General features: G+C 29.0%; 60 protein-coding genes and 2 tRNA genes (2 of these 62 only partly in view). 27 read left to right on the top strand and 35 right to left on the bottom strand.

Annotated elements, in window-relative coordinates:
- A protein-coding gene (aceE, locus tag B8063_RS03685; RefSeq protein WP_085069618.1) for a pyruvate dehydrogenase (acetyl-transferring), homodimeric type crosses the window boundary here: on the bottom strand, positions 1-2,025 show its 5' portion. 1,008 nt of this gene lie to the left of the window's left edge; the window shows 2,025 of its 3,033 coding nt (coding positions 1-2,025); it begins with the start codon at positions 2,023-2,025; its stop codon lies beyond the left edge, outside the window.
- Between the two features lie 120 nt (positions 2,026-2,145).
- On the opposite strand from aceE, the gene B8063_RS03680 reads away from it, so the two are divergent.
- Positions 2,146-2,222 (top strand) — tRNA-Arg (locus tag B8063_RS03680).
- A 96-nt stretch (positions 2,223-2,318) separates the two neighbouring features.
- Entirely contained in the window at positions 2,319-2,723 is a 405-nt protein-coding gene (locus tag B8063_RS03675) for a PaaI family thioesterase (RefSeq protein WP_085069616.1), read from the top strand.
- Positions 2,724-2,732: 9 nt separating this feature from the next.
- Here B8063_RS03675 and B8063_RS03670 read toward each other — a convergent pair whose 3' ends face one another.
- Complete coding sequence (locus B8063_RS03670; RefSeq protein WP_085069614.1) at positions 2,733-4,688, bottom strand: acetoacetate--CoA ligase; 1,956 nt, start codon at positions 4,686-4,688, stop codon at positions 2,733-2,735.
- A 163-nt stretch (positions 4,689-4,851) separates the two neighbouring features.
- Here B8063_RS03670 and B8063_RS03665 point away from each other — a divergent pair, with 163 nt between their 5' ends.
- From B8063_RS03665 to B8063_RS03650, 4 genes are read left to right on the top strand one after another with little or no spacing between them, the layout of a single operon-like run.
- The gene (locus tag B8063_RS03665; RefSeq protein WP_085069612.1) at positions 4,852-7,344 is read left to right on the top strand and encodes a helicase-related protein; all 2,493 of its coding nucleotides are present in this window, start codon (positions 4,852-4,854) and stop codon (positions 7,342-7,344) included.
- The gene (locus B8063_RS03660; protein ID WP_085069610.1) at positions 7,337-7,756 is read left to right on the top strand and encodes a tellurite resistance TerB family protein; all 420 of its coding nucleotides are present in this window, start codon (positions 7,337-7,339) and stop codon (positions 7,754-7,756) included. Before B8063_RS03665 ends, B8063_RS03660 begins: the two co-directional genes overlap by 8 nt.
- Positions 7,756-8,085, top strand: coding sequence for a ferredoxin FdxA (gene fdxA, locus B8063_RS03655; protein ID WP_075521765.1), 330 nt, complete (start codon positions 7,756-7,758; stop codon positions 8,083-8,085). Before B8063_RS03660 ends, fdxA begins: the two co-directional genes overlap by 1 nt.
- Complete coding sequence (locus B8063_RS03650) at positions 8,024-8,878, top strand: CarD family transcriptional regulator (RefSeq protein WP_085069608.1); 855 nt, start codon at positions 8,024-8,026, stop codon at positions 8,876-8,878. Before fdxA ends, B8063_RS03650 begins: the two co-directional genes overlap by 62 nt.
- 327 nt (positions 8,879-9,205) lie before the next feature.
- Here the strand turns inward: B8063_RS03650 and B8063_RS03645 are convergent, their stop codons facing one another.
- Both B8063_RS03645 and B8063_RS03640 read right to left on the bottom strand, forming a co-directional pair.
- Complete coding sequence (locus tag B8063_RS03645; protein WP_085069606.1) at positions 9,206-10,906, bottom strand: AMP-dependent synthetase/ligase; 1,701 nt, start codon at positions 10,904-10,906, stop codon at positions 9,206-9,208.
- Between the two features lie 7 nt (positions 10,907-10,913).
- A tRNA-Leu gene (locus B8063_RS03640) sits at positions 10,914-11,000 on the bottom strand.
- 65 nt (positions 11,001-11,065) lie between these two features.
- On the opposite strand from B8063_RS03640, the gene B8063_RS03635 reads away from it, so the two are divergent.
- The 3 genes from B8063_RS03635 to B8063_RS03625 are packed head-to-tail and all read left to right on the top strand — an operon-like array spanning position 11,066 to position 12,670.
- Positions 11,066-11,674, top strand: coding sequence for a YqaA family protein (locus B8063_RS03635; protein WP_085069604.1), 609 nt, complete (start codon positions 11,066-11,068; stop codon positions 11,672-11,674).
- The gene (locus tag B8063_RS03630) at positions 11,674-12,150 is read left to right on the top strand and encodes a disulfide bond formation protein B (RefSeq protein ID WP_085069602.1); all 477 of its coding nucleotides are present in this window, start codon (positions 11,674-11,676) and stop codon (positions 12,148-12,150) included. Before B8063_RS03635 ends, B8063_RS03630 begins: the two co-directional genes overlap by 1 nt.
- Positions 12,137-12,670, top strand: a complete 534-nt coding sequence (locus tag B8063_RS03625) for a demethoxyubiquinone hydroxylase family protein (RefSeq protein WP_085069600.1) — start codon at positions 12,137-12,139, stop codon at positions 12,668-12,670. The genes B8063_RS03630 and B8063_RS03625 overlap by 14 nt, the downstream gene beginning before the upstream one ends.
- Here B8063_RS03625 and B8063_RS03620 read toward each other — a convergent pair whose 3' ends face one another.
- Positions 12,671-13,240, bottom strand: a complete 570-nt coding sequence (locus B8063_RS03620) for an HNH endonuclease (RefSeq protein WP_075521760.1) — start codon at positions 13,238-13,240, stop codon at positions 12,671-12,673.
- 61 nt (positions 13,241-13,301) lie between these two features.
- Positions 13,302-13,958 carry an alpha/beta hydrolase gene (locus tag B8063_RS03615; RefSeq protein ID WP_085069598.1) on the bottom strand — a complete coding sequence of 219 codons (657 nt, stop codon included), beginning with the start codon at positions 13,956-13,958 and terminating at the stop codon, positions 13,302-13,304.
- A 49-nt stretch (positions 13,959-14,007) separates the two neighbouring features.
- Between B8063_RS03615 and B8063_RS03610 the strand changes: the two genes are divergently transcribed.
- Complete coding sequence (locus B8063_RS03610; protein WP_075521758.1) at positions 14,008-14,208, top strand: twin transmembrane helix small protein; 201 nt, start codon at positions 14,008-14,010, stop codon at positions 14,206-14,208.
- Here the strand turns inward: B8063_RS03610 and B8063_RS03605 are convergent.
- On the bottom strand, positions 14,198-14,734 hold the full coding sequence (locus tag B8063_RS03605) for a TlpA family protein disulfide reductase (protein WP_085069596.1): 537 nt from the start codon (positions 14,732-14,734) through the stop codon (positions 14,198-14,200). The genes B8063_RS03610 and B8063_RS03605 overlap by 11 nt on opposite strands.
- A gap of 22 nt (positions 14,735-14,756) precedes the next feature.
- On the opposite strand from B8063_RS03605, the gene argH reads away from it, so the two are divergent.
- Genes argH through B8063_RS03590 form a run of 4 tightly spaced genes read left to right on the top strand, consistent with a single transcriptional unit; the run spans position 14,757 to position 18,188 of the window.
- On the top strand, positions 14,757-16,154 hold the full coding sequence (gene argH / locus B8063_RS03600) for an argininosuccinate lyase (protein ID WP_085069594.1): 1,398 nt from the start codon (positions 14,757-14,759) through the stop codon (positions 16,152-16,154).
- Positions 16,144-16,260 (top strand): LPS translocon maturation chaperone LptM, encoded by a 117-nt coding sequence (gene lptM, locus B8063_RS07325; protein ID WP_445082349.1) that lies wholly within the window; start codon positions 16,144-16,146, stop codon positions 16,258-16,260. Before argH ends, lptM begins: the two co-directional genes overlap by 11 nt.
- A complete protein-coding gene (gene lysA, locus B8063_RS03595) occupies positions 16,260-17,474 on the top strand; it encodes a diaminopimelate decarboxylase (protein WP_085069592.1) in 1,215 nt (404 codons plus the stop codon). Before lptM ends, lysA begins: the two co-directional genes overlap by 1 nt.
- 12 nt (positions 17,475-17,486) lie before the next feature.
- Positions 17,487-18,188, top strand: a complete 702-nt coding sequence (locus B8063_RS03590; RefSeq protein ID WP_085069590.1) for a lysophospholipid acyltransferase family protein — start codon at positions 17,487-17,489, stop codon at positions 18,186-18,188.
- On the opposite strand, the gene dnaN is transcribed toward B8063_RS03590, so the two are convergent.
- The 4 genes from dnaN to mutM all read right to left on the bottom strand — a co-directional run bounded on the left by dnaN (position 18,185) and on the right by mutM (position 22,175).
- A complete protein-coding gene (gene dnaN / locus B8063_RS03585) occupies positions 18,185-19,297 on the bottom strand; it encodes a DNA polymerase III subunit beta (protein ID WP_085069588.1) in 1,113 nt (370 codons plus the stop codon). The genes B8063_RS03590 and dnaN overlap by 4 nt on opposite strands.
- Entirely contained in the window at positions 19,287-20,708 is a 1,422-nt protein-coding gene (gene dnaA, locus B8063_RS03580) for a chromosomal replication initiator protein DnaA (protein WP_085069586.1), read from the bottom strand. The genes dnaN and dnaA overlap by 11 nt, the downstream gene beginning before the upstream one ends.
- A gap of 291 nt (positions 20,709-20,999) precedes the next feature.
- Entirely contained in the window at positions 21,000-21,260 is a 261-nt protein-coding gene (gene rpsT / locus B8063_RS03575) for a 30S ribosomal protein S20 (protein WP_085069584.1), read from the bottom strand.
- 51 nt (positions 21,261-21,311) lie between these two features.
- Complete coding sequence (gene mutM, locus B8063_RS03570) at positions 21,312-22,175, bottom strand: bifunctional DNA-formamidopyrimidine glycosylase/DNA-(apurinic or apyrimidinic site) lyase (RefSeq protein WP_085069582.1); 864 nt, start codon at positions 22,173-22,175, stop codon at positions 21,312-21,314.
- Positions 22,176-22,208: 33 nt separating this feature from the next.
- On the opposite strand from mutM, the gene ubiE reads away from it, so the two are divergent.
- The 6 genes from ubiE to B8063_RS03540 are packed head-to-tail and all read left to right on the top strand — an operon-like array spanning position 22,209 to position 27,312.
- Entirely contained in the window at positions 22,209-22,913 is a 705-nt protein-coding gene (gene ubiE / locus B8063_RS03565) for a bifunctional demethylmenaquinone methyltransferase/2-methoxy-6-polyprenyl-1,4-benzoquinol methylase UbiE (RefSeq protein WP_085069580.1), read from the top strand.
- Positions 22,910-24,478 carry a 2-polyprenylphenol 6-hydroxylase gene (ubiB, locus tag B8063_RS03560; RefSeq protein ID WP_085070881.1) on the top strand — a complete coding sequence of 523 codons (1,569 nt, stop codon included), beginning with the start codon at positions 22,910-22,912 and terminating at the stop codon, positions 24,476-24,478. The genes ubiE and ubiB overlap by 4 nt, the downstream gene beginning before the upstream one ends.
- A gap of 8 nt (positions 24,479-24,486) precedes the next feature.
- Positions 24,487-25,686 carry a bifunctional phosphopantothenoylcysteine decarboxylase/phosphopantothenate--cysteine ligase CoaBC gene (gene coaBC / locus B8063_RS03555; RefSeq protein ID WP_085069578.1) on the top strand — a complete coding sequence of 400 codons (1,200 nt, stop codon included), beginning with the start codon at positions 24,487-24,489 and terminating at the stop codon, positions 25,684-25,686.
- Positions 25,686-26,123 carry a dUTP diphosphatase gene (dut, locus tag B8063_RS03550; protein ID WP_085069576.1) on the top strand — a complete coding sequence of 146 codons (438 nt, stop codon included), beginning with the start codon at positions 25,686-25,688 and terminating at the stop codon, positions 26,121-26,123. Before coaBC ends, dut begins: the two co-directional genes overlap by 1 nt.
- Complete coding sequence (locus tag B8063_RS03545; protein WP_085069574.1) at positions 26,120-26,878, top strand: HesA/MoeB/ThiF family protein; 759 nt, start codon at positions 26,120-26,122, stop codon at positions 26,876-26,878. The genes dut and B8063_RS03545 overlap by 4 nt, the downstream gene beginning before the upstream one ends.
- Entirely contained in the window at positions 26,863-27,312 is a 450-nt protein-coding gene (locus B8063_RS03540; RefSeq protein ID WP_232311421.1) for an SH3 domain-containing protein, read from the top strand. Before B8063_RS03545 ends, B8063_RS03540 begins: the two co-directional genes overlap by 16 nt.
- On the opposite strand, the gene B8063_RS03535 is transcribed toward B8063_RS03540, so the two are convergent.
- The 4 genes from B8063_RS03535 to B8063_RS03520 form a co-directional block, all read right to left on the bottom strand.
- On the bottom strand, positions 27,305-27,898 hold the full coding sequence (locus tag B8063_RS03535) for a DUF3501 family protein (protein ID WP_085069571.1): 594 nt from the start codon (positions 27,896-27,898) through the stop codon (positions 27,305-27,307). The genes B8063_RS03540 and B8063_RS03535 overlap by 8 nt on opposite strands.
- 2 nt (positions 27,899-27,900) lie before the next feature.
- Positions 27,901-29,226, bottom strand: a complete 1,326-nt coding sequence (locus tag B8063_RS03530) for a (Fe-S)-binding protein (RefSeq protein ID WP_085069568.1) — start codon at positions 29,224-29,226, stop codon at positions 27,901-27,903.
- 102 nt (positions 29,227-29,328) lie between these two features.
- Positions 29,329-29,745, bottom strand: coding sequence for a rubrerythrin family protein (locus B8063_RS03525; protein ID WP_075521031.1), 417 nt, complete (start codon positions 29,743-29,745; stop codon positions 29,329-29,331).
- A gap of 107 nt (positions 29,746-29,852) precedes the next feature.
- On the bottom strand, positions 29,853-30,272 hold the full coding sequence (locus B8063_RS03520) for a Fur family transcriptional regulator (protein WP_085069566.1): 420 nt from the start codon (positions 30,270-30,272) through the stop codon (positions 29,853-29,855).
- A gap of 71 nt (positions 30,273-30,343) precedes the next feature.
- Between B8063_RS03520 and fabA the strand changes: the two genes are divergently transcribed.
- Genes fabA through B8063_RS07160 form a run of 3 tightly spaced genes read left to right on the top strand, consistent with a single transcriptional unit; the run spans position 30,344 to position 32,844 of the window.
- Positions 30,344-30,844: a bifunctional 3-hydroxydecanoyl-ACP dehydratase/trans-2-decenoyl-ACP isomerase gene (fabA, locus tag B8063_RS03515; RefSeq protein WP_085070877.1), complete on the top strand. Its 501-nt coding sequence runs from the start codon at positions 30,344-30,346 to the stop codon at positions 30,842-30,844.
- A complete protein-coding gene (gene fabB, locus B8063_RS07165; protein WP_157101713.1) occupies positions 30,844-32,055 on the top strand; it encodes a beta-ketoacyl-ACP synthase I in 1,212 nt (403 codons plus the stop codon). The genes fabA and fabB overlap by 1 nt, the downstream gene beginning before the upstream one ends.
- 3 nt (positions 32,056-32,058) lie before the next feature.
- Complete coding sequence (locus B8063_RS07160; RefSeq protein ID WP_157101712.1) at positions 32,059-32,844, top strand: enoyl-ACP reductase FabI; 786 nt, start codon at positions 32,059-32,061, stop codon at positions 32,842-32,844.
- 54 nt (positions 32,845-32,898) lie between these two features.
- Here B8063_RS07160 and B8063_RS03505 read toward each other — a convergent pair whose 3' ends face one another.
- The 13 genes from B8063_RS03505 to B8063_RS03445 all read right to left on the bottom strand — a co-directional run bounded on the left by B8063_RS03505 (position 32,899) and on the right by B8063_RS03445 (position 46,239).
- Entirely contained in the window at positions 32,899-33,270 is a 372-nt protein-coding gene (locus B8063_RS03505; protein WP_085069564.1) for a DUF805 domain-containing protein, read from the bottom strand.
- 89 nt (positions 33,271-33,359) lie between these two features.
- A complete protein-coding gene (gene pnp / locus B8063_RS03500; RefSeq protein ID WP_085069562.1) occupies positions 33,360-35,432 on the bottom strand; it encodes a polyribonucleotide nucleotidyltransferase in 2,073 nt (690 codons plus the stop codon).
- 11 nt (positions 35,433-35,443) lie between these two features.
- Positions 35,444-35,692: a 30S ribosomal protein S15 gene (rpsO, locus tag B8063_RS03495; protein ID WP_085070875.1), complete on the bottom strand. Its 249-nt coding sequence runs from the start codon at positions 35,690-35,692 to the stop codon at positions 35,444-35,446.
- A 10-nt stretch (positions 35,693-35,702) separates the two neighbouring features.
- Positions 35,703-36,065: a 30S ribosome-binding factor RbfA gene (rbfA, locus tag B8063_RS03490; protein WP_085069560.1), complete on the bottom strand. Its 363-nt coding sequence runs from the start codon at positions 36,063-36,065 to the stop codon at positions 35,703-35,705.
- Positions 36,065-38,287, bottom strand: coding sequence for a translation initiation factor IF-2 (gene infB / locus B8063_RS03485; RefSeq protein WP_085069558.1), 2,223 nt, complete (start codon positions 38,285-38,287; stop codon positions 36,065-36,067). The genes rbfA and infB overlap by 1 nt, the downstream gene beginning before the upstream one ends.
- A gap of 10 nt (positions 38,288-38,297) precedes the next feature.
- Positions 38,298-39,851, bottom strand: coding sequence for a transcription termination factor NusA (gene nusA, locus B8063_RS03480; protein ID WP_085069556.1), 1,554 nt, complete (start codon positions 39,849-39,851; stop codon positions 38,298-38,300).
- A 96-nt stretch (positions 39,852-39,947) separates the two neighbouring features.
- Positions 39,948-41,117: a methionine adenosyltransferase gene (metK, locus tag B8063_RS03475; protein ID WP_085069554.1), complete on the bottom strand. Its 1,170-nt coding sequence runs from the start codon at positions 41,115-41,117 to the stop codon at positions 39,948-39,950.
- A complete protein-coding gene (gene lnt / locus B8063_RS03470) occupies positions 41,110-42,657 on the bottom strand; it encodes an apolipoprotein N-acyltransferase (RefSeq protein ID WP_085069552.1) in 1,548 nt (515 codons plus the stop codon). The genes metK and lnt overlap by 8 nt, the downstream gene beginning before the upstream one ends.
- Positions 42,658-42,661: 4 nt before the next feature.
- Complete coding sequence (ybeY, locus tag B8063_RS03465) at positions 42,662-43,108, bottom strand: rRNA maturation RNase YbeY (protein ID WP_085069550.1); 447 nt, start codon at positions 43,106-43,108, stop codon at positions 42,662-42,664.
- Positions 43,101-44,108, bottom strand: coding sequence for a PhoH family protein (locus B8063_RS03460; protein WP_085069548.1), 1,008 nt, complete (start codon positions 44,106-44,108; stop codon positions 43,101-43,103). Before B8063_RS03460 ends, ybeY begins: the two co-directional genes overlap by 8 nt.
- A 1-nt stretch (position 44,109) precedes the next feature.
- Positions 44,110-45,441, bottom strand: a complete 1,332-nt coding sequence (miaB, locus tag B8063_RS03455; RefSeq protein ID WP_085070873.1) for a tRNA (N6-isopentenyl adenosine(37)-C2)-methylthiotransferase MiaB — start codon at positions 45,439-45,441, stop codon at positions 44,110-44,112.
- A complete protein-coding gene (locus tag B8063_RS03450; protein WP_085069546.1) occupies positions 45,441-45,851 on the bottom strand; it encodes a Fur family transcriptional regulator in 411 nt (136 codons plus the stop codon). The genes miaB and B8063_RS03450 overlap by 1 nt, the downstream gene beginning before the upstream one ends.
- A 7-nt stretch (positions 45,852-45,858) precedes the next feature.
- Positions 45,859-46,239, bottom strand: a complete 381-nt coding sequence (locus tag B8063_RS03445) for a hypothetical protein (RefSeq protein WP_085069542.1) — start codon at positions 46,237-46,239, stop codon at positions 45,859-45,861.
- Between the two features lie 16 nt (positions 46,240-46,255).
- Here B8063_RS03445 and B8063_RS03440 point away from each other — a divergent pair, with 16 nt between their 5' ends.
- The gene (locus B8063_RS03440) at positions 46,256-47,242 is read left to right on the top strand and encodes a polysaccharide deacetylase family protein (protein WP_232311419.1); all 987 of its coding nucleotides are present in this window, start codon (positions 46,256-46,258) and stop codon (positions 47,240-47,242) included.
- Here the strand turns inward: B8063_RS03440 and B8063_RS03435 are convergent.
- The 4 genes from B8063_RS03435 to murJ are packed head-to-tail and all read right to left on the bottom strand — an operon-like array spanning position 47,234 to position 51,528.
- Entirely contained in the window at positions 47,234-48,373 is a 1,140-nt protein-coding gene (locus B8063_RS03435) for a glucosaminidase domain-containing protein (protein ID WP_085069540.1), read from the bottom strand. The two genes, B8063_RS03440 and B8063_RS03435, sit on opposite strands and share 9 nt — an antisense overlap.
- Before the next feature lie 39 nt (positions 48,374-48,412).
- Positions 48,413-48,955, bottom strand: a complete 543-nt coding sequence (locus B8063_RS03430; RefSeq protein WP_085069538.1) for a NifU family protein — start codon at positions 48,953-48,955, stop codon at positions 48,413-48,415.
- A gap of 37 nt (positions 48,956-48,992) precedes the next feature.
- Entirely contained in the window at positions 48,993-49,994 is a 1,002-nt protein-coding gene (gene trpS, locus B8063_RS03425) for a tryptophan--tRNA ligase (protein WP_085069536.1), read from the bottom strand.
- 4 nt (positions 49,995-49,998) lie between these two features.
- Positions 49,999-51,528, bottom strand: a complete 1,530-nt coding sequence (gene murJ, locus B8063_RS03420) for a murein biosynthesis integral membrane protein MurJ (RefSeq protein WP_085069534.1) — start codon at positions 51,526-51,528, stop codon at positions 49,999-50,001.
- A gap of 50 nt (positions 51,529-51,578) precedes the next feature.
- On the opposite strand from murJ, the gene B8063_RS03415 reads away from it, so the two are divergent.
- The gene (locus B8063_RS03415) at positions 51,579-53,867 is read left to right on the top strand and encodes an NADP-dependent malic enzyme (protein WP_085069532.1); all 2,289 of its coding nucleotides are present in this window, start codon (positions 51,579-51,581) and stop codon (positions 53,865-53,867) included.
- On the opposite strand, the gene B8063_RS03410 is transcribed toward B8063_RS03415, so the two are convergent.
- Both B8063_RS03410 and rsmI read right to left on the bottom strand, forming a co-directional pair.
- The gene (locus tag B8063_RS03410; RefSeq protein WP_232311418.1) at positions 53,864-54,457 is read right to left on the bottom strand and encodes a BON domain-containing protein; all 594 of its coding nucleotides are present in this window, start codon (positions 54,455-54,457) and stop codon (positions 53,864-53,866) included. The two genes, B8063_RS03415 and B8063_RS03410, sit on opposite strands and share 4 nt — an antisense overlap.
- Positions 54,444-55,304, bottom strand: a complete 861-nt coding sequence (gene rsmI, locus B8063_RS03405; protein WP_085069530.1) for a 16S rRNA (cytidine(1402)-2'-O)-methyltransferase — start codon at positions 55,302-55,304, stop codon at positions 54,444-54,446. The genes B8063_RS03410 and rsmI overlap by 14 nt, the downstream gene beginning before the upstream one ends.
- A 28-nt stretch (positions 55,305-55,332) precedes the next feature.
- On the opposite strand from rsmI, the gene B8063_RS03400 reads away from it, so the two are divergent.
- Entirely contained in the window at positions 55,333-56,484 is a 1,152-nt protein-coding gene (locus B8063_RS03400; RefSeq protein WP_085069528.1) for an ABC transporter substrate-binding protein, read from the top strand.
- On the opposite strand, the gene rdgB is transcribed toward B8063_RS03400, so the two are convergent.
- Entirely contained in the window at positions 56,468-57,070 is a 603-nt protein-coding gene (gene rdgB / locus B8063_RS03395) for an RdgB/HAM1 family non-canonical purine NTP pyrophosphatase (protein ID WP_085069526.1), read from the bottom strand. The two genes, B8063_RS03400 and rdgB, sit on opposite strands and share 17 nt — an antisense overlap.
- A gap of 36 nt (positions 57,071-57,106) precedes the next feature.
- On the opposite strand from rdgB, the gene B8063_RS03390 reads away from it, so the two are divergent.
- Positions 57,107-57,671: the 5' portion of a nucleotide exchange factor GrpE gene (locus B8063_RS03390; RefSeq protein ID WP_085069524.1), read on the top strand. 77 nt of this gene lie beyond the right edge of the window; the window shows 565 of its 642 coding nt (coding positions 1-565); it begins with the start codon at positions 57,107-57,109; its stop codon lies beyond the right edge, outside the window.

Genomic DNA, 57,671 nt, shown 5'->3' with positions numbered 1-57,671 from the left:
TTGAGCTGCATCTTCTGGTTCATATTTTTGGCCTTCGTGTGCATAGATACCAATTTTTTGAAAGAACCCTTCCATTCCAAACGTTCTTGCTTCATCAGGAATTATTGGAACTAATTTTTTTGCAACATGTTTATCTCTTAATAAACTTGTTAACATTCTGACTAATGCCATTGTGGTGGACATTTCTTTTTCTCCAGTTGATTTTGTCATAGTGTCAAAAATATTTTTTTCTGGCGTTTTAATTGGTTTAGAAAAAGTTGTTCTCTCTGGGATAAAGCCTCCTAAGTCATATCTGCGCTGTTTTAAGTATTTTATTTCAGGTGAATTTTCGTCAGGTTTAAAATATTCTATATTTTTAACCTGTTGATCACTTAAAGGGACGTCAAACCTATCTCTGTAATACATTAAGTCATCAACATCTAATTTTTTTTGTTGATGTGTAGTATTTACACTTTCACCAGATTTACCCATCCCATATCCTTTTATTGTTTTTGCAATAATAACAGTTGGGCTGCCTATATTTTTTACAGCTTTATCGTAAGCTGCATAAACTTTATGGGGATCATGACCACCTCTGTTTAGTCTCCAAATATCTTTATCTGACATTGCAGATACCATTTGAAAAGTCTCTGGAAATTTTCCAAAAAATTTCTCTCTTACATACAAACCATCTCTTGCCTTAAATGCCTGATATTCGCCATCAACAGTTTCATTCATTAATTTAACAAGATGACCAGATTTATCATTGGCTAATAAAGAGTCCCAATAAGATCCCCAGATAACTTTAATAACATTCCAGCCTGCACCTCTAAATATTCCTTCTAGCTCTTGGATAATTTTACCGTTTCCTCTGACTGGTCCGTCAAGTCTTTGAAGATTACAATTCACTACGAATATTAAGTTATCTAATTTTTCTCGAGCTGCTAAACCAATTGCCCCTAATGATTCTGGTTCATCCATTTCACCATCACCAAGAAAAGCCCAAACTTTTCTCCCTTCGTCTTTGATTAAACCTCTATTAATTAGATATTTCATAAAACGAGCTTGGTATATTGCTAGCATAGGACCTAGTCCCATTGAAACAGTTGGGAATTGCCAAAAATTAGGCATTAGCCAAGGGTGAGGGTATGAAGACAGTCCACCTTTATTAACTTCTTGTCGAAAACTGTCTAATTGTTTTTCGTTTAGTCTACCCTCTAGAAAAGCTCTTGCATACATGCCTGGAGCGCTGTGACCTTGAAAATAGATTAAGTCTCCTCCAAAATTATCACTTTTTGCTCTCCAAAAGTGATTCATCCCAACATCATATAAGGTTGCAGCTGATGCAAAAGTTCCTATGTGGCCACCTAATTCAGGAAATTTTTTGTTAGCTCTGACAACCATTGCTGCTGCATTCCATCTAATTAATGATCTTAACCTTCTCTCAATATTTTGGTCACCGGGAGATTTCGTTTCTTCTTCTGGAGGAATTGTATTTATATATGGAGTGCTTTGGGTGTAAGGAATTTTTGAACCCTGTCTATAAGCATGGTCAATTAGTTGCTTAATTAAAAAATTTGCTCTCTCAGATCCTTCTTGTTGAACAACAGCTGTAAGTGATTCCACCCATTCTTTAGTTTCTACAGGATCAATATCATCTTTATTAGAGACAAACTCTATATTGTTTTTTTTTATATTCTCAATTGGGTCAGGTTTTTTTATTTGATCTAAATTGTCCTTATATTGAATTGTATTTTCGGCCTCTTCAATAATTTTTTCAGTAAGTGGAGGTATTTTTTCATCTTTATTTTCAATCCCAACTACCGACAAAATTACATCTCCTTTTGAAACTTTATCACCAACTTTAACAATTATATCTTTTATTGAACCTTCAATTGTTGATGGAACCTCTACACTTGATTTATCACTCTCAAGAGTAATTACTGCATCATTTTTTTTTAAATTATCACCTTTTTTGACAAGTACTTCTATTACTTCTACTTGATCAAAATCTCCAATATCTGGGACTAACAATTCTAAGTTCATTTTGAAATATTATATATATCTTTTTTTCTAAAATAGATGATTATTTCCAAAAATAAATAATCAATATTTGAATAATCATAAATATAGATTAAAAATTAAACTAAAATACTTTAATAAGTCGCGCCTGTAGCTCAATTGGATAGAGCGCTTGGCTACGGACCAGGAGGTTCTGGGTTCAACTCCTAGCAGGCGCACCAAAATTGGAAAGGAATTAATTTGTCGCTTCAAAAATCAGTTATTTATTTTTTTTTAATTGTAATAGTTATTCTTTTTATAATTAGTGTATTTATTTAATGAGTAAAATTTATCACCAAATAAGTAAAAAACCTGGTTTTATGAAACATAACGGTGGTTTACTTTTCAGAGATTTAACAAAAGACAAATATCAATTTAAAACAAAAATAAAAAAAAATCATATAAATAAAGTTGGAATTACTCACGGTGGATATATTGCATCAATAATTGATGCTGGTGCAGGTACAGCAGTATATCGATCTGCAGGAAATAAAGTCTGTGTAACTATTTCATTAGATATTAAATATATTGGTTCCTCAAAGATTGGTGATGAAATTATAGGTGATGTTAAAATTCAAAAAGTAACTAATACATTAGTTTTTATGAATTGTGAATTGAGATCAAAAAAAAATAAAATTGCCATAGCTTCAGGAGTGTGGAAAAAATTAAATAAAAATTTATAAAAAAGAAATTTAAAATTTAAGCTGCTTTAGATTTTTAAACTCATTTAAAACATTTGGATTTGCTAAGGCTTGGACATTTTTTATTTTAGTTCCTTCAATTGTATTTTTTACTGCTAATTCAACAATCTTACCATTCTTTGTTCGAGGTATATCTGAAACTTGAATTATTTTTGATGGAACATGTCGTGGTGATGCCTCACTTCTTATTCTTTTTTTTAACCTTAAAATTATATCGTCATTTAAATAAGAAGATTTGCTCATAACAACGAAGAGAATTATTCTTACGTCGTTATCCCATTTTTGTCCTACAACTATAGACTCTTTTACTTCTTTAAAATTTTCTATAACTGAGTATATTTCAGCAGTACCTAGTCTAACCCCCCCGGGATTGAGTGTAGCGTCCGATCGCCCATAAATTATATAGCCTCCATTTTTTTTTCGCTCAGCATAATCTCCATGATACCAAATATTTTTATATTTTAAGAAGTATGCGCTTTGATATTTTTTACCTCCTGGATCATTCCAAAACTTGTTTGGCATCGATGGAAATGGAGATTTGCACACAAGTTCACCCTTTTTATTAAGAATTGATTCTCCTTTTTCTGAGTAAACATCGACATCCATACCAAGTCCGTTATTTTGAATCTCTCCACTAAAAACTGGAGAAAATATATTTCCTAAAACAAAACACGAGACAATATCTGTTCCACCAGAAATAGAAGACAAATGAACATTTTTTTTTACATTTCTATAAATATATTCAAAACCTTCAGAAGATAATGGTGAACCGGTTGAACATATAGTTTTAAGATATTTAAGTTTAAATTTAGACTTAATATTTAATTTTAATTTTTTAAGTTGATCAATAAATTTTGCACTAACACCCAATAGTGATATTTTTTCTTTTTCAGCTATTTTAAATAAAAGATCTTTATTTTTATGCATTGGAAAACCATCAAATAAAACAATCGAAGCTTCGCTAGCCAGTGCACTTACAAGCCAATTCCACATCATCCATCCACAGGTAGTAAAATAAAATATGTTATCTCCTGGCTTAATTTCACAATGAAGTTTGTGTTCTTTCAAGTGTTGAAGTAACACTCCTCCAATTCGGTGGCAAATACACTTTGGTTTTCCTGTTGTTCCACTTGAATATAAAATAGCTAAATCATCATTAAAATCAAATTTTTCATACTTAAAAATTTTATTTTTTGAATGAACAATATTTTTTTTTGTAAAAATATTTACATTTTTTAAATTACTAATTTTAGTTAATTTTTTTCCAGGGTATGAAAATATAAGAACATCTTTTATGGACTTTATCTTATGAACAATTGATGGTAATCGTTCTAAAATACTTATTTCTTTTCCATTATAATAATACCTGTCAGTTAAAATTAAAATTTTTGGCTTAATTTGTGAAAATCTCTCAATTAGTCCTGGTGTTCCAAAATCAGGTGAGCAAGATGACCAGATAGCACCAATAGCTGCGGTTGCTAAGAAACACTCAACTGTCTCAATTTGATTTGGCATATATGCAGCAACACGGTCACCTTTTTTTATTTTATGTTTTTTAAAAAATGTAGCTAAATCTTCAGCATTCTTTTTAAGGTCAATCCAAGATCTAGTTTCTTTAAAACCATTTTCGCTAATAAAAGTAATAGCTTTTTTATTATTGTTTTTTACTAGGAGATTTTCAGTAAAATTCAATTTGGAGTTTACTAAAAATTGATTTTTAGTAAATTTTTTATGAAATTTGTTTTTTAATGATTTAACCCCTTTAACTTCTGCAAAGTCCCAAATATCACTCCAGAAAGAACTTGGGTTTTGTAAACTCCATTTAAGAAGTTTTTTATAATTTTTATTACTTTTAAAATTATATTTATTAATTAAAAATTTTTCAAAACTACGTAAGTTTGAGTTTTCTTTTTGGGATATGGTGGCTTCCCATAATTTTTTCTGCATCGAAAAAAATATATTGAATTTTTATTAATTGTGATAACTTTATCCAATAATAATTTAAAATGAGAACTTTTTCACCTCTGATTCGGACTAGTTTTAGACTATCTTTGTTCTTTTCAGGTAACAAAATATAGTAGGCAAAAAAAAGATCATACTAAAAGTAGAAATGTCAAAAAATAAAGTTACAGCAGTTCTTGGTCCAACAAATACTGGGAAAACCTTTCTGGCAATAGAAACTATGCTTTCCTTTGAATCAGGAATGATTGGTTTCCCATTGAGATTATTAGCAAGAGAGGTCTATGACAAAATTGTAAAAAAAATTGATCCCTCAAAAGTGGCTCTAATAACAGGAGAGGAAAAGATTATCCCAATAAATGCAAAATATTTTCTTTGCACAGTAGAATCAATGCCCATTGATAAAAATCTTGAGTTTGTGGGTGTAGATGAAATTCAAATGTGTAGCGATAATGAAAGGGGTCATATTTTTACAGATAGATTATTAAATCTCCGAGGAGAAAAATTAACAATGCTAATGGGATCTAATACAATAAAACCCATCTTACAAAAACTGAGTGATGATATTGAATTTATTAATAAAGAAAGATTTTCAAAACTTTCATTCGGGGGACATAAAAAAATATCAAGAATAGAGAGAAAAAGTGCTGTAATAGCTTTTTCAGCTGAGGAAGTTTATGCAATTGCTGAGCTCATTAGAAGACAAAAAGGTGGGGCTGCTATTGTTATGGGTTCACTTAGTCCAAAAACACGTAATGCTCAAGTTAGTTTGTATCAATCTGGGGACGTAGATTATTTAGTTGCAACTGATGCCATAGGAATGGGTATAAATATGGACTTAGATCAAGTTTTTTTTTCAAATATTAAAAAATTTGATGGTAAAAAATTAAGAAGACTTAATATTTCTGAAATAGGGCAAATTGCAGGACGAGCTGGAAGATACTTAAACAATGGATCTTTTGGAATAACTGGTGAATGTGGTGAGATTAATCCTGAAGAAATTGAAGCATTAGAACAACATAAATTTCCTGAAATACAGCAAATATTTTGGAGGAATTCAAAATTAAACTTTAGTAGTAAATTAAATTTAATTAAATCTCTTGAAGAGAAACCAGATAAAGAATGGCTTAGAAGAATTTATGAATGTGAAGATGAAAAAGCCTTAAAATATTTTTTAAAAGATGCAACTGACTTTCAAATTCTGGATAATTCACATGATTTAAAAATTTTATGGGAATGCTGCCAAATTCCTGATTTTGTAAAGAAAACATATGGAAATCATTTAGAAATTATTAGTAAAGTTTTTAAATTCCTAACCAGTAAAAATAAAAGAATTCCAAATCAATATATGAAAGAACAGCTAGCTTCCTTAGATAAAATTGAGGGAAATGTTGACTCTATATCAAATAGAATTGCAAATGTTAGAACATGGTCTTACGTCTCAAACAAAGCAAATTGGGTAGAAAATCAGGATTACTGGGTCGAAAGAGCAAAAAATCTTGAAGATAAACTTTCTGATAGATTGCATGAAGAGCTAACAAAAACTTTTATTGATAAAAGAGCAAGTGTGCTTGCTAGAGGGTTAAAACAAGATATCACTTTTAGCACTGAAATTATAGAAGATGAAAAAGTGATGATTAATAATCAATATATTGGGAATTTAAAAGGTTTAAAATTGCATTTAGATTTAAAGGTTGATGCTCTAGATGCCGATATAAAGTCTCTTAAAAAAGCGGCTAGACAAAATGTAAGTCCAGAAATAATCAAAAGAATAAAGCAGATAATTGACACTGGATTAATAGAATTAAAAAAAGATTTTAAAATTTATTGGAAAAATAATCAAATAGCTAAATTATTACCAGGTGAAGATTATTTAAATCCAAAAGTAAATCTCCTTATAGACGATATGATTGAAAATGACGAGAGAGGTAAACTTGATTTATTTATTCAAGGATGGATACAAAAAAAAATAAATACAGAATTAAAAAGCTTGGTTGATTTAAAAAATACTCAAGAAAAAAACTCAGACCTTAGAGCTTTAGCGTATCACCTATATGAAAACAATGGGGTTGTGAAGAGAGAGGATGTTTTATCTTATCTTAAAAAGCTTGATCAAAATGAGAGGAAAAAGCTTAGAAATTTAGGAGTAAGATTTGGACGTTATCATATTTTTTTATTTAAATTATTTAAACCAAGCACAGTCTCTTTGAGAACTCTATTGTGGAAAAATTATCATGAAAAAAATGAACAATTAGAACCTCCAACTTTTGGGTTAAACTTTTTGGAGCAAGACAAACCATCGAATAGAGATTTTATGCTTTTATGTGGATTTGAAAAATTTGACAAGTTTTATGTAAGAATTGATATTCTAGAAAGGCTTTTTCTTATGATTTTTAATTCAAAAAATAAAAATAATGACACAGAGATAAAACTGATACCTGACATGTTAAATTTATTAGGTTGTAATAAGGAAAATTTTATAAAATTATTAAATAAAATGAATTATAAAACTTTTGAAAAACAAAAAGATCTTTACTTCAAGTATTTACCATCTAAAAAAGTATTTAAGAAAAAGAATGAAAATAAAGAAATTAAAGACAATCCTTTTCAAGTTTTGAAGCAACTTAATTTAGACAATGTTTAACCTTTTTAAAAAAAATGAGGATACTAAAGAAAATAATGTTTCTTTAATTGCCGTTTGCTCTTTATTAATTCATTCAGCAAAAATTGATGAAAACTACACAGAAAAAGAAAAAAACATAATAATCAAAGCATTAATTGAAATGGGCGCAAAAGATGAAAATTTGGAGGAGATAATTAGAGAAGCTGAAACAAAAGAACAAGACTCAAATCAAATATTAGATTTTACAAAAAAGGTTAAAAACATAAGTGAAGACGAAAAAAAAATTATAATAGAAGCGTTATGGAAGATTATTTACTCTGATGAAAATGCAGATGTTTATGAAACAAATCTAATGAGACGTTTATCAGGCTTGTTGTATTTAGATAATAAAGTAGTAGGTGATATCAAAGAAAAAGTTAAACAAAGTCTATAATGACATATCTTGTAAATGAAAAATGTATTAAGTGTAAATTGATGGATTGTGTTGAAGTTTGTCCAGTTGATTGTTTTTATGAAGGCAAAAATATGCTTGTAATTAAACCGGATGAGTGTATAGATTGTGGCGTTTGTGAGCCAGAGTGTCCAGTCGACGCTATAGTTTCAGATACAGAGCCAGGAAGTGAAAAATGGCTTGAAATGAATACAAAGTACTCTGAAATTTGGCCTAACATAAACGAAAAGAAAGATCCCCCAGAGGATCATGAAAAATTTAAAAACGAAGATGATAAATTTGAAAAATATTTTAAAGAAAACATCCAATAAAAAAACTAAAGTAAAAACAAAAAAAGTAGTTAAAAAAAAAACAAAATTAGCAAAAACCAAAAAAATTCCAAAAATTAAAAAAGTTCTTAAAAAAACTAAAACAAGTAAAATATCTAAAAATTTATCTAAACTAAAAAAAGTAGAAAAAGCCCAGGTAAAAAATGAAGCTTTAAGGATCCCAAAAAATAATGAGCAAAAACCAGAAATTAAAAAAGTAAAAAAACAAGAGACTGAAAAAAGGGAGTATAAAGTTAAAGATTATGTAGTTTATCCGAAACACGGTGTTGGTCAGATTACTGAATTCAAAAAGATTAATATCGGTGGAATTGATGTTGAAACATACATTTTAAAATTTGAAAAAGATAAAGCTAGTGGTATGGTCCCAGTCAATAAACAGTCGCATTTGAGGCCACTTGCAACAATAAATCAAGTAAACAAATGTATTAGTATTTTAAAAAGTAAACCTAAAATCAAAAGATCAATGTGGAGCAGAAGGGCACAGGAGTACGAAGCAAAAATATCATCAGGTAAAATATATGAGCTTGCCGAAGTAGTAAGAGATCTTAACAAAGGAGATGATTTGATGATAGACCAATCATATAGTGAGAGACAACTTTTTGAAAAAGCTTACGACAGGTTACTCACAGAATTTCAAATCGTAATGGGTACTAGTCTAGAAGATACTCAAAAAAAGCTTGATAAAGCTCTCAAAAGAAACTTGGAGAAACAAATTCAAAAAGTAGAAGCTAAACCTGCATCAGAAGATATTTCACAGGAAGCTGTAGCGGAATAAAAAAAAACGCTTCCCACGCAAGCGCCATGAGAAGCGTAATCAATTAAAAAGAATACTAAACTATTTTCTTCTTTTCTTTTTAGCTTTTTTCTTAGCTTTTTTCTTAGTTTTCTTTTTAGCAGCTTTTTTTCTTCTTTTAGCCATCTTTAGCTCCCTTTTTTTTACGAATCTTTTTGATTCGTTTAGTTATCCTTTTTTTATTTTTTTTGAATAGTTATGTCAAATCTTTATTTGTTTTAAAAAAAAACTTAACTTTAGAAATTTTTTTTTAAATTTTATTTAAAAAAAGTTAAGTAAATTGCGATAAATAAACAATATAATTTTTTATTAATATAGACTTTCAAATTTATTTTTAAATTTTTTAATTATTTTATATCTTTTTAACTTCATTGTTGGTGTTTGCATTCCATTTTCAATTGAAAATTTTTCTTCTGAAATAAAAAATTTTTTAATTTTTTCAACTTTTGTAAGGTTTTTATTTATTTTTTCTATTTCTTTTTGAATTTCTTCTTCATTAATATTTTTTTTTTCTTCACTAAGAACTAACATTGAGACCAAATAAGGTTTATTGTCTCCATAAACAATTGCTTGATCAATTAATTCTGAATTAACTAATTCATTTTCAATTTTTAACGGAGAAATATTATCTCCTCCAGGTGTAACCAATATATCTTTCTTTCTGTCTGTAATCTTGAGGTAATCATTCTCAAGTAAACCAATATCTCCTGTATGTAGCCAACCGTCTTTTAACACTTTGTCTGTCTCCTCTTTATTGTTCCAGTAGCCAAGCATTACGTTCTCTCCTTTAACTAATATCTCACCATCTTGAGCAATTTTTACCTCATTTCCTCTAAAAGGTGGTCCTACGGTTTCTACCCTAATATCATGAAATGGATTGCAGCTCACTACTGGAGAGGTTTCTGTTAATCCATAACCTTGTAAGGTTGGTAGTCCAATTGCGTTAAGAAATATTCCAACATCTTTATCTAAAGGACCCCCGCCAGAAACAAAAGCTTTCAGATTTCCTCCAAACTGAGACTTTATTTTTCTTCTAACAACAGTTTCTAGTATAAAATCAAAAAAATTATCCATTAATGAAAGTGGTTGTTTATTGATTTTCTTTTTTCCAATTTGTAACATTTTAGAAATTAATTTCTTTTTCAAACCTGTTGCTTTATTAAAAGCCGAATTAATTTTTTGATATAGGTTCTGATAAAATCTTGGAACAGCTGTCATTATATGTGGTTTACAATCATTCATATTTTTAATTAATTTCTCTATACTTTCAGCATAGAATACTTTTGCACCTACACAAATTTGAACAAATTGAACTGCATGCTCATAAGAATGTGACAATGGTAACCATGTTAAGAACCTAGAATTTTTAGAAACAATAGGTTCTAATATTTCCATTGCTCCCTCGCAATTATTAAGTACACCGCCATGACTTAATATTACCCCCTTTGGATTTCCTTGTGTCCCAGAAGTGTAAATTATACATGCAGGATCTTTTCTTGTAATATCTATTTTAGATGGTGGTGAGTTAGAAACATTATTACCTAAATTTAAATTTTTAAAATTAAGATATTTATCTTTGTCAATTTTAAGATCTTCGAATGAAATAATTTTTTTAATTGAAGTATTATTTTTAAGTATGTTTTCAATTTTAGAAAATTGATCTTGATTAGAAACAATCAAAACTTTTGGCTGGCAATCGTTAATAATATATTCATAATCTTTCTCAACATATGTAGTGTAGGCTGGAACTGTAATTGATCCAGATAACATTATCGAAAGATCAGAAATCATCCACTCAGGTCTATTTTCAGAAATTAATAAGCATCTATCTCCCTTTTGATTAATATCGCTTATCTCTTTTGAGAGTTTTAGAATGTTATTTTTTGTTTCCTCCCATGTAAATGATTTTTGATTATTATTAAGAGGTGTTAAAAAAACACTATTCTTATCTTGTAATTTGTATCTTTCAAAAAAGAGTTCTAATAAATTATTTATTTCACTTACTTTCATAAATTTTTGGTGGGCAAAGAGAGAATCGAACTCTCACAGTATTGCTACTATTGGATTTTGAGTCCAACGCGTCTACCAGTTCCGCCATTCGCCCTCAGTCTAAAGACTGCATTGATTTTAACAATAGTATTAAAACATTTATTATAATAAAAGAAAAATATGTTTAAGGAGCTGTACAGGAAATCAATTGAATTAGCTGCTCATAAAAGTTCAAAATTTTTTCTAGCTATTATATCATTTATAGAAAGTTTTATTTTTCCAATACCTCCAGATGTATTAATCATTCCAATGACAATAGCGAAAAGACATGAATGGTACAGAATAGCTCTAATCGCAACAATATCATCGGTACTGGGTGCATGCTTGGGTTATCTAATTGGCTACATTTTTTTTAACGAAATAGGTTTAAAAATATTTGAATTATATGGTGTTGATAATGCATCTTTTTTAAAAGATAAGGTTTCTAGTGAGGGAGGTGTCATCGCATGGATGACCTTACTTGCTATTGCAGGGTTTACGCCAATCCCTTTTAAACTATTAACAATTACAAGTGGCTTTGTGCATTTTAATATTTTTTATTTTATTATTATTTCCTTTTTAACGAGAGGATCTAGGTTTTTTTTAATTGCCTTTTTAATAGGAAATTTTGGTGCTGCCATGCGTAAAATTATTGAAAAAAAATTATTAAAAGTTTCAATAATCGCGTCTATTGTAATAATTATTTTCGCTTTATTAATATATAATTTTTTAGAAAATTTTATAAGTTAATGAATATTTTTTTAAGCAGAAAAAGTTTATATTTGGTAATTTTAGGATATTCTATTTTTGCAATTATCTATGCCTTGTATGTAGAATATTACTTAAATTATCAGCCATGTAAATTATGTCTTTATCAGAGAGTGCCTTTTATTTTAGCAATTTTTGTAAGTTTTGTTGGATTTAATTTTCCAAAAAAAGATGAGGTATTGATTTTATTAATAACAACATTTGCTGTTGGTATGATAATTTCTGGATACCATTTTGGTATAGAAAACAATATTTTTGAGGAATTTAAGGGTTGCAGTAATAATTCTTTAAATATTACAGATAAAGCTGATTTATTAAAAAGTTTAAATCAGACATTGCCAAGTTGTAAAGATATATCTTTTACTTTATTCGGTATATCTCTAACAGGATTAAACTTTTTGTCCTCTTTATTAATTCTTATTTATTCAGTAAGAACCCTTGTTTATGAAAAAAACTAATTCAAAAAAAATAGAAGAGTTCATTCGTGTAGATCATGCTGGGGAAAGAGGCGCAGTAAAGATTTATGAAGGACAACTCTTAGCTTTAAAAACAATCTGTAAAGATAGCAAGCTTGAAAAAACAATTGAAGAAATGAAAGTTCATGAACTAGAGCATAAGAATTATTTCGAAGCCGAGATAAAAAAAAGAGATATTTCTCCAACAAAACTATTGCCGCTCTGGGATTTGTTGGGTGTGGGTTTGGGTTTTGGATCAACAATTTTAGGAAGAAAAGCTGCCATGTTGTGCACTGCATCTGTTGAAGAGGTAATTGATGGACATTATAAAGATCAAATTGATCAACTTGGATCAGATGAAGAAGAGTTAAAAAATAAAATTATAAAATTTAGACAGGATGAACTTCACCATAAGGATGTTGCATACGAAAAAGGTGCTACCAAAAAAGGTTTATACTCAGTATTGGACAAAATAATTAAAACTGGTTCTAAAGCTGCAATAAAAATTTCTGAAAAAATATAATTAAGGCTCTAATTCTACATCCCAGTATAAATAATCCATCCAGCTTTTATGCAAAAAGTTAGGCGGGAAATTCTTTCCATTTTTATGAAGATCTTCAGTAGTTGGTTCGTACGGCCATTGAAAAAGAGACATTCCAGAACTTTTAAGTAGTCTGCCTCCTTTCTTTACATTGCATGACGAACATGCTGTTACCACATTATTCCAATCAGTTTTTCCACCTTTAGACCTTGGTAGCAAATGATCAAAGGTTAGTTCATTTTTACTTCCACAATATTGGCAACTAAACTTGTCTCTTAAAAATACGTTAAACCTTGTAAAATTTGGATTCGCTTGGGGTTTAATAAATGATTTCAAAGCTATTACACTAGGCAATTTCATACTGTAAGAAGGACTTCTCACAGTTCGATCATAATAGCTTACAATTGAAACTCTATCTAAAAAAACAGACTTAATAGAGTCTTGCCAACTCCATAATGATAATGGATAATAACTTAAAGGTCGGTAATCAGCATTTAAGACTAATGCTGGACATTTTTCTAATGATAGATTTTGATCAGAATTAAAAACCATACTAAAGTTTATCTTATATAAATTTTTATTTCAATCCAGGATATTTAATTAAAAAATTTTATTATGTTTTTAAATTTTTTTTTATAAAATTTAATGCCGCACTTGATGCTTCAATTGGGATATGATGGCCACAATTTTCTATCATTAAAGTTTGAATATTTAATTTATTTCTAATTAAAAAGTCTTTTGCATCTAATAAGTAATTTGGAGATACTACTTCATCTAAATTTCCATGAATAAGCATAATTTTTGGTTTTGATTTTAATCTTAATGATATATCGTCCTTACTAATAATTTTTCCTGAAAAACCAACCACACAATTAAAACTTTCTTCGCATGTTAGTCCAATATTTAATGACATCATGCATCCTTGGCTAAAACCAGAAATGCAAATTTGAGAATTTTTAAGATTATATGTGCTCTTAATTTCTTCGATAAATTTATTTATAATGTTTTCTGCTTTGCGGGCTTCATTGAGAACATAATTTTCATCATCCTTTGATAAATCAAACCACTGAAAACCTACTGGATTGATAGGACAGGACTCATGACCATCTGGGCATAAGAATACTGTATTTTTTAAAAACCTTTTCCAATTCAGAGTTAGCATGCTAATGTCTTTACCATCACCACCATAACCATGAAGTAAAATAACTGCATTTTTTATTTCCTCACCTTCTTCTGGTTTTACAATTGTTGTATTTAGGCAAAATGTCATAGAGAATTAATTATGTTTTTTTATTTTAAAAAGAAACTACAATCAAATAATGGTTTCAGAAATTTTAGTAAAAATCGTAGCAGTCATTTTGCTCATTTCAGTAGCAGTAGTTTTGATATTAGGGATCAAAACTTTATTTAAAGGAAATGAGGATAAAAAATATTCAAATAAACTTATGCAATTAAGAGTTTTACTACAGTTCATTGCTATCATTGTCTTAGTAGGTTTAGCTTATTTTTTTAAGAATTAACTATACTCTTTAACCATTCTAAAAATTGTTTATCTAAAAAATCGATTGATCCAAGTATTCTAGATATCTCATGTCCTTCTTTATCTATTATAATAGTTGTTGGTACACCTCTTAGTTTAAACTTTTTTGCAAGATCTCCGCTTGGGCCACTAAATATTTCTAAATTGTCTATGCCAAGTTCATCAAAAAAAATTTTAGATTTTTCGTATTCCTCTTCACCAATGTTAATAGGAATTATATTTATTTTTTTTAACTCGGAAATATTTTTTATATTATTCAGAGATGGCATTTCCTCCTTGCAAGGCGCACACCAAGTTGCCCAAAAATTAATTAAACTTATATTATTCTTAAACTCTTCTAGAGTTTTTTTGTTATTAAGTGAGTCAAAAAAGTAAACTCCTTTAATTATTTTTTTTTCTTTATGAATTATCAAGTTTTTAATATCAGGTTGCTCTATTGAATATGAGGTTCCAGATGATATTAAGTATAGAAAAATAGTAAAATAATAAAAATTTTTAAATTTCATTTAATAAGAATGATTAATTATCATGACTAAAAATAAAAACAATCAGCCAATTTGGAGTTCTAGAATAAAAAAAAACTCTAATAATCTATTCAGAAAAGTTGGCGGATCACTAGATATAGATAAAAGATTATTTAATGAAGATATATCTGCATCTATTGTTCATACAGAAATGCTATTTAAGCAAAAAATTATAAACTTTAAAATTAAAAATAAGATTGTATGGGGTTTGAATAGAATAAAAAATGAAATTATAAAAAAAAAATTTCCCTTTGATAGAAATCTTGAGGATATTCATATGAATATTGAAAAAAGATTGTTTGATTTGATTGGTGAGGATGCTGGATTTATACATACCGCAAGATCTAGAAATGATCAGGTAATCACTGATTTTAAAATATGGTTAAAAAAATCAACTTTTGAAATAACTAAAACACTTGATGCTCTCACAAGTACAATTCTGAAAGTTGCAGATAAAAATATAAAAACCGTCATGCCTGGTTTTACTCATTTAAAAAATGCTCAACCTATTTCATTTGCACATTATATGATGGCTTACGTTGAAATGTTCAAAAGAGATAAAAAAAGATTTAAGAATAATTTAGATGCTCTAAATGAAAATCCACTTGGTGTAGCTGCTTTATCAGGAACTTCATTTAACATTGATAGAAACTTTACTACAAAGAAGCTCAACTTTTCAAAACCGACAGATAATTCTATAGATACTGTTTCTGATAGAGATTTTGTTTTAGATTTTCTCTATGCATGTTCAGCCTGTTCAATACATATATCAAGAATTGCTGAAGAATTTATAATTTGGAACTCAGATGCCTATAATCTAATTAATTTAAATGACAAAATTGTAACTGGATCCTCAATTATGCCTCAAAAAAAAAACCCAGACCCACTCGAATACTTAAGAGGTAAGACAGGATCATCTTTTGGAAATCTTTTCTCAATGCTCACGATTTTAAAAGGACTTCCTTTGTCTTACTTTAAAGACTTACAAGATGATAAAGAATTAGTTTTTAAATCATATGATCAACTCAAAATATCCTTAACTCTTTTAAATGATATATTTAAAAATTTTTCAGTTAATAAGAAAGAAATGCTTAGTCTTGCAAATAAAGGTTACCTAACAGCTACAGACCTAGCAGATTACATGGTAAGAGAATTAAACTATCCTTTTAGAAAATCCTATTTGCAAACAGCAAAAATTATTAACTTTGCAGAAAGAAATGGCAAATCTCTAAGTGATCTTACAATAAATGAAATAAACAAAGTTGAACCAAAACTTAAAAGTGATGTTCTTAAAATATTTGATCTGAATTACTCAATAAATTCGAAAACTTCTCATGGTGGAACATCTTTTGGTAATATAAAGAAGATGATAAGAAGATATAAAAAAAATAATGAAAAATAAAATAATAATAATTTTAATTTGCTTAGTAGTTCTGACAGCATGTGGAAGAAAGGGAGATCCTGAGTATCAAGCGAATGATAATAGAGCTGTCACTAATAACATCTAATGAGGTATAAAAATAATAATTATTTTTTCGAAAATATAAGTCTTGATAAACTTGCAATAAAATACTCTACACCTTTATATTGTTATTCATATAATAAATTAAAAAGTAATATTGTAAATTTCTTTACATATTTTAAAAAGTTTTCTCCTTTAGTTTGTTTTGCAATTAAATCAAATACAAATCTTAATTTAATTAGAGAGATAAAAAATTTTGGACTTGGCGCAGATGTGGTGTCAAAAGGAGAACTTATGCTGGCGCTTAAGGCAGGGATTAACAAAAAGAAGATAGTATTTTCTGGAGTTGGAAAAACTGAGAGTGAACTCAAATTTGCAATAGAAAAAAAAATATTACTGATAAATTCTGAGTCTGAAAGTGAGATAAAAATAATTGAAAAAATAGCTAAAAAAAAAAATGTGGTTGTAAATATTGGAATTAGATTAAATCCAAATACCGATGCAAATACTTTGAAACAAATTTCAACTGGAAAAAAAGAAAATAAATTTGGAGTGGATGAGAAAACATTTTTAAAATTAGTCTCTGTTTTAAGAACGTCAAAAAATATCAAATTAAAATGCCTTAGTGTACATATTGGTAGTCAAATTACCGATCACAAACCATATGAAAAAATGCTTAAAGCTGTTGATAAAATAATTAATAAAGCCAAATTTAATTTTGAATATATTGATTTAGGTGGTGGCATGGGCATATCATACGAAAAAAATCAAAAAAAACTTGATTATAAAAAATATAAATCAGCGATAGAAAAATTTTTAAGAAAAAATAATTCAAAACTTATTTTTGAACCTGGCAGATCAATAATTGGGAATACTGCAATTTTGATATCAAGGGTAATATATTTAAAGGAAACTAGTAAAAAAATTTTTGTAATTTTAGATGCTGGGATGAATGATATGATGAGACCAGCTTTATATGGAGCTAAACATCAAATATTACCTGCCTTTAAAAATAAAAAAAAATCACAGAAGAGTTATGAGTTCGTTGGTCCAATTTGTGAAACTACAGATAAATTCTTATCTGTAAGCAATTTTAATAAATTAAAAGAGAGAGATTTAATTTTTATAAGTGATGTAGGCGCATATGGTTCTTCTTTAAGCTCAAATTATAATATAAGGCCAAAACCAAGCGAAATATTAATAAATAAATCTAAAATAACTATTTTAAAAAAAAGACAAAAATTAGAAGATATAATCTAATTTTTGGACAAAATGATAAGAAATACATTATTTTCATTTTTTTTCTTTACTGGAATAGTAGTGTTATCAATTCTCTTTCTTCCCTCTCTAATGTTTCCTCAAAAAATTGTATTATTCGGTGGTAAATTATTTGGTTATTGGTCAAGTTTTTGTCTGAAATTTTTTTTGAATACTAAGATTAAGATCAAAGGAACAGAAAACATTATTAATAATACAAAATTTTTCATTGCTTCGTCTCATCAATCGATGTTTGAAACTTTTTTTTTACAAACTATTTTCAACTCACCAAAATTCATACTTAAATATGAACTATTAAAAATACCAGTATTTGGTTGGTATTTAAGTAAAATTGGATCAATTTCTGTAAACAGAAATAAAATATCTAAAGATAACATTGGTCTTATAGATAAAATTAAAAATGCTGTAATTACTTCTGATAGACCAATTATTATATTCCCTCAAGGAACTAGGGTATTACCAGATGAAAGAGTTCCATTTAAAAAAGGTGTTGGAAGAATTTACAGTGAATTAAATATAAAGTGTCAGCCTGTAGCAATAAACTCTGGAACTGTGTGGCCAAAAAAGGGAAGTTTAGTTAAAAACAAAACTATAACAATTTCAATACTAGAGGCTATTGAACCAGGACTAGACTCTAAAGAATTCACTAACTTAATTCAAAAAAAAATATACTCTGAATTAGATACTATTGGTTAGCCTTTCATTGGCATAACTACATAAATACTGTCAAAATCAGCTGGGTCTCTAATTAAAGCAGGAGATCCAGTATCTTTTAAATAAATCTCGATTTGATCCCCGTCTAACTGAGAAGCTACATCAATTAGATATCTTGAATTAAAACTAATATCTAATTCGTGATCAAATTTAACAGATAAACTTTCTTTTCCATCTCCACTATTCGTATTGTTTACAGACATATCGAGCATATTTTTCTTTAAATTAAATTTCACTCCGTCTTTTTTATCTAAAGAAACTGATGCTACTCTATCAACTGAATTAAGGAACGGTTTGAGTTCTATCTCTAATTTTTTTTGGTTCTCTTTTGGTACAACCTGAATGTAATTGGGAAACTTTCCATCAATAAGTTTCGAAATTAATATACTATTGTTTAATTCAAATTTAATTTTAGATTTTATATTTGAAATTTTTACATCTCCCTCAAAATCTTCTAATAAAGAACAGAGTTGAAAAATAGTTTTTTTTGGGAGAATTACAGGATCAAATTCAATTTTATTATTTAATCTAATTTTTGATACTGACATACGATGACTGTCTGTTGCAACAGCTGTTAAGTAAGCTTTGTCTTCAACTTGTGTCTGGTGGAAAAAAATTCCACTCAAATAATGCCTGGTTTCGTCGTTAGATATTGAAAATTTACATTTATTTAATAACTTCAGTAAATCTTTTGAATGCATTGAAAATTCATTTTGATTAAAATTTTCATCTGTTAAAGGAAATTCAGAGGCACTTATACAATTTAAATTAAATATCGATTTTTCAGATTCAAGTTGGAGTTTACTTTCACTAGGATTTGAAAAACTTATTTTGCTTCCTGAAGATATTTTTCTTACAATATCATACATAATTGACGATGAAGTAGTTGTTTTACCTTCATCTAAAATCTCAACATTAGAAATTTTATGGATAAAAATTAAATCTAAATCCGTTGCGGTGATTGTTAAATGCCCACTGTTTATTTCGAGTAGCACATTTGATAGGATTGGAAGAGTACTTCTTTTTTCAATTACACCTTGGCAATAACCTAAGGACTTTTGAAGATCTTGTTGGTTTACACTAAATTTCATTATCTTGGTTATACAAAATTTTATTTTTCAAACTGTCTATATTTATATTCAATTCATTGTCCTCTTTTCTAAGTTTTTCAATGGTCTTTACAGAATGAATAACTGTGGTGTGATCTCTATTTGAAAACGCCCTTCCGATCTCAGGTAAAGATTTTGAAGTTAACATTTTTGCTAAATATATGGCTGTTTGCCTAGGTCTTACAAGATATCTTGATCTTCTTGGTGAAAGCATTTCATTTTTACTTATTTTAAAAAACTTGCATACAATTGTTTGTATCGTATCTATTGTCACTTTGTTTTCCGACAAGTTAAGTAGATCTTTCAAAATAACTCTTACTTCAGATAAATTTGGTATTTTGTTATAAATTCTTGAAAAAGATACTATTCTATTTAAAGCACCAACTAATTCTCTAATACTAGTTCTAACCTCTGTACTTATAAATTTTTGAATTTCCTCATTGATATGAACTTGATTAGAGTAAAATAACTTGAGCTCTTCTGTTTTTGATTTAATAATTTTAGATCTTAATTCATAATCAGGATTTTGAATATCTACAACTAATCCACCCGAAAATCTTGATTTAATTCTGTCCTGAATTCTTGAAAGTTTATTTGGAGGTCTATCTGCAGACACAATAATTTGAGAACCTTTATCAAACAATGCATTGAATGTATGAAAAAACTCTTCTTGCATGGCCTCTTTTCCATTCATGAATTGAATATCATCAATTAAAAGAATATCAGTATTCCTAAAATATTCTTTAAATTTAACCATATCATTAGATTTTATAGATTTTACAAATTGATACATAAATCTTTCAGCAGAAATAAACATAACTTTATTTTTATCTTTAAGTTCAAGACCTATAGCATTAAGTAAGTGTGTTTTTCCCATTCCAACACCTCCATATAAATATAGCGGATTATAGTGGGCGATTTCTTGAGATACCTTTTTTGAAGCTTCAAAAGCTAATTTATTACTTTGTCCCGTAATAAAATTATTAAAATTTTTATTTGGATCTATTCTATTATATTGTAGGTAAGAATCTTTTATAAAAGAAATATTATTATTAATTTCATTATTTTTTAAATTTTGTTTATCTTGAGAATTATTTTTGTTTGCTATATTTTTTTTATCATCAACTAGAAACTCTATTCTTACGATGTCTTTTTTAAAACTTTTAACAATTTGTAATATTTGATCTAAATATCTTGATGTTATCCAATCTCTAATGAACCTCGTAGATACAGAAATTAGTACGTAATTTTTATATTCATTTATAAGTTCTATTTTTTTTAGCCAACTATCAAAAATATCACTACCAAACTTATCTTTCATTACATTTTGAACAATTTTCCAATCAAGTTTTTTCTCTTCTAATGGTGAATTATTTTGTAAATTGTTTTTCATGGTGGGAATCTCTTAAAACTTATCTAAGATTTTTATGCAATAAATTAATTTATAAATACGAAAAAAAATAAAATTTGGAATTGTATAAATTCCAGATTGAATCAATAAATTAACAACTCAAAGTTAGTAAAATAAAATTTACTTTCTAAATAAAATTATTTTTCTATATGTTGTGATGGAACTAAATTAAGATTTAGATGTTGTTCTTTAATATTCAAACCACTGGTTGTAATTAGAATTAATTAAAAAATATAAATTATATATATATTTTTGATTAACTACTTAAAGTTGTTATAAAGAATAAATTTTTTTTGTAATTCTGGAAATATTTCTTGACGCATTTTGTTTTTTTATAACGCCAGTCTTTGAAATCTTCATTAACTCAGAGTTAAGCTTTGGTAAAAAGGCAAGAGCTTCTTTTTTGTCTTTTTTTTCTATTAAAACGTTCATTTTTTTTACTGCAGATCTGAATTTACTTTTTCTTGACCTGTTAACAGCTGTCTGTCTCGATATTCTACGCACTCTCTTAATTGCTGATTTGGTATTTGCCATAAGCGCGATTGTATATATTGAGATGTAAAACCGGTCAATATAATAATTTTTTTATTTTTGGCATTTATTACAAAAAAAACTTGATCTATTTGTAACAACTATTTTAAAAATTTTTCCTCTACAAGTTATTCGGGGACATTTTAAGTTTTCTCTATTATAGACCTTAAATTCATTTTGAAATAAACCCCTGTTGCCTGAAGTATTTTTAAAATCTCTAATGGAAGATCCACCTTTAACTATAGATTTTTTTAATACTTCTCTAGATTTTTTAATAATTTTATCAATTTGTTCTTCTTTCAAAATGTCAGCTGAAATTAACGGATTTATCTTACACTCAAATAATATTTCACTAGCATAAATATTTCCAATTCCTGAAACAAAATTTTGGTCTAACAAAAAATTTTTAATATTTTTTTTTTTATTTCTAAAATATGTCTTTACATAATTAATATTGAAATTCTTCGAAAAAGGTTCAGGTCCAAATTTTTCAAATTTCTTTAATAGCTCTTTCTCAGAATTAATGAATAATATATATCCAAATCTTCTAGGATCATTATAAACCAACTTCAAATTATTAAATTGAATTTCAACATGATTATGTTTTTTTGGTAAATGTGGGCTATGATAAAAGCTAGTATTAGTAAATTTTTTCTTTGAATATGTGTTTAGTAGATGGATAGTACCAGACATACCTAGGTGAACTACACAGTAAGAATTATCAGTAAAAAAAATTATTATATATTTCGAAAATCTTCCAATTTTTTTTATTTTTTTTCTCTTCAAATTAGTTTCAAAATTTTTTGGGATTTTAAGACGTAAATTTCGGTTTTTTACCCTTACATCATTAATAATTTTTCCTGATATTTTTTTGTTTAATGATTTTCTTACAATTTCTACTTCTGGCAATTCTGGCATTAGATACTATATTAATCTTAAAATTATTTATTTATGCAACAATATCTTCAAAATAAAAAGGGACTTGTCCAAGGTGTATTTGATAAAGTTTTTGATAAATACGATCTGATGAATGATTTTATGTCCTTTGGTATTCATAGGGTGTGGAAAAATGATCTAATGTTCTGGATGAACCCTGGAACAAACAAAATATTGTTGGATGTAGCTTGTGGAACGGGAGATCTAGCAAAACTATTTCATGATAAAACTAAAAATTTAAATAATACAATTTGTATAGACCCCAATGAGGGAATGATAAATATAGGTAAAAAGAAGTTAAGAAAATATAAAAATATTAAATGGATTATTGGTTCAGCAGAAAATTTGCCATTAGAAAATGAAACTTGTGATTATTATACAATTAGTTTTGGATTGAGAAATACTAGAAACTTAGACAAAACACTTTCAGAAGCGTATCGAGTTTTAAAACCAGGTGGACGTTTTTTGTGTTTAGAGTTTTCAAAAATACAAAATTCAAACCTAGATTTTGCTTACAAAAATTATTCAAAGTTAATTCCATATTTAGGAAAATTTATTGTTGGAGATAAAAAACCTTACGAATATTTAGTGAAAAGTATTGAAAATTTTATTAACCAAGAAGAATTAATAGAATTACTAAAGAATAATAATTTCCAAAATTGTAGTTATAGAAATTTATCTGGAGGTATCGTTGCAATACATTCGGGATGGAAATTATGATTAAAAAATTGTTTACACTTTTTAAACTTGGACGAAAACTTGCAAAATCAGATGCGTTAAAAATTGCAACTAAATTTAATGAACCACCATTATTAGTAAAAGTTTTATTTAGTATTTTATCATTCTCTTTTTCGAACAATAAAAAAGTTGGTAGTTCATTAAATCAAGGTGAAAGATTATCCTCTTCACTTCAATCTATGGGAACAACATTTATAAAATTAGGACAATTTTTAGCTACCAGGCCTGACATAATCGGTGATGAATTATCAAAAGAACTAGAAAATCTCCAGGATAGACTGCCTCCATTTTCACAAGACATAGCGAGAGAAATTATTAAAAAAGATTTAGGTGAGCAAAGCTTTAACTCAATAATAAATCTTAGTGAGCCAGTTGCAGCTGCTTCGATTGCGCAAGTTCATAAAGCTCAAATTAATGATGGCGGAACTATAAAAGATGTTGCAATTAAAATTTTAAGACCAGACATAAAAAAAATATTTAATGAAGAAATTGATGCATTAATGTTGTTTGCTTTCTTTGTAGAGTCATTCGTAAAAAAAACTAAAAGACTTAAGTTAGTTGAAGTTGTTTTTTTACTTAAAGAGATAACAAATCTTGAAATGGACCTAAGATTTGAGGCAGCAGCTGCAAATGAATATGGAGAAAATACAAAGAACGATGAGGGTTTTTTAGTCCCTAAAATATATTGGAATTTTACTAGTGAAAATGTCATGACACTTGATTGGGTAGATGGAGTTTCAATTAGAGAAACCGATGAACTTGTAAATAGAAATATTGATGCAAAAAAAATAGCATCAGACATAATTCAGCATTTTTTAAGGCATGCTGTAAGAGATGGTTTTTTTCATGCAGACATGCACCAGGGAAATGTTTTTATAAATAAAAGTGGTCAAATAGTTCCTATTGATTTTGGAATAATGGGTAGGTTAGATAAATTAAGCCAAAGATTTTTAGCGGAAATTTTATACGGTTTTATCCAAAGAGATTATAAAAAAGTTGCAGAAGTTCATTTAGTTGCTGGACTTGTGCCAAAGGATGTACCAGTTGATGATCTTGCTCAAGCATTAAGATCGATAGGAGAACCTATATTTGGCCAATCTGTAAAAGATATATCCGGTGGAAAATTACTTAAACAACTATTTGACGTGACAGAAAAATTTAATATGCAAACTCAACCTCAGCTTCTTATGTTACAAAAAACAATGGTAGTTGTTGAAGGAGTAGCAAGAAGACTTAACCCTGATACAAATATATGGGAAACATCCAAGCCTGTTCTTGAAAAATGGCTTAGAGAAACAAAGGATCCTATAAATTCATTTAATGAAACACTTAAAAATTCTGCAGAAGTAATTAAGAGGTTGCCTGAATTACCACAAATTATGGATAAAGCTAATCAGGCCTTAACATTTCTAGCAAGTGGACAAATTCCACAGAACTCTAGCTCATTTAATGAGTTAAATGTAAAAAAATCAGAGATGTCTAGCTTCAGAAATCAGTCAATTATTGGTTTATTATTGCTTGTAATTGTTACTTTATTGGTATTTTAATCTCTCGCATGAATAGTTTGTCAAACAAAAAAATACTTGTCGTAATTTGTGGAGGTATTTCTGCTTATAAAAGTCTTGAATTGATTAGAGGCTTAAAAAAAAAACAAGTAGAAATAAAAACAATCATCACAAAAAGTGCCAAAGAATTCGTGACACCTTTATCTATAACATCCCTTTCTCAAGGAAAGGTATATGAAGACTTATTTAGCTCAGAGAGTGAAAGCGAAATGGATCATATTTCATTATCAAGATGGGCAGATTTGATTGTTGTAGTACCGGCAACAGCTAATACAATATCAAAATTAAGTAATGGATTAACAGATGATCTTGCATCCACTGTATTATTAGCATCAAATAAAAAGATTTTTATAGTACCAGCGATGAATGTGAGAATGTGGGATCACCCGTCAAATAAAAAAAATATTATTAAACTAAGGGAATATGGTTATAGTATAATAGGTCCAGAGATCGGGGATATGGCATGTGGAGAGTATGGTGAGGGAAAAATGACCGAGCCATCAGATATCCTTTTACATATTGAAAATTACTTATCTAGTCTACAAAAAAATAAAAAATATAAGGCTTTAGTCACAGCAGGACCTACTAGGGAATATTTGGATCCAGTTAGATATTTAACAAACAAATCAAGTGGAAAGCAAGGTTACGAAATTGCAAAATCATTTAGAGATAATGGATTTGAAACAACACTAATATCAGGAATAACAAATTTAAAACCTTTGGAAGATATAAAATTTATTGAAGTTGAAACTGCAGACGAAATGTTAAAAAAAACAATTGAAAACCTTCCAGTTGATGTTGCTGTTTTTTCAGCCGCTGTGTGTGATTATAAATTTAAAAAATATAATAAAGAAAAGATAAAAAAAAATGCTGAACTAGATATTAGTATGATCAAGAATACAGATATATTATCTTATGTTTCAAAACATAATTCACTAAGACCAAAACTTACTGTAGGTTTTGCTGCTGAAACGGAAAATTTAGATTTAAATGCAAAAGATAAGCTAAGTAGTAAAAATTGTGATTGGATTATTGCTAATAATGTATCAGATAATGAAATAGGATTTGATTCAGAATACAATGAAGTTAAAATTTTTTATAAAAATAATAAAAACGAAATACTACATAAGATGAATAAATCATTAATTGCAGAAAATATAGTTGAGAGAGTTATTAAAAATCTTAATTAATGGTCAAAATTAAGATAAAGAAACTTGACCCTAAGGTCAAAATCCCACAATATAAAACTGAAGGATCATCAGGCATGGATCTAATGGCATTTGTAAAAAAATCCTTGAAAATAAAGCCAAACTGCTCTGAATTAATACCAACTGGAATTTCTATAGCTATTCCTCAAGATACAGAGATACAAATTAGACCTCGGTCAGGTTTAGCAGCAAAATCTCAGATAAGCGTACTCAATACACCGGGTACGATTGATAGTGACTATAGGGGGGAGTTAAAAGTTATATTATTTAATCATGGGGTGGATGATTTTATAGTTAATAATGGAGATAGAATAGCACAAATGGTTTTAATGCCCGTTCTGAAAGCTTCTTTTGAGGAAGTAGATGAGCTGCCCGATACAGTCAGAGGATCTGGTGGCTTTGGATCTACAGGTAAATGAAAAACTTATTAAGTAAAAGAACTCTAAACAAATATTCAAGACAAATAATTCTAAAAGATGTTGGAATTATTGGACAAAAAAAAATTTTTAATTCAAAAATATTAGTTGTTGGAGCAGGCGGTTTGGGAAGTCCAGTGATTGATTTATTAGTTAGAGCAGGTGTCGGATTTTTAGGCGTTATTGAAAATGACAAAGTTGAGTATAGCAATTTACATAGGCAAACTCTCTATGATTATAGTGATGTGGGTAAGTACAAATCAGATGTAATAAAAAAAAAAATTAAATTAATTAATGACAAAATAAAATTAAAAATTTTTAGAGAAAGGGCTAAAGATAAAAATTTAAGCAAAATTCTACCAAAATTCGATATAATTGTTGATGGAACAGATAATTTCCCAACTAAATTTTTACTAAATAAGTATTCATTAAAATATAGAAAGAAATTAGTTATTGGAGCAATAAGTAAATTTGATGGACATATTTTTAGTTTTGATTTTTCACAAAAAAAAATTCCTTGTCTTAATTGTTTTTACCAAGGAATGCCTTCTGATGAAATATTAAATTGCGAGGCTGAAGGTATTTTAGGACCTACTGCAAATGTAATAGGAGCATTACAAGCAAACGAAGTTTTAAAATTAATCTTAGGACTGAATGGAATTATTAAAAATAATATTTTAATTGTTGATTTATTAAATCTTACATCCAGAAAAGTTTATTTTAAGAAGAGAAAGAATTGTCTGTGCAAAAAATTATAATTTTTGTTTTAACTTCTTTGATATTAATAACTCAACAAGTTAATGCAAAAGATGAATTTTTTCTCATGCTTAAGAATAAAAAAGTGAATGTGAGATATGGGCCAGGATTTGATTATCAAGTCAAATATATTTATAAAAAAATCCAGCTTCCTTTAAAAGTTATTGATAAAAAAGAGAATTTTAGACGAATTATAGATCATAAAAATAATAATGGTTGGATACATGTTTCTCAACTAAGGAAAGCTAAGTCATTTATACCACTTGAAGATAAAATAATTTTCAAAAAACCATCTAAATTTTCTAAACCTATAGCCCAAGTAAAAAAAGGTAGATTGCTCTTAATAAAAAAATGTGAAACACAATGGTGTAAAATTCAAACAGGTGAATTTATTGGTTGGGTTAATGTTGAAAATGTTTGGGGACCAACTAATTAAAATCGCTGGACAGAGCTTTTATGGTGCTTTCTGAAAGCTTTGTTGAGTGTGAATACTCTTTATGATCTATTCCTAATTCAATGCTCACATTATTACCTTTAAATTTTGAAATTTGGTTTTGATCAAATTCAAAATGTATAAATTGCACTGATGATGCTTTCCCCTCTGCAGAAGTTCTATCTACATCTATTTCCGGTTTTCCGTAAATTATATCATTATCAATCTTAATAAATACATTTTCTTCAACACCACCTAATTTTCCAAGAAACGTAGCTCTAATTACTGGGTTATCAATTTCAAACATTAGAGTTGAAACCAATTCTTTTCCATTTGGTATTAAGGGATTGTAAGCTGTTAACTCGTCATTAAGTTGTTCATCTCCTCCTTTTTCTATATGTAGCATTTCTTGGACTTGAGCTAACATTGTTTCATAACACTCAAAGTAAAAGGTTGCATAAGGACCAAGTGGAACTCTTCTATCTTTTTTAAATTCAACTAGCTCTTTTCTCATCTGACGTCTATTTTTTTCATATACATCTGGGGCCAGTAAATCTGATTTTTGAATAATTTTTTGGTCTTTAGGCATTTTTATAATCTATAACTTTTTGCTACTAGTTCTATGGGGTGTAAAGCCTCATCATTATTAATATTTGTATCCTGAGCAAGTTGTTTAATGTGTTTTCCTGCTAATGGACAATCTGATGCCATATATTTATTGTTTTTTCTTTTAACTGCACTGACTGTATTTTTTGCTACTTTAACTGCAGTGCCGTGAGTTTGTTTCATCACTCCAAAAGTCCCACCGTGTCCGGCACATCTTTCAACTAAATCAATTTTTACATTTGGAATTAGTTTGAGCATATCTCTTGCCTTATTGCCCATATTCTGAGCTCTAGCATGGCATGCGTGATGCACTGTCACCCCGCCATCTATTTCTTGCATTCCTTTTACTAATCCTTCTTTGTTAGCTATATCAACAATATATTCATCAATATCAAAAGTATTTTTTGATAATTTTTTTACATCTTCGTCATTTGGTAGGAGAAGTGGCCATTCAAATTTCAACATCAAACCACAGCTAGCAGTCAAAGTTATTACTTTATAACCTTTATCTATGAAACTGATTAGTTCTTTCGATACTAATTTAGCTTGTTTAATTACCTTATCTGGGTCAGCTTGTTCAAGATATGGCATTCCACAACAACCAGCATAAGAATGTTCAACTTCAACATTGTTATGATTTAAAACTTTTAGCGCAGCTTCTCCTGTAGTTTTTTTATTAAAGTTTACAAAACAAGTAGAATAAATCACAACTTTTCTGTTTGTTCCCCCTGCTAATTTCTTTTGCTTAAACTTTTTAAAATAATTTGAAAATGTTTCACTATTATACTTTGGTAAAATCACTCTCTTATCAATTCCTGTTAAAAATTCTAAGACTTTACGAAAAAAAGTATTTTTTATGTTTGAAAACCAATTAATTATACCACTAAACATAACCCCAATTTTTCCGTTACGGTCTATGTTAGCTAATTGCCTTGTCGTACCAGAGATCTCACCATTCTTTCTTTGAAGCATTCGATATCGAAGCATTAAATGTGGAAAATCTAAATCAAATTCATGAGGAGGAACGTAAGGACATTTAGTCATAAAGCACATGTCACACAAAGTACAAGCATCGACAACTGGTTTGAATTTATCGCTTGATAAAGATGATACTTCGCCGTCCTCAGACTCATCAATATAATCAAATAGTTTTGGAAAACTATCACATAAGTTAAAACATCTTCTACAACCATGACAAACATCAAAAACTCTTCTCATTTCTTGATCCAACTTTTGTGGGTCTAAGAAATCTGGATCTTTAAAATTTATTGGATGTCTTATTGGTGCTTGTGTACTACCTTCTTTGCTCATTTAATTAGAATAAAGAATTTAATAAATAAGGATAATGAACTTTTATTTATTAAATTTATTGGTTTGCTTTTAGTGGACGTTTGAATGTCCACTAAATTGAATTTAAGCGATACTTTCTAAAGTTTTTTGAAACTTACCTGCGTGAGATTTTTCAGCTTTTGCTAATGTCTCAAACCAGTCAGCTATTTCATCAAAACCCTCTTCTCTAGCTGTTTTTGCCATACCAGGATACATATCTGTATACTCGTGTGTTTCACCTTCAATGGCAGACTCTAGATTAGCTTTAGTTTCACCGATTGGTTTACCAGTTGCTGGATCTCCTACTTCTTCTAGATACTCAAGATGCCCGTGAGCATGGCCAGTTTCACCTTCAGCAGTTGATCTAAAAACTGCAGCTACATCGTTAAAACCTTCTACGTCTGCTTTTTGAGCGAAATATAAATATCTTCTGTTAGCTTGACTTTCTCCCGCAAAAGCAGCTTTTAAGTTTTCCTCTGTTTTACTTCCTTTTAATGACATATTTATTCTCCTTTTGGGGAACATATAATCATTCTAAACTACATGTCAACAGTTTAGAATGGTTATAATATAATTTGTATAGTATTGTTATTATTGATTATTTTTTGCTACTGATTATCAGTATCAAGTTTTACTAAAACTTCTACAGATTTAATTTTTTTTCCAGGAATTGATTTTTGAATCTTAATTGGTCCCACATCAACTTGATCTAAATCAATCAATTTTTTTTCTGATATATCATAAAAATGATGATGGTCTGTAACATTAGTATCAAAGTAACTTTGATTTGAGTCTATTGGAATTTCTTTTAGATATCCTTTTTTTTCGAATGCGTGAATAGTATTATAAACAGTAGCTAAGGATATTCTTTCATTCGCCTCGGTTTCAATTATTTTAACAAGATCATTTATTGTGAAATGAAATGTTGTCTCTTTATTAAATAAAACTTCGCAAATCTTTATTCTTTGCTTAGTTGGTCTCAAACCAGAGTTTCTCAATTTTTTGATAAATTTAACTGTAGTAGTCATCTGTAACTTATAATAATTCTAAACTATTTGTATATTATAATTCAGTTAAATCAAGTATGAAGATTACAAATATGAAAAAAAACTCGTTTAATTACGATGAGTTAATTAGCTGCGCAAATGGTGAGCTATTTGGACCTGGTAATGCGAAATTACCATCTCCCCCAATGCTTATGTTTGATAGGATATCGGAAATTGATGAAAACAAAGGCTTTTTTAATAAAGGAGTGATTAAAGCAGAGCTTGATATTAAAGAAGATTTGTGGTTTTTTGACTGCCACTTTAGAGAAGATCCAGTGATGCCTGGTTGTTTAGGTCTTGACGCTATGTGGCAGCTAGTTGGTTTTTATTTAGGATGGCTTGGAAACCCTGGTAGAGGAAGAGCATTAGGCGTAAGCACCGTAAAATTTACTGGTGAAGTTCTAAAAAACGTCAAAATGGCAACATACGAAATAGATATGAAAAGAATTTTAATTAAAGGAGAAACAACTGTTGGACTAGCAAATGGTATTTTATGTGCGGACGGTAAAAAAATATATTCAGCAGAAAACTTAAAAGTAGGATTATTCAAATAATGAGAAGAGTAGTTATTACAGGAATTGGTATTGTCTCTTGTTTAGGAAACAATCAAGATGAAGTTCATCAATCGTTATTAAATTCAAAATCAGGAATTTCATTTTCAGACGAATATAAAGAGCATAACCTTAGAAGTCACGTTCATGGTAAACCAAATATTAAACTTCAAGATCATGTAGATAGAAAGACGATCCGTTTCATGGGATCTGGTTCTGCATATAATTATATAGCAATGAAAGAAGCAATTACAGATTCTGGTCTTGAAGAAAAAGATGTAAGTAACTTCAAAACAGGAATTGTTATGGGATCAGGAGGTCCATCAATCGAGAACGTTGTTTTGTCAGTTGATAAAACACGAGCGAAAACTCCAAAATTAATGGGTCCATTTATTGTTCCAAGAACAATGGCAAGTACCGCATCTGCAACTCTTGCTGTGCCATTTAAAATTAAAGGCATGAATTATACAATGAGTTCAGCTTGCGCAACTAGCGGACATTGTATTGGTCATGCGAGTGAATTAATTCAAATGGGTAAACAAGATATCGTTTTTGCCGGTGGCAGTGAAGAATTACATTGGGCTATGACAGCAATGTTTGATGCCATGACTGCTCTATCATCAAAATATAATGATACTCCAGAAAAAGCATCTAGAGCATATGATAAAACTAGAGATGGTTTTGTAATTGCTGGAGGAGCAGGTGTTTTGGTAATGGAAGAATACGAACACGCAAAAGCAAGAGGAGCTAAAATATATGCTGAACTAACAGGATATGGAGCAAGCTCAGACGGATATGATATGGTTGCACCATCTGGAGAAGGTGCTATTAGATGTATGAAAATGGCTCTATCAACATCGAAAAATAAAATAGATTATATCAATACACACGGAACCTCAACTCCTGTTGGAGATATTACTGAATTAAATGCAGTAGGCGATGCATTTGGTGAAGATATTCCAAAAATAAGTTCTACAAAATCTTTATCTGGTCATCCATTAGGTGCTGCTTCAGTTCATGAAGCAATTTATAGTTTAATTATGATGAAAAATAGTTTTATTACAGCATCTGCAAATATTAATGATATGGATGAGGACGCAAAAAAATATCCCATTGTTACACAAACAGAAAAAAATGTGTCGCTTAACTCGGTAATGTCAAACAGCTTTGGATTTGGTGGAACAAATGCTACTTTAATATTTGAGAAGGTGTAATCCATGAGTTTAATGAAAGGCAAAAAAGGATTGATCATGGGTGTTGCAAATGAAAGATCCATTGCTTGGGGTATTTCACAAAAACTGTCTGAAGCGGGTGCCGAACTTGCATTTACTTATCTAGGTGATGCTTTGAAAAAAAGGGTAATACCTCTTGCAGAAAAACTAAATTCAAATGTGACTTTTAGTTGCGATGTTGAGAAAAAAGAGGATGTAATTAAATTATTTGAGGATGTAAAATCCAGCTGGGGTGAGATTGATTTTATTGTTCATGCAATAGCATTTTCAGATAAATCTGAGCTTTCTGGAGAATATTTAAATACAACAAGAGAAAACTTTCAAAGAAGTATGCTTATCTCATGCTTCTCATTTACAGAAGTTGCTAGAGAAGCATCAAAGATAATGAAGACTAACGGAAGTATGGTCACATTAAGCTACGAAGCAAATAAAGCTATTCCTAACTATAATGTTATGGGAGTTTGTAAAGCTGCACTAGAATCTAGTGTAAAATACTTAGCAAGGGATTTGGGTGCCAAAAAAATAAGAGTTAATGCAATTAGTGCAGGACCTATTAAAACATTAGCAGCATCAGCCATTGGAGATGCAAAATTCTTATACAAATGGAATGAAGATCATTCATTTCTTAAAAGAAATGTTGATATTCATGATGTGGGAAATTCTGCTTTATACTTACTAAGTGATCTAGCAGGTGGTGTTACTGGTGAAATTCACTATGTGGATGCTGGGTACAATAAAGTAGGTATGCCAGATCCTAAAAATATTTCCTGAAATTAAATTAAAATTATTTTAACTTTTACAAGTGCTATATCAGGAGACATTAAATTATTTCTTTATTTTAATTGGATTGCCATATTTATTTTTTTTCTTTTCACCTTCTGTAGCATACCAAATAATTAACAACACTATACCAATTACAGTAAGTAAAATTAATTGCCACCAACCTGTCTTGTTAATATCATGCAATCTTCTACACGCAACTGCAATTGTAGGAAGAGTAGTTATAACTGTGAATATCAAGTTTATAGGTCCATCACCTTCAGAAGAATATCCTAAAACCATCGTATCAAATATTGCTGTAACTATACCACCAATTAAGCAAAAAAGAGCAAACCACCAGAGTTCAGATCTTGAAGCTCTTCCAGAAAACTCAGCATATTTTTTAAAACACGTTTTAATAGATGTTTGAAAATCCATAAGATTTTATAATTTATAGCAAAATTAAAGTGAAGCAATTATTTCATGGGGCATTTCTAGACAGGTGCCCCAAACCTTGAATTTTTTAATTAAATTGCTGCTTGTTTAATTGAAAGTTTTACTTTTCCTCTGTCAAATCCAATGACTTTAACTTTAACTTGATCACCTTCTTTAACAACATCAGTTACTTTGGCGACTCTCTTATCAGCAAGTTCAGAAATATGGACAAGACCATCTTGTTTACCTAAGAAATTTACAAATGCACCGAACTCCATAATTTTCATTACTTTTCCGTTATAAATTTTATTTAGTTCAGCTTTTGCAGTTAAATCTTTTATCATCTGCAATGCTTTGTTTCTTGAATCTTCATCTGGCGCTGCAACTGTAACTTCACCTTCATCATTGATATCAACTTTGGCGCCTGATACCTCAACAATTTCTCTAATCGTTGCTCCACCTTTTCCAATAACAGTTGCGATATCTTTTTTATCTACAGATATTTTCTCCATTTTTGGAGTATGCTTTCCTACATCATCTCTTGATTGAGAAAGTGCTTTATTCATTTCATCCAAGATATGAATTCTTCCATCTCTTGCTTGTTTTAAAGCCTGCTCCATTATTTCAAATGTTATACCGGTAATTTTAATATCCATTTGAAGAGAAGTAATTCCATCTTTTGTTCCAGCAACTTTAAAGTCCATGTCTCCTAAATGATCTTCATCACCTAGTATATCGGACAAAACACTAAAATCATCACCTTCTTTGATTAATCCCATCGCAATTCCAGCAACAGGTTCTTTTATAGGAACGCCAGCATCCATTAAGGCTAATGATGTTCCACAAACAGTTGCCATTGAAGAGGAGCCATTGGACTCTGTAATCTCAGAAACTATTCTAAAGGTATATGGGAAGCTTTCCTTTGATGGTAATGACGAATTTATTGCTCTCCATGCAAGTTTTCCATGTCCAATTTCTCTTCTGCCTGTTCCAATCCTTCCAGTTTCTCCAACTGAAAAAGGTGGAAAGTTGTAGTGGAGCATGAATCTTTCTTTTTGTAATCCATCTAAACTTTCAATTTTTTGTTCATCATCAGATGTACCAAGGGTAGTAGTAACAATTGCTTGTGTTTCTCCTCTTGTAAATAATGCAGATCCATGAACTCTTGGAAGAATTCCTACTTCACACATTATTGGTCTTACATCTGCTAAACCTCTTCCATCAATACGATTTTTATTTTTTAATATGTCAGTTCTAACAATTGTTTTTTCAAGATTTTTAAGCTGAGAGTTTACATCTAAGTCTGTATAATTTTCATTTTCTTCATACAGTTTTTTAGCTTTATCAGTTATTTCAGAAATCATATTAGATCTTTCTTGCTTATCTCTAATTGAAAATGCCTTCGTAAGATCTGCTGTGAATTCATCTTCTAATTTTTTCTTAACTTCAGAAAGATCTTTTTTCTCAACAACCCACTCTGGCTTTCTACATTCTTTTGCCAAATCTTCGATCATCTGAATAACTGGCACAAAACCTTCATGACCAAATTTAACTGCATTTAACATTTCTTCTTCCGTTAAACCATTTGCTTCAGATTCAACCATTAATACAGCGTCTTTAGTTCCGGCCACAACTAAATCTAATTTAGAATTTTTAAGTTCAACTTTTGATGGATTTAAAACATATTTTCCATCTATAAAACCAACTCTAGATGCCCCAACAGGTCCTAAAAATGGCATGCCTGAGATTGCTAGAGCTGCTGATGAAGCAATAATTGACAAAATATCTGCTTCATTTTCTTTGTCATAAGAAATTACAGTTGGAAGCACTTGTACTTCATTTTTGAATTCATCTGGAAACAAAGGTCTGATCGGTCTGTCAATTAATCTTGAGATTAATGTTTCGCTCTCTGTTGGCCTTGCTTCTCTTTTAAAATATCCACCAGGAATTTTTCCTGCTGCATAATATTTTTCTTGATAATTTACTGATAAAGGAAAGTAATCTACATCTGGATTTACTTTTTTTGCTCCAACAGCTGTCGCTAATACAACTGTTTCACCACATTGTGCAATAATTGCACCATCTGCTTGTCTTGCTATTTTTCCTGTTTCTAAACTTATCTTTTTTCCTGCTACTTCTATTTCTTTCTTTACTACCTTAAACATTTATTTCCTACTTACTTCCTTAGATTTAGTTTTGATATTACTTCCTTATAAGACTCAATTTTATTTTTCTTTAAATAGTCCAATAATTTCTTCCTTCTATTAACAGCTCTTAATAAACCTACTGATGAGTGTTTATCTTTCTTAAACTGTTTAATATGTTTTGATAGGTTCTCAATTTTATCTGTCAATTGAGCAACCTGAACTTCAGACGACCCTGTATCTTTGTCATGGATCGCTAGTTCTTTTGCTTTTTTTGCCATCATATTATCCTTATTTATTTGTTTGTTTTATTAAGTTTTCAATTTTTTCAGCATAATCAAATGAGTCATCTTTTACGAAATATAGTTTTGGTAAAAATTTCATAACTATTTTCTTTGAAAGTACTTTTCTAATTACAAATGAAAATTCTTTTAATTTTGCAACAATATCATCAGCCTCTCTACCACCTAAAGGCATTACAAATATTTTTGCAGTTTTTAAATCTGGGGACATTCTAACTTCAGTTACTGTAATTTCTTTTGTTGATAAAGGTAGTTTTGCTTCATCTCTGATAAATAACATTCCTAAAGCTTGTTTTATCATTTCACCCACTCTTAATTGTCTTTGTGTTACTGGTTTACCTAAACTCTTCATTAAATTTTTCTCTCTGTTACAGTTGAATTATAAACTTCAATGATATCTTTTTTTTGGAAGTCCCCAAAATCTTTTAGAGTGATTCCACACTCTAGACCAGCAGAAACTTGCTTGGTTTGATTTTTTTCTCTAAATATTGAACCAATTTTACCATTAAATATAATTGCTCCATCTCTAATTACCCTTGCATTTGAGTCTTGCGTAATTTCACCCTCTGTAACTTTAGAACCTGCAACTTTTCCAACCTTCGATACTTTAAATATTTCCAATATTTCTGCACTTCCTATTATTTTTTCATCAACTTCGGGAGTTAATAAACCTGACATCTTGCTTTTAATAAAATCTAATACCTCATAAATGATGTTGTAAGATGAAATAACAATTTTTTCTTGCTCAGCTCTTTTCTTTGCCTCTTTGCTTGGTTTGACATTAAATGCTATCAAAACTGCATTTGAAGCTTTGGCTAAAGTTACATCTGTTTCAGTAACCATTCCAATATCTGACAGTAAAATCTTAGGTTTAACTTCATCGTGTTTTATTTGATTAATTGCATTTTTAATCGCCTCTGACGATCCATGAACATCGGATTTTACAATGATATTTAATTCCTCGGATGCAGCATCTTTAAATGCAGAGTCTTGAGTTACAAAAGTTAATGAATTTTTACCATCTTTAGTCTCTTGAATTCTAGCATCACACAGTGATTTTGCCTCTTTTTCACTCTCTAAAACTATAAAATCATCTCCTGCTTTTGCTGCACCATTTATACCTAAAATTTCAACTGGTGTAGCTGGTTCTGCTTGTTCTATATTTTTTCCTTGGTCATTAATAATCGCTCTTACCTTTCCCCATTTTAAACCACTTACAAAAAAATCACCCTTTTTTAAAGTTCCAGCAGTAACGATAACATTTGCAATAGGACCTCTTCCAATATCAATTTTAGACTCTAAAACAATTCCTTTAGCTTCTGTTTCAAAATCAGTTTTTAAATCTAAAAGCTCAGCTTGTAAAATAACACTCTCAACAAGTTTATCTAAATTCTGCTTTGTCTTAGTGGAAATCTCAACCATCAAGGTATCTCCAGATAGGTCTTCGGCAATTAATTCATATTCTAATAACTGATTCTTTATTTTTTGTGGGTCAGCCTCTGGCAAGTCACATTTGTTTATTGCAACAACAATTGGGACTTTTGCTGCTTTTGCATGTTTAATGGACTCTATTGTTTGAGGTTTCACTCCATCATCTGCTGCAACAACAAGAATAACTATATCGGTTAGCTTTGATCCTCTTGCCCTCATTTCTGTAAAGGCTGCGTGGCCAGGTGTATCTATAAAAGTAATTTTATTAGACTGATGTGTAATTTGGTAGGCACCAATATGTTGAGTAATTCCACCAAACTCTCCTGATACTACATTCGCTTTTCTTAAAACATCAAGAACTGAGGTTTTTCCGTGATCCACATGCCCCATTACAGTGACAATTGGAGCTCTACTTTTTAAATTCTCAGCTTTAACTTCTTTTATTTTTTCAATTATTTCCTCTGCCTTTTCTTCTCTAATTGGATTATGTCCAAATTCTTTTACTAAATATTCAGCAGTATCAGAGTCAATTGTGTGATTTATAGTTACAGTAACTCCCATACCTAATAAATGTTTTATAATATTGCTTGACTGTTCGGCCATTCTATTTGCAAGCTCTCGAATTGTAACAACTTCAGGTATTTTAACGTCTCTTTTGACTGGTTTTAAATTATCTTTATCTTCATCTTGATTTAAAAGTCTATTCTCTTTCTGTTTTGCTCTTTTTAATGAAGCTAAACTTCTTCCTTTTCCTGTAAAGTCTTCATCACTAAGTGCTCTGGATACTGTTAATTTTAATTCTCTTCTTTTTGAAGCTCCTTTTCCAGCTTTTGAATCTTTGCTTGGAGTTGTTTCTCCTTTTAATCTTCTCGTTGCTCTTTGCTCCGCAAGTTTTCGTCTTTCAAAATCTGAACTTGGGGAAGTAGTTGGTTTAGAAAAAGTGTTATTTCTAGGCACAACAGGTGCACTCCCTTTGGGTCTTTCATTTGATGTATTTGGTCTGGAGTAGTTTGGTTTGGTGCCAAATCTAGGTTTTTTTTCAATAACAACAGTATTTTTTGACTGTGATTTAGCTTGCTCTATGCTGTTTATAGTTTTTTTGGAACTTCCTGAAATTGATAACTTTAATTTTTTCTTTTCCATCTTTCATCTCTCAATCTTTATAAACTTTGTCACGAGCGGACATGATTAAACTATCTGCCTCTTGTTTTGATAAAGCAAAATCTTCTAAATACCCTTTAATTTTTACTCTCTCACCTTTAACAACATCATAACCACCTGTAAGTTCGTCAGAAGCTAAATCTGCAAAGTCAGTTAACGTTAATATATTTTGTTCTCCCAATGTAACTAACATGCCGGGGGTTAAACCTTCATGACTAATAAGTTCGTTTTCTAGACCCAAATCTTTTACTCTTTTTGCAATTTCCTCTTGGTCTTTTTGATAAAACTCTTTTGCTCTTTCAATAAGTTCTTTTGCTGTATCTTCTTCTATTCCCTCAATTTTTGTTAAGGCCTGAGGCTCACTATCCTTAATATCGTCGATTGTTGAAAAGCCTTCAGCTACTAATAACTGACCTAATGTTTCATCTAATTCTAAATTTTTAACAAAATTATCAGTTTTCTCTTTAAATTCTATTTGTCTTCTCTCTGAGTCCTCCTGATCAGTCATTATGTTAATTTCATAATTCAAAAGTTTGGTCGCCAATCTAACATTTTGACCTCTTCTACCTATAGCTTTACTTAAATTCTCTTCAGTCAGGATCACGTCCAATTTTTTTGCGTCATTATCAACATTAACTCTTTGTACTTCAGCTGGTGATAGCGCATTTGCTACAACTACTGCTGGGTCTTCTGACCAATTTACAATATCAATTTTCTCACCCTGAAGTTCATTAACAACTGCTTGAACTCTACTACCTCTCATTCCAACGCAAGCACCAACAGGATCTAATGAAGTATCAATTGCTTTGACACAAATTTTTGCTCTGCTTCCTGGATCTCTAGAAGAAGATTTTATCTCAATTAGTCCATCATAAATCTCTGGAACTTCTTGAATAAACAATTTCTCCATGAATTTGGGATGTGCTCTAGATAAAAATATTTGCTGTCCTCTAGGCTCTCTCCTGACATCTAAACAATAAGCTTTAATTCTATCTCCAGCCTTAATATTTTCTCTAGGTATTAATTCGTTTTTTTGAATAATTGCTTCTGTTCTACCAAGATCTACAATGATGTTTCCAAATTCCAATCTTTTAACAATTCCACTTAATATTGTATCCTTTTTGTCTATAAAATCATTAAATTGTCTTTCTCTCTCTGCCTCTCTAACATTAAAGCTTATAACTTGTTTTGCAGTTTGAGCAGCAATTCTTCCAAAATCAAATGATGGCAAAGGTTGTAAAACTTCATCTCCAACTTTCATATCTTTATTATTTTCATTAAGTTTGATTGCATCGTCTAAACTTATCTCTAAATTTGAATTTTCTGGGCTATCAACAATTTGTAGTTTTCTAAAAATTCCTATGTCACCGTTGTCACGATTTATCTCTACTTTAATCTCATTTTCAGAACCAAACTTTGATTTTGCGGCCTTTGCAATACCATTTTCCATTGAGTGAATTATTAACTCTTTATCAATTGATTTTTCTAAAGCTACTGCTTCAGCTATTCTTAATAATTCAAGTTTATCTGCTCTTCTGTTTAACATTTAAATTTTCTTCAAAAAAAAATGGGCCGAAGCCCATTTTGAAATTTCAATAATGTTAGAGGAATATATTGGCTTTTTTTAAATATTCAACTTTATTTAACTATTAAATATGTTTGATTTATCAGTTTTTTCCCATGAAAATGATCCATCTGGTTCTGGCTCTCTTCCAAAATGACCATATGCTGCAGTTTTTTGATAAATAGGTTTATTTAAACTCAACATTTCTCTAATTCCTCTGGGACTTAAATCAAAATTTTCTCTTATTAATTTTTCAACATGTCTATTTTGTTCTTCATCATTATTAAAAAGATTAACATAAATAGAAAGTGGTTTAGAGACCCCAATCGCGTACGCCAGCTGTATCAAACATCTATCAGAAATTTTTGATGCAACTATATTTTTTGCTAAATATCTTGAAGCATAAGCTGCTGATCTATCAACTTTTGTAGGATCTTTTCCAGAAAATGCTCCACCACCATGTGGCGCAGCACCACCATAAGTATCAACTATAATTTTTCTTCCAGTCAAGCCTGCATCTCCATCTGGTCCACCAATAACAAAATTTCCAGTAGGATTTACATAAATTTCATCTTCACTAAGCTCTGATAATAAGTTTTTAGGTATAGATTTTTCAATGTAAGGTTTAACTAAATCTCTAACATCAGCTTGATTTACATCTGCGGAATGTTGTGTTGATATTACCACTGATTTAACAGCTGCGGGTTTTCCTTCTTTATACTCTATTGTGATTTGACTTTTTGAATCTGGTTCAATGTTTTTTAATTTCCCTGATTTTCTATCTTCAGCCATTAGTCTTAAAATTTTATGTGAATAGTGAATTGGAGCTGGCATTAAAACATCTGTTTCATCACATGCATAGCCAAACATTATACCTTGATCTCCAGCACCTTCATCCTTATTTCCAGATGCATCAACACCCATTGCAATATCTGCTGATTGTGAATGTAAATGGCTTTCGATTTTTGTAGCTTCTTTGTATGAAAAACCATCTTGATCATATCCAATATCTTTAATGCAATCTCTGACTTTTGAAATCAATTCATCTTTTTTGATTTCTGGACCTCTAACCTCACCTGCCAAAACAACTTTATTGGTTGTTGTTAGTGTTTCACACGCTACTCTAGACTGAGAGTCGTTTGCTAAATAATTATCAACTACCATATCTGAAATTCTATCTGATACTTTATCAGGATGACCTTCCGATACAGATTCACTAGTAAAAAGGAAATTTTTAAGATTATTCATGATCCAATCTTCTAATAGAAAATAATATAAAAATATAGATAAAAATTAATCCATAATATATTTTATTTCCAAATTTACTAAAAAGTGTAAATTTATGCTTTATTTTGTTTGTATAAATCGAACCAATTTCATCTAAATCTATTAATGATTTAATTTTACCACTTGGATTGATAATTGCAGAAATACCATTGTTTGCTGATCTTATTAGGGTTTTGCCTTGCTCAATAGATCTAAACCTAGAGTGAGCATAATGTTGGTATGGGCCTATTGAATTTCCAAACCAACCATCCTCGGAAATATTAATTATTAAATCATAATCTAAATTATTATTTAGTGTCCCTGCATAAATAATTTCATAACAAATTGTAGCTAATAGTTTTAAATTAATATCTTCAATGTTTAAAATTGCTTTTTTATCTTTTCCTTTAGTGTAAGATTGATAATTATTGGTTAAACTTTTAAGCCCTATCAAAGACATAACATTCTCTAGAGGCAAAAACTCACCAAATGGAACTAATTTCCTCTTATCGTAATAATCGATTACATTCGATTGATTATCAATAACTGCAATGGAGTTAAAATACTCGGTTTTACCGTTTAAATTCACCTTCCTATTTAAACCTAGCAAAATAAAATGATCCTTATCAAAATTTTTACTAAAAATTTCTTTGTATGAATTAATATTATTCATGTTGGTTGAGGGTAAAACACCCTCTGGCCAGATAAAAATTGTTTTTTTTCCAAAATATCTTTTTGGATCACTTAGATTAACTAAATTTTGAATTATAGAATATTCATCAACATTAGATGAATAAAATCTTTCTAAAGATACTTTGGTAGAAATAGTAACAATATTTATATTATTTTTATCACTTTTTATTCTCAGATAATTTAAGCTGACATATCCATAAATCAAATTAGATATGACTAAAATTCCAATAATAAAAATACAATAAATATTTTTTTTTGACTTTTTGATGAACCATATAGCTGGTATTGTAAACAAAGTGATACATAGCAGATTAAATCCATAAATTCCCACTAAAGAGTTGATTTGAATAAACTCTGTTTGATCATAAAAACTATAAGCTATTAAATTCCATGGGAAACCAGAAAGTACAATTCCACGAATATATTCAATAATACTTAAAACAAGTGAAAATATAAGAACTGAAGAAATAATTTTTTTTTGACTTAGAAAAAATTTTGTTATCAAGGTTGTAATACCAAAAAAGATTGAGATGAATGCTGGAATACAAATAATTGATATTGGTATTAAAAATTTAAAATTATTATCAAATGTAAGAGAAATTGATATCCAATATAAACTGCAAATAAAATATCCAAACCCAAAAAACCATCCGTAAAGAAAAAAAATTGATTTGGATTTATTTGAATTTTTAGCTTCAACTAAAAATAAAAACAAAAATGTAAAAGATATAAAATTTATAAAAAAAAAATTATATGGAGGTAAACTAAATGACGAAACGCCACCAAGTAAAAATAAAATTAAAAAATTTAGTTTTTCAGATTTTGTCAAAAGTTTAACTTATTGAGTTTAATATTTTATTTTCTTCTTTATTCATTATTTTGAAATCTTTTATTTTTTTATGATCAAAACCTAGAAGATGCAAAAACCCATGGATAAAAGTCATTTCTAAAATAAAATTTTTTTTATTTGGAAAAATATATTGATAACTGATAATTATATCTCCAAGATAAATTTCTTTTTTTTTTAATTCTTTTTTTAAATCTGTTTTTATAAACGAAGGAAATGACAATACATCCGTATGATTATTTTTTTTTCTAAATTTATAATTTAGTTTTTTAATATTTGTATTATTTGAGAGTAATAAAGTAAAATTTACTTTTTTATTAGAGTAAAAATATTTTTTTGGAAATCGCCTTAAGATTTTGTCAAAAAATAATTGTGGTTTATTTAAACTCTTTTTCCATTTCTTATGATCAACGAGTACATTTACACTAATCATTATTTATATCAGAATAAGCCTTAACTATTTTTGATACTAAAGGGTGTCTGACAACATCTGAATGATCAAAATCTATAATTGATATTTCACTTAAATTACCTAATAATTTTTTTGATCTATTCAAACCTGATAAATTTTTATTTGGAAGATCTATTTGAGATGGATCTCCATTTATTACAATCTTTGAATTTTCTCCAATTCTAGTTAAAAACATTTTTATTTGAGTATCAGTTGCATTTTGAGCTTCATCCAAAATTGCAAATGAATTTTTTAGAGTTCTACCTCTCATAAAGGCTAAAGGTGCAATCTCTATATCTCCAATTTCTATTTTTTTTTGTATTTTTTCAAAATCTAAAAGATCATAAAGAGAGTCATACAATGGCCTTAGGTACGGATCTACTTTTTCTCTCATGTCACCAGGCAAAAAACCTAGTCTTTCTCCTGCTTCCACCGCAGGTCTTGATAAAATTATTCTCTCTATTTTCTTTTCTAAGAGCATAGTAAGTCCAACAGCAACAGCTAAAAAAGTTTTACCTGTTCCCGCAGGTCCGGCTGAAATAACTATATCGCTCTCTTTTAATGCTCTGACATAATTTTTTTGTTTTTCTGATCTAGGAATGACAGATTTTTTTGGTGTCTTAATAATATATTCAATATTTTTATTTGTATTATTGTTATTTTCATCAATCATAAATTTATTAACTGATGAAATTATATCTTTTTTTTCAATATTTCCATTTGTAATAAATTGATTAGTTAAAAACTGGATAGCATTTTTTACTAAATTATTTTTTTTTGGATCACTTTTTATAAGAATTGAGTTTCCTCTTGAATAAATACTTGTATTTGTCAACTTTTCTAACTCTTTTAAGTTGTTATTAAATTCTCCAACAACACCTAATAGCAGATCATTATCTTGGAAAACTATACTCAGCGAATTATTATCTGAATAAACAAATTTCAGCTCTGTTTTAAAATTATTTTGTTTAAGATTTTTCAAATTAAGCTGCTGCCATTTTGTTATCTAATTTTCCAAATAAATTGTTCTGATTAGAGTTTTCTATTTTAACTTCTACTAACTTTCCTATAATGTCTTCTGATCCATCAAAGATAACTGAGGATAAATATTTATTTCTTCCAAAATATTTATTTTGATTTTTTAACTTATTTTCAACTAGAACTTCAACAGATTGTTTTTCCATAGATTTATTAATTTGTATTTGATTATTGAATAATTTTTTTTGAATGGTAACTAGTCTTTCTTTACAAATTTCATTATCAATTAACTCATAATTTGAGGCTGTTGTGCCTGGTCTTGGACTAAAAATAAAAGAGAAAGAATTAATAAAATTTACTTTATCTAGCAATTTAAGAGTATCGTTGAAATCATTTTCAGTTTCCCCAGGATAACCAATTATAAAATCACTCGAGAATTTAATATCATTATTAATATTTATTAATTTTTCATAAACTTTTAAATAGTCTTCAACTTTATGCTTTCTATTCATCAAGTGTAATATTTTATCTGATCCACTCTGAATTGGTAAATGCACAAATGGCATTAACTTATTACATGATGAATAACAGTCTATAAGGTCATCGGTCATGTCTCTTGGATGGGATGTTGTATATCTTACTCTTTTTAATTCAGAATACTGATCTAATTTTTTTATCAAGTCAGAAATTCTGTACTCTTTGCCATTTTCACAATAAGAGTATGCATTTACATTCTGACCTAATAGAGTAATTTCTCTAACACCATTTTTAATTAGTTCTTCAGCTTCTTTTATTATTTGTTCAAAAGGCCTGGAATACTCTGGACCTCTAGTGTAAGGGACTACACAAAAATGACAAAACTTATCACAGCCCTCTTGGATTGTTAAAAAAGCTGAAATTTTACTATTCTCGTTTTTTATATCATCAAAATAATTAAACTTTGTTACTGTATCAAAATCTGTTTCATCTATTTTTTTGTTTTTGTGCTGATTTAAGATTAAATCATTAATTTTATGATATGCCTGAGGACCAATGACTATATCTATATAAGGTTCTCTTTTTAACATTTCTTCATTCTCGGCTTGAGCAACACACCCTGCAACAACTACAATTGGTTTTTTTTTTCCTCTAAAACTTTTTTTAACTCTACCTATTTCATGGTAGACCTTCTCTTTTGCTTTATCTCGAATATGGCAAGTGTTTAATATGTAGCAATCAACATCGTTTTGATCATCATTTCTAATGTATCCAATATTTTTAACAGTGTCATAGATTCGATTGGAGTCGTATTCATTCATCTGACAACCAAAAGTTTTGATGAAAACTTTTTTTTGCATCATTTATTTTTCTTGATACCGTAAAGTTCTAATTTGTGATCAACTAATTCATAGCCATATTTTTCAGCTACTTTTTTTTGTAGTTTCTCAATCTCATCATCAACAAATTCGATTATTTCACCTGTTTTGATGTCAATTAAATGATCATGGTGACTTTCGCCAAGTTGTTCATATCTTGCTTTTCCGCCTTTGAAATCATGCTTTGTGACTATACCTGCCTCTTCAAATAATTTAACGGTTCTGTAGACTGTAGCTATACTTATTTTTGTATCAATTTCTGAGACCCTGTTATAAAGCTCATCAACATCAGGGTGATCTTGAGATTCACTCATAACTTTTGCAATTATACGTCTTTGATCTGTTAATTTTACTCCTTTTGAAATACATTTTTGTTCTATTGTTTCAGACATACCTTATTTAACTCGAATAAACTGGATTTATCAAATCTTTTGTTAGCTTATCTTCATTATCTAATTCAATTAGTTTTTTATAGTCATTTATATTTTTTATATCCATGGAGGTAAATCCTACTAATTCAATTCTATTAGCTAGAGACAAGGCTTTAGCAATTGAAATTGAAGTTCTTAAGCTTGAAAATTTTCCTGGCCCTCTATTAATATATATTTTTTTAATTTGATTTATATTTGTATCTTTTTCACTCAAGAATTTATTTAATAGTTTTACTAATTTATCAAAATTTTCTCTACTGTTTGAATGCTCAGTGGTATAAGATTTACTATCTTTGATGATTGAAAAAAAAATTTTATCACTTGCAGCATCAATAACTAAATTAGTCATAATCAATTTATTTCTATTGCAAACAAACCTATATGCAACCGAAAAGAAATACGAGAAAGATGAAAAAGGAATTTTATCACTAATGTACCATAGATTTGAAGAAAATAAGTATCCATCAACTAATATTAAAATGGATGTATTCAAAAAACATATGGAGATAATAAAAAATAATAATTTTGAGTTTTTTGATCCAAAAGATTTTGAGAAAGAATTTTATAATGTGAAAGTTAATAAAAAAATTCTTATTACTATAGATGATGCCTTTTTATCTTTCTATAAAAACGCTTGGCCTTTTCTGAAGGAAAATCATATTCCTTTTATTTTGTTTACATCCACAGAAACTATAGGAAATAAAGGTTACATGACTATGGATCAATTAAAAGAAGTTGAGTCGCATAGCTTTGCATATTTAGGAAACCACTCTCACTCTCATGAATACATGGTAGAATTTGATTTTGAGAAGTACAAAAAAGATATTAATAAATCTATTGATATTTTTAATTCCCAATTTCACTATAATCCAATTTTTTTTTCATATCCTTTTGGTGAATACAGTTTAGAACAAAAAAAATATATTTCATCAAAATTTAAATTTGCATTTGGCCAACACTCGGGTGTCATTGATCTCAATAAAGATCCATATGAATTACCAAGATTCCCAATAAATGAAAAGTACGGTGATATTAAAAGGTTTCAGTTTTTAATAAATTTACTTCCACTGCAGTATGATAAAATCTCTCCAGAAGATAAACTAATTACCAACAATAACCCTCCAAAGATGACTGTGGAATTTTTTAAGGAGCAAAAAAATTTAGGACAAATAAATTGTTTTTCTGATGAAGGAGGTTCTTGGGATAATTCAAACATAAATTTAGAAGAAAACAAACTTACAATTTCCTTTAGAGAAAAGTTTAATTTTAGAAGAGGAAGAGTTAACTGTTCCTTAAACGATATAGATGGCTGGAGGTGGTTAGGTAGCCAATTTTCAGTATATTTAAATTAAGTTTTTCAATTTTTTTGTTGTTGGTAGAATTTTAACATCATCAAATTCTGTGAGAGAATTTTGCTCAATAATTTTTTTTAATATTTTTGTGTATTCAATTCCAGTTTCAGCATATTTATCCAAATAATTTACAAGTAAAAGGCTGTTTAGTTTTCCTTCATTATCTCTTTGAATTGCTCTTTCACGTCTGAATTTTTTATATCCTGAATGTGTATTTAAATTTCTTTGATACGCCTTCACAGACGCCTTTAAGACTTTAAACTTTGCAACCTTATGTTTTGAATCTCCATCTGCACCAGCCGGTTTAATTCCTTCTCCAGACCAAGTCCATTGTCCAAAAAGTGCATTTCCTTCTTGTGCAAATCTTGATGTACCCCATCCAGTCTCTTTAGCTGCTTGAGCGATTGCTAATGAAACTGGTATTTCATCCATTCTTATTTTTAAAGTTGAAAAATCATTACTTTTGACACCATATTGCTTAAATTTTTTAGATAGCCACTCTTTCTCTGCTTTTGAATTATTATTTTTATTTAAAATTGCGAAAAGCTTTTTCCTATCTAAACGGATTTTTGTATTCTCCTCAATTATTAAAGGAAGCACAATTTGTATAAATAAATTCTTTCTCTTTTTTGTGTTTTCTATTTTTTTCATTTCTCTGGGTAAATGATCAATAGAATTTCCAATGTTTACTAGCTTTGTTTCTTTAACTTTTTTTAGATTATATTTGGTGTCCTCAAACAATTGTTCGATAGTAGATGCGCTCAATCTAGAAGTATTTAAATTGTTCTCATCAGAATTAAATACGTCTATGTCATCAAATACGTTTTCCAAGTTGGTTTCATCATCAACGTTTTCATTTTTAAATATTTCTTTATTATTAAGTGTTAAATCAAAATTTTTTTTTGATATATTCGATACCTCTATATTGGCGCTGAAGTTTTCACTGATAAAATTAGTCATCACAGGTAAACCAAAAAAAATCAAAATAATAATAGCACTTGCTAAAGAAAACTTAGATAAACTCTTGTAATCTTTTTTAAAAAAATTTTTTTTACTATTTTTTTTTAGACGTTTAAATTTAATTGAGTTCGGTTTTATGAAAAATAACTCATTTCTATTTTTTTTAGGCATAAAATAAGTTTAATGATTATATAAAAATAAATTATTATTTTAAACTGCTAAAACTTCTTTCACTTCAGGAATATAATGTGTTAGTAAATTTTGAACACCTTGCTTTAGCGTCATAGTTGAAGACGGACAACCTGAACAACTTCCTTGTAATTCCACTTTGACTTTACCATCTATAAACTCTTTAAATTTTATATCTCCACCATCTTTTGCAACTGCTGGTCTAACTTTTGTTTCTAAAATATGAATTATTTTTTTTTCAATTTCATTTAAATTTTCATCAGTCTCATTTTGACTTAATTTATCAAGGATGCACTTATTCCCCTCAGCATAATACTCATTTATATAAGATATAATTATATGCTGCATATCATCCCAATTATTTTCATCTATCTTGTTAACTGATAAAAAATCTTCACCTAAAAAAATACCAGTTACTCCATTTATGGAGAGAATATTTCTTAACAAAGTATTTTTTGTATCTTCTTTATTTACTATCTCTAAGGGTCCATCATTTGAAACTGGACGCCCAGGTATGAACTTCAGTGAGTTAGGGTTAGGTGTTTTTTGAGTTTGTACAAACATTACTTTAATATAATAACTAAAAAAACATTTTAAATAGTTAAAAACCGATTATTTTCTTCATTTCCTTAACTTTATTTTCAGCTATATCATTTGCTTTTTCTGCTCCATCTAATAAAATTTTGTCAAGATAAGCAGGATCATTTAATAATTTATTTATTTCTTTTGCCATTGGAGAAATTTTATCAATTAATTGTTCGGAAAGATTTGTTTTTAACTCAGAGAAATTTTTACCACCAAACTCTTTCAAAGTGGTGTTAATATTTTGATTTTTTAAACTTGAATATATTCCAAGTAAATTTTCTGCCTCAGGTCTGTTCTCTAATTCTTCAACAATATTAGGAATAGGATGTGGATCTGTTTTTGCTTTTTTAATTTTATTAATTATTAAATCTTTACTGTCTTTTAAGTTTATTCTGCTTAAATCTGACACATCTGATTTACTCATTTTTTTTGAACCATCCTTTAGGCTCATAATTCTGGAAAATTGTTTTTGTATTAATGGTTCCGGAGGAACTAGGAAATCCTCAACATTATAATCGTTATTGAATTTTTGGGCAATGTCGCGACAAAGTTCTAAATGTTGCTTCTGATCATCACCAACTGGTACATGTGTTGCATCATATAACATAATATCTGCAGCCATAAGAATAGGATAAATGTAAAGGCCTACGCTAGCTTTCTCCTTATCTTTACCTGCTTTTTCCTTAAATTGTGTCATCCTGTTAAGCCAACCCATTCTACCAATACAACTCAATATCCAAGAACCCTCTGAGTGCGCGGGAACTAAAGATTGATTAAACAAAATGCTTTTGTTTGGGTTAAGTCCACTTGCAAGGAATGTTGCAGCAGTTTCTCTAATATTATTTTTTAGTTCTTTTGGATCCTGTTTCAAAGTAATTGCATGCAAGTCAACAACACAATATATGCAATTATTATCTTTTTCATTCTGCAGTTCTACAAAATTTTTTATTGCACCTAAATAATTTCCTAAATGTAGATTTCCTGTTGGTTGAACTCCTGAAAAAATTTTTTTAGCCATAAAGTTAATATTTTATTTTAATATCTGATAATTTGAAAGCTTTAGTGACAATAGATATTAAAATATATATTACAAACGTTATGATTACTAAAATAATAATGCATAAAAATTTATAATTATTCTCATAAGTCAAATATTCGGAAAAGAACTTAATTAAATATATAAATATACTCAAAGTAATAAAATTAGAAAAAAGTATTTTCAGCATTGAAAAATGGAAATTACTTGAAAATTTAAAATAACCTTTGTTGATGACTATAATCATCAAAATTATACCATTTAACCAAGAAGATATTGTTGTTGCAATTGGAATAATTATAAACCCAATTTCGTTAAAGAAAATAACACTAATAAAAATATTAACTGTTACTGATAACAAAGAAATTTTAAATGGAGTATTGGTATCATTTCTAGCAAACAAAAAACTGGAAAATATCTTTATTAATGAAAATGCAGGTAAGCCAAAAGAAAAATAAAATAACGCTCTAGCTGAATTTTTTACACTTTCAATATCAAATGATCCGTATCCAAATAATGAGGAAGTTATTTCCTCTGACGCAACAATCAATGCAAATGAAGCTGGCAAACTCAGAAATAAACTTAATTCTAAAGCTTTATTTTGTATTTCTGAAATTTTTAATTTATCTTCTGTTTGAACATATTTGCTTAGATTTGGAAGTATGACCGTACCTATTGCTATTCCTGCTATTGCAAGATTAATCTGATAAATTCTATCTGCATAATATAAGTAAGATACTGCACTTGCTTGAAATGAAGCAATAATAGTACCAACTAATATATTTATTTGAGTTACACCTGAAGCAAAAATACTTGGTAGAAGCTTTTTGAAGAATAATTTTATATTATCATTCATTTTAATTTTTAAATTAAAATTAGGTAGATAAAATTTTCTTACAAAAAAAATAAGAAATATAAACTGTACTAGTCCAGCTATAGATACTGTGTATGATAGATAATAAACTAATGTATCTCCAAACTTATTTGCAAAGATTAAACACAGAATTAATAATATATTTAAAATTATTGGTGCAGCTGCTGCGGCTGCAAATTTGTTATGAGAGTTTAGAATTGCTGATAAAAAAGAAGCAAGGCAAATAAAAAGTAAAAAAGGAAAAGTAAGTCTTGTTAAATTTATAGCTAATTGCATTTTTTCTTTGTCATCACTAAAACCAGGAGCGATAATTTTTACAAATCCTGGCATGAAAATTTCAATTAAAATGGTAGTAACTAAAAGAAAGAAAACTAATAAATTAAAAACTGAATTAGCAAACTCTTTGGCTTTATCTTTTCCTTTGATAAGTTCGCTAGTATAAGATGGAACAAAAGCTGCGTTGAATGTTCCTTCAGAAAATAACCTTCTAAAAGTGTTTGGAATCCTAAATGCTACAAAAAAAGCATCAGCTAATGGCCCAGAACCTAAATAAAGAGCGATAAAAAAATCTCTGACATAACCAAGCACTCTACTTATCAAAACAAAAAAACTAAATGTGCCAGTTGACTTAATTATGTTCATAAATCATATTAGTCTTAATTTAGATCTAATTGTATATTTAAATATCCAGAATGAAGAAAGTTAAAATAGAACATTATTCTGATAAAGAAGCTCTTGATTTTCATACCAATGAAAAATCAGGAAAAATCGAAATAAATTCATCGAAGCCGATGACTACTAAAAGAGATTTAGCCCTCGCTTATTCTCCAGGTGTTGCTGCTCCAGTCAAAGCTATCGCAGAAAATCCTGATCTTGCTTATGAGTATACTACTAAAGGTAATTTGGTAGCTGTAATTAGCAATGGATCTGCAATTCTTGGTCTTGGTAATTTAGGAGCTGTTGCTTCTAAACCAGTTATGGAGGGAAAAGCAGTTTTATTTAAAAGATTTGCAGATATTGATTCTATAGATTTAGAAATAGACTCAAACGATACTAACGAGATTATAAATTCAATTAAGAATTTTTCAAAAAGTTTTGGAGGTATTAACTTAGAAGATATCGCTGCTCCAGACTGTTTCGTCATAGAAGAAAAACTAAAAGAAAATTTAGATATTCCTGTTTTTCATGATGATCAACACGGCACTGCAATTATTACAACTGCAGCACTAATAAATGCAGTAGACATTGCAAAAAAGGATTTAAAAAAAGTTAAAATTGTAATCAATGGTGCAGGTGCTGCAGCTATGGCTTGTGCTAATTTGTTTAAAAGCTCAGGTGTTCCTCAAAAAAATATTACTATGTTAGACAGAAAAGGAGTGATTTACAGGGGAAGAGATAACTTAAATCAATGGAAATCAGCTCATGCAGTTGAAACGAAAAATAGGACATTGTCCGACGCAATTGATAGTGCAGATGTTTTTTTAGGATTATCTGCAGCAGGCGCTCTTAAAAAAGAGATGGTCAGAAAAATGGCAAAAAATCCTATAATTTTTGCTTGTGCAAACCCAGATCCAGAAATTACTCCAGAACAAGTTGAGGAAGTTAGAAAAGATGCAATAATTGCGACAGGTAGATCAGATTATCCTAACCAAGTAAATAACTTAATTGGTTTCCCATATATATTTAGGGGAGCGTTAGATGTAAGAGCGAAGACAATTAACGAGGAAATGAAAACTGCTGCAGCAGACGCAATTGCAAAACTTGCAAGAGAAATTGTGCCTGAAGAAGTGGCTGCTGCAATGGGAGGTGAAACACCTTCTTATGGAAAAGAATACATTATTCCCTCTACATTTGATCCACGTTTAATTAGTGTTATTCCAGTTGCAGTAGCAAGGGCCGCGATGTCAAGTGGAGTTGCAAGAAAGAATATTGAAAATTTTGACATATATTCCGAGCAACTTAAACAAAGATTGGATCCATCTGTAACTATTATGCAAGGAATTAACTCGAAAATTAAAAAAAATAAAAAAAGAGTTGTATTTGCAGATGGAGAAGACGAAAATACACTTAAAGCTGCAATTGCTTTTAAAAATAGTAATCTAGGAACACCAATCATAGTTGCGAAAGAAAAAGTTGTCAAAGAGAGGTTAAAAGAAATTGGATATGGCGAAAATTTTGATATTGAAATTGTGAATTCAACTAAAAAAGACAAAAGAGAAAAATATGTAAACTTTTTGTTTAAAAAACTGCAAAGAGAAGAAGGCTTATTAGAGAGAGATTGTGATCGAATGGTAAGAAATGATAGAGTAATATGGGGTTCTTGTATGGTGGCGTGTGGTGATGCAGATGCAATGGTAACTGGAAATACAAGAAGATATGCCCAATCTCTTCAAAAGATTAAAAAAGTTGTTGAACCAAGGCCTGGTGAAATAATGTTTGGGTTAAATATGGTTGTTAATAAAGGGAAAACTGTGTTTATTGGAGATACTAGCGTACATGAATATCCAACATCTGAACAATTAGCAGAAATAGCGATTTCAGCTGCAAGGGTAGTAAGACTTTTTGGTTTCGATCCTAAAGTTGCCTTCCTTTCTCATTCAACTTTTGGACAACCATTAACTAGCAGAACAAAACACATAAGGGATGCTGTTGAAATTTTAAAAAATAAAGAAGTTGATTTTAAATTTGATGGAGACATGCAACCAGATGTGGCATTAAATAATGAGTATGCAGATCTTTATCCTTTTTCAGAAATTGTTGGTAAAGCGAATATATTAATTATGCCAGGACAACATAGTGCAACCATTTCTCATAAAATGATGAAGTCTTTGGGTGGTGCTAAGGTGATTGGTCCTTTATTAATTGGTTTGGGGCAACCAATTGAAATTGCTCCACTAAGATCCTCTACTTCTGATATATTAAATTTAGCCTCTGTTGCAGCATATTCTGCAGGGGTAATTAATTATAAAAAACCAAATTAATTTTTAACTATTCTAAGATCTTCTACAAGTAATATACTTGAAATTACATCTTCGACATCAAGAATTTGTTTTGCTTCATTGATAACTTCTGCTCTCTCTTCCTCGTTTTCAGCAATACCATATATATAAATTTTTTTTTTATGAGTATCTATATTGTAATTAGCAGACTTAATTTTTTTACTAGCAATCATAGCTGTACGTAATTGTGAAGTAATCAAAAGATCTTTTGCAGACTGTTGAAAATTAAACTTTTCTTTTATCTTAAGATCGTTTTTAACCGATCTTGCACCTTTTATTTCCCAAGCTAATTTTGTTATTTTTAATTTTTCTTCAATTGTTTCGACTTTGCCAGTTATGAATATTCTTCCATCTATAACTTTTGGCTTAACAGATAAAAAGTACTTTCCATCCATATTTATAATTTTAGCACTCAGATTTTTTTGCATTATATTATCATCTATCTGGGTTCCTATAGTTCTTGGATCTGTTGCAATTGATACTCCGGTACCGAGAACACCTGTTGAGGATGCGCCCACACATCCGTTTAAAATTATAAATAGTATTAAAAAGTAAAGTTTATTCTTTATCATTTTTAATTTCTAAGCAGTAATTGTATATAACTTTTTTTTGAAAGTTTTTTTTACTACAAATTAATTTCACTACATTTTTAATTGTTTTAGTTTTTAATAATTTTTTAATCTCTTTTTTATCTGATTCTTCTAATTCAATTAACTTTTTTTGAATATTTTTATTCTCAGAAATTATTACTGTTACTTCTCCTTTTTTCGATATCCTCAAACTATCTAATTTATCTGAACTAATTCTTATATACTCCTCATGAAACTTGGTAATTTCTCTACAAATTAATATATCTCTTTTTGGAAAATGAAGTTTTAAATCATTAATAATTTTGTAAAGTTTATTTGGTGATATAAAAAATACAACTGTACATCCAAAACTTGATGCTTTTTCAAGATTTAAAGTAAGGTCTTTTCTTTTTTCAGGCAAAAAACCAAGAAATAAGTATCTATCTGAAAAACCACTTATAGAAATACCTGCACTAACAGATGATGCCCCAGGTATTGGAAAGATATCGATTGAATACTTTATACATTCTTTAATAAGTAATTGACCTGGGTCTGATATAGCTGGTGTCCCTGCGTCAGATATCAAACAGATAATCTTGTCTTGTTTAAGCTTTTCTATTATTTCTTTAATTTTTTCTCTCTCATTGAATTTATGGTAAGAAATAAGAAGTTTTTTTATGTTAAAATGATTTAACAATTTTTTTGAAACTCTTGTGTCTTCACACAAAATTAGATCGCATTTTTTAAGTACTTCTATAGCTCTTAGAGTAATATCCCCAAGATTTCCGATAGGTGTTGCAACACAATATAGCCCAGGTTTAAGATTATCTAAGATTTTATCATGATGCATAATTTAAAATTATATTATTAATAATTAAATGAAATCTTTATTTAAAAAAATATTAATATTAATTTTTGTATGCTTATTGCCTGGAAGCAAAATATTTGCAGAAGACAAAATTAGAATTGGTCTTGTGGTGCCATTAAGTGGTGAATATTCGACTATTGGAGACTCCATTATTAAATCAACAAGACTTGCGCTAAATAAAATTAATGATGAAAAATTTGAAATTGTGCCAGAAGATACAAAAGCCAATCCAATTGATGCATTAAAAGTATCAAAAGCCCTATATGATCAAGGTATTAAAATTATTATAGGTCCAGTTTTTAACGAAAGTACAAAATATCTTGATGAATTAAATGATGTAACCTTCATATCATTAACAAATAAAATTTACGGAAACCCTCCAAATGTAATAAGTGCAGGCGTTAATGCAATTTCTCAACTTCAAACAATTGATAAATTTAGGAATTTAAATGAGATCCAAAGGACTATTTTTTTAATCCCTAAGAGTGACTATAGAAAAGAAGTTGAACAGGCTATCAAAAAAACAAAATTAAAATTAAAAGATAAATATTTTTATGATATGGACCCAACATTGCTTACTTCACAAATCGAAAAAGTTACAAGATACCCTGAGAGAAAACAGAATTTAATTAATGAAATTGAAAGGATAGAAAACTCATCATTAATAAATAAAGAAAAAAAATTAGAGGAACTAAATAAAAAAGATACTTTAGGTGGTATAAACTTTGACTCAGTCATTATTGCTGACTTTGGCGAAAGTTTGAAGAGTGTAGCTACATCTCTTTTATACACAGATGTTTCTTCAAAAAGAATTTCTTACATTACTTTAAATCAGTGGTTTGATAATTCACTTTTAAAAGAAAATTCACTGCAACCAATTTATTTTCCATCAATTAATAAAGAAAATTTTGAATTATTTAAGGTTGAGTATAATAACGCATACAAAAAAAAAGCTAATCAACTTTCCTTTTTAAGTTATGACCTTGTCGGTTTAGTTTACTTTTTAATTTACAGTAACAATTTTGATCAAGATAAAAAAATATTTTATGAAAAAAATAAATTCAAAGGAAAAATAGGTATTTTTGAGATTGATAAGAACACAATTACACACCAATTAAATTTTTACAGTATCAATGATGAAAAATTTATAAAAATTTTCTAATTTTTTTAAAAGCTTTGTATCTGTGGTCAATTTTATATTTTTTTTTAGGATCCATCTCACCAAAAGTTTTTCTTTTACCTTTAGGTATAAATATTGGATCATAACCAAAACCTTTTAAACCCCTCTGTTCATTAGATATATATCCCTCGATTTTACCAACTGAAAATATAGGTTTCTTTTTAAGACCAAAAATTGTCAATGCACAAATAAACCTTGCTGAGATTTTTTTTTCTTTCCAATTTTTTTTCTTTTTATCTAAAGCTTTAAAAACTTTTTTTATTGCTAAATTAAAATCTCCTTTTGGACCTCCCCATCTTGCTGAATAAATTCCTGGTTTTTTGTTTAATAAGTCAATTTCAAGACCAGAGTCATCAGCTATGCAAACCATATTAGTTTTTAGTGAAAATTTTTTTGCTTTAATTAGAGAATTTTCTTTAAACGACTTTCCATTTTCGACAGGACTCTTTAATTTAAATTGACTAGGGGTGAAAATTCTATACTTTTTTGGGATCAAATCTCTAATTTCTTTGATTTTTCCCTTATTATTAGAACCTATAACAATTTTTTCGATTTTTTTTTTAGGCATCTAGAAAAACTAATTTTACTTACCATATACGTATTAATGGAAAAAGAAGAATCAATAGAAAAAAATACCAAAGAAAATCAAAAAGAGATTGAAGAATTAAAATCAGAAAAGACTGAGGATATTAAAGATGTGGAGGAAAAAACTGAGGAAAAATTAACTCCTGAGGAAGAATTGCTCAATATTAAAGATAAACTTGCAAGAACTTTTGCTGAGATGGAAAACCAAAGAAGAAGGTATGAAAAAGAAAAAGAAGATGCTTTTGAATACGGTGGTTTTTCTTTTGCTAGAGAAGCGCTAAATCTTTTAGATAATCTTGAAAGATCAAAGATTTCATTAGAAAATGATGAGACTATTAAAAATACTGACACTTTAAAAAAAGTTCTAGAACATTTTGAAATTATTAATAAAGATTTGCTATCAATATTTAAGAAAAATAATATAGAACCAATTAAGTCTATAAATGAAAAGCTAGACCCAAATCTTCATCAAGCAATGATGGAAATTGAAGATGAGACCAAAGAACCAGGAACAATAGTTCAGGAAATTCAAAAAGGATTTATGATGAAAGATCGATTATTAAGACCGGCATTAGTTGGGGTAG

Source organism: Candidatus Pelagibacter sp. RS40 (genome assembly GCF_002101295.1).
In the GTDB taxonomy this organism is placed as follows: Bacteria; Pseudomonadota; Alphaproteobacteria; order Pelagibacterales; family Pelagibacteraceae; genus Pelagibacter.
This window is presented reverse-complemented; position numbering and strand designations above follow the sequence as displayed.

Excerpts from the sequence above, each read along its gene's own strand:
- pnp (WP_085069562.1), bottom strand. The coding sequence starts at position 35,432 with ATGTTTAAGGTAGTAAAGAAAGAAATAGAAGTAGCAGGAAAAAAGATA.
- B8063_RS03535 (WP_085069571.1), bottom strand. The coding sequence starts at position 27,898 with ATGCCTAAAGACCAAAAAATTATTCAAAAATCAGATTTACTGGCCCCA.
- B8063_RS03660 (WP_085069610.1), top strand. The coding sequence starts at position 7,337 with ATGTTTAACCTTTTTAAAAAAAATGAGGATACTAAAGAAAATAATGTT.
- coaBC (WP_085069578.1), top strand. The coding sequence starts at position 24,487 with ATGAATAGTTTGTCAAACAAAAAAATACTTGTCGTAATTTGTGGAGGT.
- B8063_RS07160 (WP_157101712.1), top strand. The coding sequence starts at position 32,059 with ATGAGTTTAATGAAAGGCAAAAAAGGATTGATCATGGGTGTTGCAAAT.
- rdgB (WP_085069526.1), bottom strand. The coding sequence starts at position 57,070 with ATGCCTAAAAAAAAAATCGAAAAAATTGTTATAGGTTCTAATAATAAG.
- B8063_RS03625 (WP_085069600.1), top strand. The coding sequence starts at position 12,137 with ATGAAAAAAACTAATTCAAAAAAAATAGAAGAGTTCATTCGTGTAGAT.
- fabB (WP_157101713.1), top strand. The coding sequence starts at position 30,844 with ATGAGAAGAGTAGTTATTACAGGAATTGGTATTGTCTCTTGTTTAGGA.
- rbfA (WP_085069560.1), bottom strand. The coding sequence starts at position 36,065 with ATGAAGAGTTTAGGTAAACCAGTAACACAAAGACAATTAAGAGTGGGT.
- dnaA (WP_085069586.1), bottom strand. The coding sequence starts at position 20,708 with ATGAAAAACAATTTACAAAATAATTCACCATTAGAAGAGAAAAAACTT.
- trpS (WP_085069536.1), bottom strand. The coding sequence starts at position 49,994 with ATGGCTAAAAAAATTTTTTCAGGAGTTCAACCAACAGGAAATCTACAT.
- B8063_RS03415 (WP_085069532.1), top strand. The coding sequence starts at position 51,579 with ATGAAGAAAGTTAAAATAGAACATTATTCTGATAAAGAAGCTCTTGAT.
- ybeY (WP_085069550.1), bottom strand. The coding sequence starts at position 43,108 with ATGATTAGTGTAAATGTACTCGTTGATCATAAGAAATGGAAAAAGAGT.
- B8063_RS03620 (WP_075521760.1), bottom strand. The coding sequence starts at position 13,240 with ATGGTTTTTAATTCTGATCAAAATCTATCATTAGAAAAATGTCCAGCA.
- B8063_RS03410 (WP_232311418.1), bottom strand. The coding sequence starts at position 54,457 with ATGATAAAGAATAAACTTTACTTTTTAATACTATTTATAATTTTAAAC.
- B8063_RS03400 (WP_085069528.1), top strand. The coding sequence starts at position 55,333 with ATGAAATCTTTATTTAAAAAAATATTAATATTAATTTTTGTATGCTTA.
- rpsT (WP_085069584.1), bottom strand. The coding sequence starts at position 21,260 with ATGGCAAATACCAAATCAGCAATTAAGAGAGTGCGTAGAATATCGAGA.
- B8063_RS03530 (WP_085069568.1), bottom strand. The coding sequence starts at position 29,226 with ATGAGCAAAGAAGGTAGTACACAAGCACCAATAAGACATCCAATAAAT.
- B8063_RS03675 (WP_085069616.1), top strand. The coding sequence starts at position 2,319 with ATGAGTAAAATTTATCACCAAATAAGTAAAAAACCTGGTTTTATGAAA.
- fdxA (WP_075521765.1), top strand. The coding sequence starts at position 7,756 with ATGACATATCTTGTAAATGAAAAATGTATTAAGTGTAAATTGATGGAT.
- B8063_RS03450 (WP_085069546.1), bottom strand. The coding sequence starts at position 45,851 with ATGTCTGAAACAATAGAACAAAAATGTATTTCAAAAGGAGTAAAATTA.
- rpsO (WP_085070875.1), bottom strand. The coding sequence starts at position 35,692 with ATGGCAAAAAAAGCAAAAGAACTAGCGATCCATGACAAAGATACAGGG.
- B8063_RS03665 (WP_085069612.1), top strand. The coding sequence starts at position 4,852 with ATGTCAAAAAATAAAGTTACAGCAGTTCTTGGTCCAACAAATACTGGG.
- B8063_RS03615 (WP_085069598.1), bottom strand. The coding sequence starts at position 13,958 with ATGACATTTTGCCTAAATACAACAATTGTAAAACCAGAAGAAGGTGAG.
- murJ (WP_085069534.1), bottom strand. The coding sequence starts at position 51,528 with ATGAACATAATTAAGTCAACTGGCACATTTAGTTTTTTTGTTTTGATA.
- B8063_RS03605 (WP_085069596.1), bottom strand. The coding sequence starts at position 14,734 with ATGAAATTTAAAAATTTTTATTATTTTACTATTTTTCTATACTTAATA.
- B8063_RS03645 (WP_085069606.1), bottom strand. The coding sequence starts at position 10,906 with ATGAAAGTAAGTGAAATAAATAATTTATTAGAACTCTTTTTTGAAAGA.
- lptM (WP_445082349.1), top strand. The coding sequence starts at position 16,144 with ATGAAAAATAAAATAATAATAATTTTAATTTGCTTAGTAGTTCTGACA.
- B8063_RS03670 (WP_085069614.1), bottom strand. The coding sequence starts at position 4,688 with ATGCAGAAAAAATTATGGGAAGCCACCATATCCCAAAAAGAAAACTCA.
- B8063_RS03445 (WP_085069542.1), bottom strand. The coding sequence starts at position 46,239 with ATGACTAATTTAGTTATTGATGCTGCAAGTGATAAAATTTTTTTTTCA.
- miaB (WP_085070873.1), bottom strand. The coding sequence starts at position 45,441 with ATGCAAAAAAAAGTTTTCATCAAAACTTTTGGTTGTCAGATGAATGAA.
- dut (WP_085069576.1), top strand. The coding sequence starts at position 25,686 with ATGGTCAAAATTAAGATAAAGAAACTTGACCCTAAGGTCAAAATCCCA.
- B8063_RS03525 (WP_075521031.1), bottom strand. The coding sequence starts at position 29,745 with ATGTCATTAAAAGGAAGTAAAACAGAGGAAAACTTAAAAGCTGCTTTT.
- mutM (WP_085069582.1), bottom strand. The coding sequence starts at position 22,175 with ATGCCAGAATTGCCAGAAGTAGAAATTGTAAGAAAATCATTAAACAAA.
- B8063_RS03635 (WP_085069604.1), top strand. The coding sequence starts at position 11,066 with ATGTTTAAGGAGCTGTACAGGAAATCAATTGAATTAGCTGCTCATAAA.
- lysA (WP_085069592.1), top strand. The coding sequence starts at position 16,260 with ATGAGGTATAAAAATAATAATTATTTTTTCGAAAATATAAGTCTTGAT.
- metK (WP_085069554.1), bottom strand. The coding sequence starts at position 41,117 with ATGAATAATCTTAAAAATTTCCTTTTTACTAGTGAATCTGTATCGGAA.
- B8063_RS03610 (WP_075521758.1), top strand. The coding sequence starts at position 14,008 with ATGGTTTCAGAAATTTTAGTAAAAATCGTAGCAGTCATTTTGCTCATT.
- B8063_RS03545 (WP_085069574.1), top strand. The coding sequence starts at position 26,120 with ATGAAAAACTTATTAAGTAAAAGAACTCTAAACAAATATTCAAGACAA.
- B8063_RS03590 (WP_085069590.1), top strand. The coding sequence starts at position 17,487 with ATGATAAGAAATACATTATTTTCATTTTTTTTCTTTACTGGAATAGTA.
- B8063_RS03435 (WP_085069540.1), bottom strand. The coding sequence starts at position 48,373 with ATGCCTAAAAAAAATAGAAATGAGTTATTTTTCATAAAACCGAACTCA.
- argH (WP_085069594.1), top strand. The coding sequence starts at position 14,757 with ATGACTAAAAATAAAAACAATCAGCCAATTTGGAGTTCTAGAATAAAA.
- nusA (WP_085069556.1), bottom strand. The coding sequence starts at position 39,851 with ATGTTAAACAGAAGAGCAGATAAACTTGAATTATTAAGAATAGCTGAA.
- B8063_RS03650 (WP_085069608.1), top strand. The coding sequence starts at position 8,024 with ATGAAAAATTTAAAAACGAAGATGATAAATTTGAAAAATATTTTAAAG.
- B8063_RS03430 (WP_085069538.1), bottom strand. The coding sequence starts at position 48,955 with ATGTTTGTACAAACTCAAAAAACACCTAACCCTAACTCACTGAAGTTC.
- fabA (WP_085070877.1), top strand. The coding sequence starts at position 30,344 with ATGAAAAAAAACTCGTTTAATTACGATGAGTTAATTAGCTGCGCAAAT.
- B8063_RS03630 (WP_085069602.1), top strand. The coding sequence starts at position 11,674 with ATGAATATTTTTTTAAGCAGAAAAAGTTTATATTTGGTAATTTTAGGA.
- infB (WP_085069558.1), bottom strand. The coding sequence starts at position 38,287 with ATGGAAAAGAAAAAATTAAAGTTATCAATTTCAGGAAGTTCCAAAAAA.
- rsmI (WP_085069530.1), bottom strand. The coding sequence starts at position 55,304 with ATGCATCATGATAAAATCTTAGATAATCTTAAACCTGGGCTATATTGT.
- B8063_RS03505 (WP_085069564.1), bottom strand. The coding sequence starts at position 33,270 with ATGGATTTTCAAACATCTATTAAAACGTGTTTTAAAAAATATGCTGAG.
- B8063_RS03520 (WP_085069566.1), bottom strand. The coding sequence starts at position 30,272 with ATGACTACTACAGTTAAATTTATCAAAAAATTGAGAAACTCTGGTTTG.
- dnaN (WP_085069588.1), bottom strand. The coding sequence starts at position 19,297 with ATGAAATTTAGTGTAAACCAACAAGATCTTCAAAAGTCCTTAGGTTAT.
- ubiB (WP_085070881.1), top strand. The coding sequence starts at position 22,910 with ATGATTAAAAAATTGTTTACACTTTTTAAACTTGGACGAAAACTTGCA.
- ubiE (WP_085069580.1), top strand. The coding sequence starts at position 22,209 with ATGCAACAATATCTTCAAAATAAAAAGGGACTTGTCCAAGGTGTATTT.